The sequence below is a fragment of the Streptomyces sp. NPDC004561 genome (assembly GCF_053602155.1).
The window spans coordinates 1-47,979 of the sequence record NZ_JBSGDB010000011.1 but is presented as its reverse complement, the minus strand read 5'-3'; the positions used below and the strand labels follow the sequence as shown (position 1 = coordinate 47,979).

The following is a 47,979-nucleotide window of genomic DNA, read 5'->3' as shown; positions in this document are numbered from 1 at the left end:
CCAGGCCGATGGTGTCCTGCGGGTTCACCGGGTCGTGGCTGTGGATGTCCTCGTCCAGCAGGTCTCCTTGGCCCTGCCGAGGCGCGACCGCCGGCGGGGCGTGCCGTCGGCGTCGAGCTGGGGCATCTCGCGCGTACGGTCCTCGGAGCCGTCGGGGCCGGCGGCCGAGCGCTCGTCCCGGAAGAAGCCGGGCGGCACCCGGTTCGCCGGGTTCTCACCGCGCACGGGAGGCAGGACGGCCGTCTCGTCGGCCGCGCCCGGGGGCACCGGCGGCAGCACGGCCGTCTCGTCGGCGGAGCCGGCGACCCTGGGGAGGACCGCCGTCTCGTCCACGGCACCGGAAGCCGGCGGCTGCGGCAGCTCCGCCGTCGCCTCCGAGTCGGTCTGGGAGCCGCGCGCGCCCTTGGCGCGCTTGGCGCGGGCGTTCCCGGCGGAGCCGTCGCGCTCCTCGCGCACCGGGCGAAGCACCGCTGTCTCCTCGGTCCCCGGAGACACCACGGGCGTCGGGACCGTCTCGTCGGCACCCGAGGAGCGACGCGGGCGCCCGCCGGTCCCGGCCGCCTCCCGCGACACCACCGGCGTCGGAACCGTCGACGCGTCCGGAGCCGGGCCCGGTGCGGCCGGCAGGGAGCTGCCGGACCGGCGGGCCGCCTCGTCGGCGGCCGTCGCGGCCTCGGTCGCCTGCCGGCGTGCCTCCTCGGCCCGCAGCAACGCCTCCTCGGCCTTGCGCTGCTTCTCCAGGCGCCGCGCGTCCTCCTCGGCGCGCAGCCGGGCCTGCCTGGCCTCTTCCTCGGCACGCAGCCGGGCCTCTTCCTCGGCCTGCTTGCGGCGTCGCTCCTCGTCCGCCTTGCGGCGGGCCTCCTCCTCGGCGCGGGCCTTCTCCTCGGCGAGCAGCCGCTGCCGCTCCTCCTCCGCGCGCCGGGCCGCTTCCTCGGCCCGCAGCCGGGCCTCCTCCGCCTGCCGTTCGGCCTCGCGGCGCTGCGCCTCCTCCAGCTCGCGCCGCTTGCGCTCCTCCTCCTCGGCGCGCAGCTTGGCGAGCTGCTCCTCGCGCTCGCGCTCCAGGCGCTCCTCCTCGGCCTTGCGCGCGGCCTCTTCCTCGGCCTTGCGGCGGGCCTCCTCCTCGGCCCGCTTGCGCGCCTCCTCCTGGGCCTTGATCTCGGCCTCGGACAGCGGCAGCACGGTGTCGAGCCGGTGCCGGATCACGGTGGTGACGGCCTCGGGCTCCTGGCCGGCGTCCACGACCAGGTAGCGGCCCGGGTCGGAGGCGGCCAGCGTGAGGAAACCGGCCCGCACGCGCGCGTGGAACTCCGCCGGCTCCGACTCCAGCCGGTCCGGCGCCTCGGTGAACCGCTCGCGGGCGGCCTCCGGGGAGACGTCCAGCAGAACGGTGAGGTGCGGGACGAGCCCGTTGGTCGCCCAGCGGTTGATGCGGGCGATCTCGGTCGGGGACAGATCCCGGCCGGCGCCCTGGTAGGCGACGGAGGAGTCGATGTAGCGGTCGGAGATCACCACCGCGCCGCGCTCCAGGGCGGGTCGTACGACGGTGTCGACGTGCTCGGCGCGGTCGGCGGCGTACAGCAGCGCCTCCGCGCGGTGGGAGAGTCCCGCCGAGGACACGTCGAGCAGGATCGAGCGCAGCCGCTTGCCCACGGGCGTGGCACCGGGCTCGCGGGTGAGCACGACCTCGTGGCCCTTCTCGCGGATCCACTCGGCGAGAGCCTCGGCCTGGGTGGACTTGCCGGCGCCGTCGCCGCCCTCCAGGGCGATGAAGAACCCGTTGCCCGCCGGTGTCTCGACCGGGTCGTCGCCGCCGAGCAGCGCGTCCCTGAGGTCCTGGCGCAGCGGGATGCCGGAACGGTCGTCGACCTTGGCGAGCACCAGCGCGGCCACGGGCAGCAGCAGGGCGCCGACGAGCATCAGTGTGAACGAGGCGCCGCCGTGCGCGAACACGAACCTGCCGTTCTCCAGCCGATGCCGGCCGATGAGCCCGGCGACCACCGGCGCGATCACCGCGCCGAGCGCTATGAAGACGCGGACCACGGCCTGCAGGTGCTCGGTGTTGCGGGCCCGGCGGTAGTCCTCGGTCTCCTGGTCGAGCAGGGCGTGCCCGGTGTTGGCCGCCACACCCGCGCCGACACCGGCCAGCGTGACGATCAGCAGCACGGTGGTGACGTCCGGGACCAGCCCGCCGGCCAGCAGGGCGATGCCGGTGAAGGCGATCGCGAGGGCGAGCAGCCGGCGCCGTGAGAGGGAGGGCAGCAGCGAGGGCGCCGTACGGATGCCGACGGCGACACCGCCGGTCAGGCCCAGCACCAGCAGGCCGTACAGGACCGGGCCCCCGCCCAGGTCGGTGGCGTGCAGCACGCACACCGAGACGGCGGCGGCGATGGCCCCGGCCACGGCGGCGCAGGCCGGGACGAGCAGCGGGATGGCGCCCGTACGGCCCTTGTCGACGCCGGTACCGGTGCGCGGACGGCGCAGGCCCTCCAGCGGGGACCGCGCGCGGGGGGTGCGCGTGTCGGGCAGTTCGAGGAAGGTCAGCACGGACAGGGAGGCGGCGAACAGGCCGGCCGCCACATACGCCCCGAGGGCCGCGTGGTGCTGGTCGAACCAGACCACGCCGGTGCCGAGCAGGTTGTTGAGCAGGGCGGCGACGACCAGTGCGGCGGCCGCCAGCGGGACCGCCAGGAAGCTGGTGCGCAGCGCGAGGCGGCGCAGGGCGTCCATGTGGTCCGGCAGCGGCCGTACCGTGGCGCCCTCCGGCGGCGGGGCGGGCAGCAGGGCCGGGGCCGCGCTCTCCCGGCACACCGTCCACAGCCGCTCGGCGACGCCGGTGACGAAGGCGGTGACCAGGATCACCGCGAGCGCGTTGTCCGGGGTCCAGTCGATCCACAGGGGCGCGACGATCAGCAGCGCGGCGCGCACGCCGTCGGCACCGACCATGGTCCAGCGGCGGTCGAGCGGGCCCTCCTGGGCGGTGAGCGTCGTCAGCGGTCCGAGGAGGACCGCCCCGAACAGCAGCGCGGCCACTACGCGCGCCGCGAAGACCGTCGCCACTGCGAACGCCACGCCCCGGTAGCCGCCGCCGAAGGCGCCCTGGACGATCGCGGCCTGGAGGGCGAGGACGACCAGGACGAGGAGGGCGAGGGTGTCACCGACACTGCTCACCAGCTGCGCGCTCCAGAGCCGCCTCAGCTCCGGTCGGCGCAACAGGGAGCGGACGGCGCGCTCGCGGGAGTCCGCGACCAGGGCGTCGTCCGGTGGTGTGGTGTGGGCCGTTGGCTGCTCGGCTCGCGTCATGCGTTCAGCCTATCCGCAGCCGCCGACACCACACCCCGCCCGTCCTGGCATGCGCACGCCCCGACACCAAAGTGATGCCGGGGCGTGCGCTCCGCGAAGCCGGGGAGGCGGCCGTACCGCCTGTTCCGGGGGTCAGTCCTCCGTGCCGGAGGACGTCGACTCGGTAGCCGTCGCCTTCTTGGCGGTCGTCTTCTTCGCCGTGGTCTTCTTCGCGGCGGCGGTCGTCGTCTTCTTCGCCGCCGTCTTCTTGGCGGCGGTCTTCTTCGCCGGAGCCGTCTTCTTGGCGACCGCCTTCTTCGCGGTCTTCTTGGCGGGAGCCTTGGCGCGCTTCTCGGCAAGCAGTTCGAAGCCGCGCTCCGGGGTGATCGCCTCGACGCTGTCACCGGAGCGGAGGGTCGCGTTGGTCTCGCCGTCGGTGACGTACGGGCCGAAGCGGCCGTCCTTGACCACGACCGGCTTGCCGGAGACCGGGTCGTCGCCCAGCTCCTTCAGCGGCGGCTTGGCGGCGGCCCGGCCACGCTGCTTCGGCTGGGCGTAGATCGCCTGCGCCTCCTCCAGCGTGATCGTGAAGAGCTGGTCCTCGGTCTGCAGCGAGCGCGAGTCCGTGCCCTTCTTCAGGTACGGGCCGTAGCGGCCGTTCTGCGCGGTGATCTCCACGCCTTCGGCGTCGGTGCCGACGACGCGCGGCAGCGACATCAGCTTCAGCGCGTCCTGGAGCGTCACCGTGTCCAGCGACATGGACTTGAAGAGGGAGGCGGTGCGCGGCTTGACCGCGTTCTTGCCGGTCTTCGGGGTGCCCTCGGGCAGGATCTCCGTCACGTACGGGCCGTAGCGGCCGGCCTTGGCGACGATCGCGTGGCCCGACTCCGGGTCGGTGCCCAGCTCGAAGTCGCCGCTGGGCTTGGCCAGCAGCTCCTCGGCCAGCTCGACGGAGAGCTCGTCCGGCGCCAGGTCGTCCGGGATGTCGGCGCGCTGGTGCTGCTCGGTGTCCTTCTCGCCGCGCTCGATGTAGGGGCCGTAGCGGCCGACACGGAGCACGATCTCGTTGCCCACCGGGAACGACGACACCTCGCGCGCGTCGATCGCGCCCAGGTCGGTCACCAGTTCCTTGAGGCCGCCGAGGTGGTCCCCGTCGCCGTTGCCGGCGTCGGCCGCGCCGCCCGTGCCGGTGCCCTCGCCGAAGTAGAAGCGCTTCAGCCACGGCACGGCCTGCGCCTCGCCGGCGGCGATGCGGTCGAGGTCGTCCTCCATCTTGGCGGTGAAGTCGTAGTCGACGAGCCGCCCGAAGTGCTTCTCCAGGAGGTTCACGACGGCGAAGGACAGGAACGACGGCACCAGGGCCGTGCCCTTCTTGAAGACGTAGCCGCGGTCGAGGATCGTGCCGATGATCGACGCGTACGTCGACGGGCGGCCGATCTCGCGCTCTTCCAGCTCCTTGACCAGGGAGGCCTCGGTGTAGCGGGCCGGGGGCTTGGTGGCGTGGCCGTCGACCGTGATCTGCTCGGCGGACAGCGGGTCGCCCTCGGCGACCTGCGGCAGCCGGCGCTCGCGGTCGTCCAGCTCGGCGTTCGGGTCGTCGGCGCCCTCGACGTAGGCCTTCAGGAAGCCGTGGAAGGTGATCGTCTTGCCGGAGGCGCTGAACTCCACGTCCCGGCCGTCGGCGGCGGCGCCACCGATCCGCACGGTGACGGAGTTGCCGGTCGCGTCCTTCATCTGGGAGGCGACGGTCCGCTTCCAGATCAGCTCGTAGAGCTTGAACTGGTCGCCGCTCAGGCCGGTCTCGGCGGGCGTGCGGAAACGATCACCCGAGGGACGGATCGCCTCGTGCGCCTCCTGCGCGTTCTTGACCTTGGCGGCGTAGGTGCGCGGCTGCGGAGGCAGGTAGTCGGCGCCGTACAGCTGCGTGACCTGGGCGCGGGCGGCCGCGATCGCGGTCTCGCTCAGCGTCGTGGAGTCCGTACGCATGTACGTGATGTAGCCGTTCTCGTACAGCTTCTGCGCGACCTGCATGGTCGCCTTCGCGCCGAAGCCGAGCTTGCGGCTCGCCTCCTGCTGCAGCGTCGTCGTACGGAACGGGGCGTACGGCGAGCGGCGGTGCGGCTTGGACTCGACGGAGCGCACGGAGAACCGGGTGTTCTCCAAGGCGGCGGCGAGGGCGCGGGCGGTCGCCTCGTCGAGGTGGAGGGTGTTCTCGCTCTTGATCCGTCCCAGGGAGTCGAAGTCGCGGCCCTGCGCGACCCGCCTGCCGTCGACGGTCTGCAGACGGGCGACCAGCGACGACGGGTCCGACGGATCCCCCGCGCGGCCGGTCGCGAAGGTGCCCGTCAGGTCCCAGTACTCGGCGGAACGGAACGCGATGCGCTCGCGTTCCCGCTCGACGACGAGACGCGTGGCGACGGACTGGACACGGCCGGCCGACAGCCGGGGCATGACCTTCTTCCACAGCACCGGCGAGACCTCGTAGCCGTAGAGGCGGTCGAGGATGCGGCGGGTCTCCTGGGCGTCGACCAGTTTCTGGTTGAGCTGGCGCGGGTTGGCGACGGCCTCGCGGATCGCGTCCTTGGTGATCTCGTGGAAGACCATCCGCTTGACGGGGATCTTCGGCTTGAGGACCTCCTGGAGGTGCCAGGCGATCGCCTCGCCCTCCCGGTCCTCATCGGTGGCGAGGAAGAGTTCGTCGGAGTCCTTCAGCAGGTCCTTGAGCTTCTTGACCTGCGCCTTCTTGTCGGCGTTGACCACATAGATCGGCTGGAAGTCGTGTTCGACGTCCACACCGAGGCGACGGACCTCGCCGGTGTACTTCTCGGGCACCTCGGCGGCGCCGTTGGGAAGGTCACGGATGTGCCCGACGCTCGCTTCGACTACGTAGCCGGGGCCGAGGTAGCCCTTGATCGTCTTCGCCTTGGCAGGCGACTCGACGATGACGAGTCGGCGGCCGCCCTGTGCGGTCTCGCTGGTCGGGGACAACTTGGCTCTTCTCTCCGGTCGACGCTATGGCCTCCCCAGGCGCTGGTCCCGGGGTCGCGGCGTACTGCTGGCTCGTGTGATGCTGCGGAGTGTGACGGTACATCCCGCCCCCGTGTCAAACGGGAAAAGCCCACAACGGCCACTCGAACGGTAACCCGACTACCGGTATTCCTGCCGCCCGGAGTACCGGGTACCCCCGTCGGCGCATGTCCGGAGCGTGACGCTCCCTTTACTCCCGTGGCACCCTCGCGGGCCTTCGCCGCCGACGTCAGAGGCGGGCGAGGCAGTACACGCCGAGGGCCAGGGCGACGGTCCCGGCCACGCTCGCGAGGGTGGCCGATGCGATCCGGTTCACACCGTGGGCCACCTGCTCACCGCGTCGCAGACGCGTGCCGGTCCAGGCCAGAAGAGCGCCTCCGAACAGGGCGAACACCAATCCCGCGAAGATCGCCGGCCCGCTCTCCATCCCCCGCCACCCCTTCCGCGCCGTCCGGCTCTGCCCAGCGCGGGGAGAGTGGCACGCGCGGGCGACGAACGGGCCACATCGGGGTGAACGAAACGCCGACGGATCATCGAACGCCGCAATCGAACGGCGTGGCTTCCGAGCGCCGCACGTATTTTTCCGGCCGTTTTCCCTTCGCCGTCCCGTACGGCCCTCCGGCGGCGATGACAAGCCGCTGTTCCGGCGGTGATCCGCGCGGATACGGCGGCTCGCGGATCCGGGGTACGACGGCGTCCGCCGCCGCACCCCGACCGCCCGGTTCAGCCCACCGGCTCCAGGAAGCCCTGCTCCACCAGGAGGCGGATCTGCGCGGGCGTCCGGTCGCGGAGCAGCACCGGGTCCTCGCCCATGAGCTGGGCGATGGCGTCCAGGATGCGGCCCGCGCTCAGCGTGCCGTCGCACACGCCCGCGAACCCGGCACCCACCGTGTCCACCTTGGTGGCCCGGCGCATACCGCGGTGCTGGCGCAGCACGACGTGCTCGGGGTCCTCGGCGCCGGGCAGCCCGACCTGCTCCTGCATCACTTCGCCGGCCAGCCTGAAGTGGCTTTCGAGCAGCGCCGCGTCGTCGTGCTCCCGGAGATAGTCGAGGCGCTCGAAGTGCGCCCGGATCGTCTCCCCGAGAGGCTGCTCCACCGGGTGCGGCCACTCCTCCACGGTGATGGAGGGCTCGGCCGCGCCGGTCCTGCGCAGCGTGATCCAGCCGAAGCCGACCGACCTGACCTTGCGCGCCTCGAACTCGTCGAGCCAGGCGTCGTAGCGTGCCTGGTACTCCGCCGGGTCGCCGCGGTGGTCACCGGCGTCCCTCAGCCACAGCTCGGCGTACTGCGTGACGTCCTGCACCTCGCGCTGCACGATCCAGGCGTCGCACCCGCGAGGCACCCATGACCTGAGTCTGTCCTGCCAGTCCTCCCCTGCCACGTGCTGCCAGTTGGCGAGGAACTGCGCGAACCCGCCCTCGTTCAGCCGTTCCCCCGCCTGCTGAACGAGCGAGCGGCACAGATCGTCCCCGCCCATCCCGCCGTCCCGGTAGGTCAGCCGGGCGCCGGGCGAGATGACGAACGGCGGGTTGGAGACGATCAGATCGAACCTCTCGTCGTCGCGGACGGGCGCGAACAGCGAGCCCTCGCGCAGCTCGGCGGCCGGCGCGCCGGAGAGCGCGAGCGTGAGCGCGGTGATGTGCAGCGCGCGCGGGTTGAGGTCGGTCGCCGTCACGCGCGTCGCGTGCCGCGTGGCGTGCAGCGCCTGGATGCCGGAGCCGGTGCCGAGGTCGAGGGCGGAGGCGACCGGGGTGCGCACGGTGATGCCGGCGAGTGTCGTGGAAGCGCCGCCGACGCCCAGGACGACGCCTTCGTCGCGCTGTCCGATGCCTCCCGCTCCGCCGACCGCGCAGCCGAGGTCGGAGACGATGAACCAGTCCTCGCCGTCGGGGCCGCCGTAGGGCCGCACGTCCACGGTCGCGGCCACCTCGTCGCCGCCCACCCGCCTGAGCCACCCGGCCGCCAGGGCCTCCTCGACCGGCAGAACGTCCGCCACGCGCGCGTGGGGCACGGGTTGCTGGAGCAGGAACAGCCGTACGAGGGTCTCCAGCGGCGTGTCGCCGCGGGTCGCCCTGAGGGCGGGCACGGTCTCGCTGCGGGCCAGCGCCGCGTAGGCGGGGGCGCCGAGCAGCTCGAGCAGTCCGTCGGCGGTGAAGGATGCGGCCAGCAGCGCGTCCCGGAGGCGCGCGGCGACGTCGGGCCGCTCGGAAGCGGGCAGAGAGGCGAGTCCGGAGTCAGTCACGCCCCCATTGTGGCCCGCACGCCCCATGGGAGAGGGCCTCAGCACGCCCACCGCGGGGCCGCCGGAAGCCGGCGCCCCGCCCGTGGATGCCGACGGGAGCCCATGACGCGCTCGGTCGTGCTCCGGTCCTGGTCAGCGGCCGAACCGCCGAACCAACCGGCGAGCCGGCGAGCCGGCGAGGGCAGTCACACCCTCGGCCCGCTGCGGGCCCGCCCATGGCGGCCGGCCTCCAGGCCGCCACGAGCCCGCCGACGGAGGCTCGCGATCAGCCCGCCGTCAAACCGCTGTCAAACCGTCGTCAGCCCGCCGCCGACCCCGTCGACGGCGATGCCGACGACGCGATCTTCTTGCAGCTGGCCTGCTGGGCGACGGCGTCCTGGACCTCGCCCTGCTGGAGGTTCTTCAGCGCCTCGGTGCCGCTCTGGTGCTTCTTCTCCAGGTCGGTCATCTGGACGGCGACGTCGTGCAGGCCGGAGGCGAACTTCGCCTGGTCCTTGGTGTTCAGCGCGTCGACCTGCTTCTTCAGGGCCGCGTAGGAGGTCGAGAGGCTGTTGAAGCTCTTCACGACGTCCTGCAGGCGCTTGGCGCCGCCGTCGACCCCGGGAGGCGCGCCGGCGTTGTCGACGGCGGTGGCGATGGCCTTGTAACCGTCGGCCATGTCCTGGAAGGCCTGGGAGTCGGTCTTCTGGAGCGTCTCGGGCTTGGCGGTGTCGGCTGCCGTGGTGCTGATCGCCGCGTTCGCCGCCTTGATCTTGGCGTCCTGGGCGGGCACCGCGTCGCACACCGACTTGGCCCAGGCGACCAGCTTGGGGTCGGGCCCCTTGCTGCCGCCACTGCTGCTGCTGGTGCATCCCGTCAGCGCCACCACCAGTACCGCACCGCCGGACAGTGCGGCAGCGAGCTTCTTGTTCACCGGATTGGTCCCTTCCATGGCTCTCGGGCCCCGGACCCTACACGGCGGACACACACCCTCCCCATGCCGATCACCCCTTACGCACCTTTCGCGGTGATTTACACCGGAAGAGAGAAGGCTCACGGCGTGGGCGTGCCCACACACATGCGGGCGGGCGGGCGGCACGTCAGCACGCGCCGTCCGCCCGCCCGTTGAGCAGGCCCGTTCCGGTGGGCCTACGAAACCACCGCCGCATCCGGTGAGTTGGCGACCCGCTCCGCGCTCTCGTCGTCGCCGACGGCGATTCCACGCCGCTTGGAGATGTACACGGCGGTGACGATCACCAGGAGCGCCAGGATCGCGATCATGATCCGCACGCCGAGGCTCTTGTCGTGGCCGTAGGAGAACTTGATCACCGCGGGCGCGATGAGCAGCGAGACCAGGTTCATGACCTTCAGCAGCGGGTTGATCGCCGGGCCGGCCGTGTCCTTGAAGGGGTCGCCGACCGTGTCGCCGATCACCGTGGCGGCGTGGGCCTCGCTGCCCTTGCCGCCGTGATGGCCGTCCTCCACCAGCTTCTTCGCGTTGTCCCAGGCGCCACCGGAGTTGGCGAGGAACACCGCCATCAGCGTGCCCGCGCCGATCGCGCCGGCGAGGTAGGAGCCGAGCGAGCCGACGCCGAGCGTGAACCCGACGAAGATCGGCGCCATGACGGCGAGCAGACCGGGCGTGGCCAGCTCCCGCAGGGCGTCCTTGGTGCAGATGTCGACGACCTTGCCGTACTCGGGCTTCTCGGTGAAGTCCATGATCCCGGGCTTCTCGCGGAACTGCCGCCGCACCTCGAACACCACCGAACCCGCCGAACGCGACACGGCGTTGATGGCCAGTCCGGAGAAGAGGAAGACGACCGCGGCGCCCGCGATGAGGCCGACGAGGTTGTTGGGCTGCGAGATGTCCAGGGACAGGCTCAGCGGCGCGCCCGGCCCGGTGAGTTTCGCCCCCACGTCCTGCACGTTGGTGGTGATCGCGTCGCGGTACGACCCGAACAGCGCCGACGCGGCGAGCACGGCGGTGGCGATGGCGATGCCCTTGGTGATCGCCTTGGTGGTGTTGCCGACGGCGTCCAGGTTGGTGAGCACCTGCGCGCCCGCGCCCTCGACGTCGCCGGACATCTCGGCAATGCCCTGCGCGTTGTCGGAGACCGGCCCGAAGGTGTCCATGGCGACGATCACGCCGACCGTGGTGAGCAGTCCGGTGCCGGCCAGCGCGACCGCGAACAGCGCCAGCATGATCGACGTGCCGCCGAGCAGGAACGCGCCGTACACGCTGAGCCCGATGAGCAGCGCGGTGTAGACGGCGGACTCCAGGCCGAGCGAGATGCCGGACAGGACGACGGTGGCCGGTCCCGTGAGGGAGGTCTTGCCGATGTCCCGGACCGGGCGCCGGTTGGTCTCGGTGAAGTAGCCGGTCAGCTGCTGGATGACTGCGGCGAGCACGATGCCGATGGCCACGGCGACCAGGGCGAGGATCCGCGGGTCGCCGTCCTTGCCCTTGATCGCCGCGTCCGTCACGCCGTTGAGTGCGGAGTACTTCGAGGGCAGGTAGACGTAGACCGCGACCGCCACCAGCACGAGGGAGATCACCGCGGAGATGAAGAAGCCGCGGTTGATCGCGCTCATACCGCTGCGGTCGGCGCGCCGCGGGGCGACCGCGAAGATGCCGATCATCGCGGTGATCACTCCGATGGCGGGCACGAGCAGCGGGAAGGCGAGTCCGGAGTCACCGAAGGCGACCTTGCCGAGGATCAGCGCGGCCACCAGGGTGACGGCGTACGACTCGAACAGGTCGGCCGCCATGCCGGCGCAGTCGCCGACGTTGTCGCCCACGTTGTCGGCGATGGTCGCGGCATTGCGCGGGTCGTCCTCCGGAATGCCCTTCTCGACCTTGCCGACCAGGTCGGCGCCGACGTCGGCGGCCTTGGTGAAGATGCCGCCGCCCACACGCATGAACATCGCGATCAGGGCGGCGCCGAGGCCGAAGCCCTCCAGCACCTTCGGTGCGTCGGCCGCGTACACCAGCACCACACAGGAGGCGCCCAGCAGGCCGAGCCCCACCGTGAACATGCCGACCACGCCGCCCGTGCGAAATGCGATCTTCATCGCGGTGTGCGAGACGGTGGTGAGATCCTTTTCGGGTTCGCCTTCGGCCGGGGTGGCCTCCCGGGCCGCGGCGGCGACACGCACATTGCTGCGCACGGCCAGCCACATGCCGATATAGCCGGTGGCCGCCGAGAACGCCGCACCGATCAGGAAGAAAGCCGATCGTCCGGCACGCTGATTCCAGTCGTCCGCGGGCAGCAGCATGAGCAGGAAGAAGACCACCACGGCGAATACGCCGAGCGTGCGCAGCTGCCGGGCGAGGTACGCCTTGGCGCCTTCCTGGACCGCCTCGGCGATCTCCTTCATGCTGTCGGTGCCCTCGCCCGCCGCGAGCACCTGGCGCACCAGGATCCCGGCGACCACCAGCGCGGCGACGGCGACCGCCGCGATGACGGCCACCATGACCCGGTTGTCGCCGGTCAGGACCGCGGCCGCGAGGGATGTGGGATGGCCCAACTGATTGGGGGTAGAAAGCCCCGCCATTCGTCCTCCTTGACGCTTGGGCTGAGCTCAAGATGTGGACGGATTCTAGGTACCCCCGAGTGATCTCAACAGGGGACGGTAAACGGAATTGGCCTTCTCGTGCTCTTCAGCAAATGATCGAGGTCATGCCACGGGACCCGAAAGAGGTAATGCCCCAGAAGCATTGACGGCCGCATTGGCTCTTGATCAAATTATCGGGCTATTGATCGTGAATTCCTTCACGAATTCGCGACGGCGCCCGGAAACGCGACAAGGGCCCTGCTCAGCAGGGCCCTTGTGAGCTTGCGCGCCGGCTTCAGAGGAGCGCGACGGCCGGCGGTGTGGTCGGCCAGGTCATGCGGATCAGCCCGCCGTGCTGCCCGGTGGTGACCTCCACGTCGTCGACGAGGCCGCTGATGACCGCGAGGCCCATCTCGTCCTCCTCGACCTCGGCTTCGACGTTCTGTGCGTCCCCGGGCGTGTCGCCGCCCGGTGTCGCGTGCGGGGCCTCGTCGCCGACCTCGATGGAGAACTGTTTCTCCTCCTCGATCAGCGCGACCTTCACAGGCGCCGTGATGCCGACGCTCTGGTGCAGTCCGACGGCGCGGGAGCAGGCCTCGCCCACGGCGAGCCGGACCTCGTCCAGTACGGCCTCGTCCACTCCGGCCCTGCGCGCCACCGCTGCCGCCACCAGTCGGGCGGTCCGGACGTGCTCGGGCAGCGCGCTGAAGCGGAGTTCAACGGTGGCCATGCATCCCCCTCGCGATCACGGGCGTGCGGTCGGGGCGGGGCCGCCGAAAGCCCGCCCCCTCATGAACTTCGATACCCGGATCCGCCCCGGAAGCACCGGTCCGGGCCCGGGTTGCACCCACCGGCGTCCGATCGGGGCACCGGTCGGCGAACCGACCGGTGGCCCGGCGTCGGTCAGTAGCCCCGCAGCGGTCCGATGACAGCGTCAGTCGGTGGCCGCCACCGCTTCCTCGACCGAGGTGTGGATCGGGAACACCTTGGTGAGGCCGGTGATGCGGAAGATCTTGAGAATGCGCTCCTGGTTGCAGACCAGGCGCAGCGAGCCCTCGTGGGCACGCACTCGCTTCAGACCGCCGACCAGCACGCCGAGCCCGGTGGAGTCGAGGAAGTCCACGCCCTCCATGTCGACGACGAGATGGAAATTCCCGTCGTTCACCAGCTCGACCAACTGCTCGCGCAGCTTGGGCGCGGTATATACGTCGATTTCGCCACCGACCTCGACGACCGTACGATCGCCGACGGTACGGGTCGACAGGGACAGGTCCACGGATCCTCCAGCACCTTGCTATCGAGCGGGTCGCCCCTTGGGCACTCGGCTTGCGGCCCCCGGGACGCATCGCCAGCCGCGATGGCATTCAATCACTTACCGGCAGGCGTGCACGACGCCTTGACTCCATTGTCCGTCACGCCAGTGACACACTCGGTGCCGATGGCCAAGAATCACCGATCCGATCGACCCCTGGCGGACCCGGCGTCCAGCCCGGCTCCGGGCACGGTTCTGGACCGGCTCGCCTCCGGGCCGAGCCGGGCTGCGCGCATCACTCATACGGAGCACTTGCCCCCGCGCGAGGGCCGCCATGCCGTCTGGCCTGACCGGATTCGGTCCGAGGTGATCGCCGCGGTCCAAAAGTGCGGCATCGAGCACCCGTGGGCGCACCAGGCGCTGGCCGCCGAGCACGCCCTGGACGGCGACTCGGTGGTCGTCGCCACCGGCACCGCCTCCGGCAAGTCCCTCGCCTATCTCGTGCCCGTGCTCTCCACCCTTCTGGATGGTGCGAAGGCTCCGAACGGCCGAGGCGCCACCGCCCTGTACCTCTCCCCCACCAAGGCGCTCGCGGCGGATCAGTGCCGTTCGGTGAAGGAACTTTCACAACCGCTGGGCACGGCGGTGCGCCCGGCCGTGTACGACGGCGACACCCCGTTCGAGGAACGCGAGTGGATCCGCCAGTACGCCAACTACGTCCTGACCAACCCCGACATGCTGCACCGCGGGATACTGCCCTCCCATCCGCGCTGGTCCTCCTTCCTGAAGTCGCTCAGATACGTCGTCATCGACGAGTGCCACACCTACCGGGGCGTCTTCGGCTCGCACGTCGCCCAGGTGCTGCGCCGACTGCGCCGGCTGTGCGCCCGCTACGGCGCCTCGCCCGTCTTCCTGCTGGCCTCCGCGACCGCCGCCGAGCCCGCGGTCGCGGCCCGCCGGCTGACCGGCCTGCCGGTGGTCGAGGTCGCCGACGACGCCTCCCCGCGCGGGGAGCTGGTCTTCGCCCTCTGGGAGCCCCCGCTCACCGAGCTGCACGGCGAGAAGGGCGCGCCCGTACGGCGTACCGCCACCGCCGAGACCGCCGATCTGCTGACCGACCTGACCGTGCAGGGCGTGCGCTCGGTGGCCTTCGTACGGTCCCGGCGCGGCGCCGAGCTGATCTCGGTGATCGCCCAGGAGAAACTGGCCGAGGTCGATCGCTCCCTGGTCCGGCGTGTCGCGGCCTACCGCGGCGGCTACCTCCCCGAGGAGCGCCGGGCCCTGGAACGCGCCCTGCACTCGGGCGAACTCCTCGGGCTGGCCGCCACGACGGCCCTGGAGCTGGGCGTGGACGTCTCCGGCCTGGACGCGGTGGTGATCGCCGGCTACCCGGGCACGCGCGCCTCCCTGTGGCAGCAGGCGGGCCGCGCGGGCCGCTCCGGCCAGGGCGCCTTGGCCGTCCTCGTGGCCCGCGACGACCCCCTGGACACCTTCCTCGTCCACCACCCCGAGGCCCTGTTCGACCGACCGGTGGAATCGACCGTCCTCGACCCCGACAACCCCTACGTCCTCGCCCCGCACCTGTGCGCCGCCGCCGCGGAGCTTCCGCTGACCGAGGAGGACCTGGACCTCTTCGGCCCTGCCTGTGCGGACGTGCTGCCGCAGCTGGAGGCCGCGAAGCTGCTGCGCCGGCGGACGCGGGCCTGGCACTGGACCCGCCGTGAGCGGGCCGCCGACCTCACCGACATCCGCGGCGCGGGCGGGCGCCCGGTACAGGTCGTGGAGTCCGGCACGGGGCGCCTTCTCGGCACGGTCGACGCCGCCGCCGCGCACTCCACGGTCCACGAGGGCGCGGTGCATCTGCACCAGGGCCGCACCTACCTGGTGCGCACCCTCGACCTGGAGGACTCGGTCGCCCTCGTCGAGCAGGCCGACCCGCCGTACTCGACGGTCGCCCGGGACACCACGGCGATCTCCGTGCTGGAGACGGACACCGAGGTCCCCTGGGGCGCGGGCCGTCTGTGCTACGGCTCCGTCGAGGTCACCAACCAGGTGGTCTCCTTCCTCCGCAGACGCCTCATCACCGGTGAGGTGCTGGGCGAGACGAAACTCGACCTCCCTCCTCGTACGCTGCGCACGCGCGCGGTGTGGTGGACGGTCACCGAGGACCAGCTTGACGAGGCCCGGATCAACCCGGAGATCCTCGGCGGCTCCCTGCACGCCGCCGAGCACGCCTCGATCGGCATGCTGCCCCTGTTCGCCACCTGCGACCGCTGGGACATCGGCGGCGTCTCGGTCCCACTGCACCCGGACACCCTGCTGCCGACGGTCTTCGTGTACGACGGCCACCCCGGCGGTGCGGGCTTCGCCGAGCGCGCCTTCCACACCGCCCGCGCCTGGCTGGCCGCCACCCGGGAGGCCATCGCCTCCTGCGAGTGCGAGGCCGGCTGCCCGTCCTGCATCCAGTCCCCCAAGTGCGGCAACGGCAACGACCCGCTGCACAAGAGGGGCGCGGTACGGCTCCTCACGGTCCTGTTGCGAGGGGCGCCGGACGAGAAGGAGGACCAGGAGAGCGACCTGGTAAGCGGCCCGGAGAGCCGGGGGGAGCCGGCTCCGGGGCGGGTGCCTCGCGGCTGAGCGGGGGCGCCGGCGGACCCGCCGGTCCCGCTCTGGCCCTGACCTCCGCTGCGAACGGGCCCTTCCCCGAGGCCGCGGTCACGTCCGAGGTCTCGCCCTCGATCGCGCACCGCACCAGCCGTACTCCCTGGGCCGCCGCCACCCGCTCCGCCCGGGCGCAGGCCGCCGCACCGCCCTCGGCCCAGTGGTCCGCCGCCGCGAGCGCCGCCAGATCCGCACCGCCGGCCGCCCGGTGCCGGACGACGACCGCCTGCCCGAGCGCGAGCACGGCACCGAACACCACACAGAGCACGGTGATCGCCCCGAGACTCCAGACGGTGGCGGATCCCTGGTCGGAGACGGGCCCTTTGCCAGCGCTGGGCTGAACCCGCGCCCGGCCCCGCTTCACGGTCCCGCCCCAGCGGTCGGAGACGGCCCCCTGGCCGGGCCCCGGCCGACTGCGCGCTCGGCGTCGCTTCACGGCCCGGCCCCACCGGTCGGCGACAGACTCTTGGCCAGAGCCGGGCCGGACCCGCGCCCGACCCCGTATCCCGGGCCGGATGCAGACGGGCCCTTGATCGTGACCGTGCTGATCGTGACCGTGCCGGTCCCCCACCCGGCCCCGCTTCACGGTCCCGCCCATCCAGACGGTGACGTGCCCTCGGACGGCTTCGAGCCGGCTCCACGCCCGATCTCGTTTCACGGCCCCGGCTCCCTCGCTCCTACGGTTTCCTCGGCCAGTGCCACGGCTTCCTCGCGCAGTTCGAACGGCAGGCCGCTCAGCACCGGTGGTCTGGCCACCACCGTCACCCGGACCTGGTCGCCCGCGCGTCCGACGGTCACCCGCGCCCCGCGCGGTGCCGCCTCCCGGGTCACCGCCAGCACCGCGTCGGCAGGGTCCTGCCGGGCGGCGGCCCGGGCGCCCGTGCGGGCCGCGTCCACGCACCGGATCTGCGCCGCCACCACGAGCAGCCCCCAGACCAGCGCCATCGTGAACGCCACCAGCACGCAGAGCACCACGGCCGCCTCCGCGGTCACGAACCCCCGGTCCGTCCCCCGCTCACATCCGCGCACTGAGGGCCTTCTTCACGATGTCCTGCAGTTCCGCCCGGACCTGTCCGCTGGTGACGACCTCGTAGAGCAGCAACGCGAACCCGACGGCCGCGATGATTCCCATCGCGTACTCGGAGGTCACCATTCCGGCATCCCGACGGCTCGCCCGCCGCAGTCCCAGCAGTGCTTCCTTGATCTTCCCGTTCACTTCAACCCCCGTGCGGTACATCTCTGTTCTGTCCTCTCTGTCCTGTCCTCGGTTCCGGTGACTCGTTCTCCGCCGCTCCCGTGTTCCGTGCGCCTCACCTCCCTGCGACCACGCCGCCCGCCAGCCCGATCACCACGGGCACCACGCCGAGCGCGATGAAGGCGGGCAGGAAGCACAGCCCCACCGGTGCGGAGATCAGCACGGCCGCCCGGCGTGCCCGCGCCGTCGCGGTGCGGGACCACTCGGCGCGCGCGTCCTGGGCGAGGCGGGTCACCGGAGCGGCGGCGGGCAGCCCCGACTCGTCCGCCCGCTCCAGCAGCCGTGCCAGGGGGCCGGCGCCGGGCAGCGCGGCCAGCCGCCGCCAGGCGTCCGCCGGTTCACCGCCGAGCCGCGCCTCCGCCGCACCCCGCGCCAGCGCCTGCCCGACGGGGCCGCCGAGGGCCTCCCCCACCGCCTGTGCGGCGATCACCGGGCCGGCGCCGGCCGCGATGCAGGCCGCCAGGAGGTCGGCGGCGAGCGGAAGCTGACGCGCGGCCCCGGCACTGTCGACGGTCTCCGCCCCGCCTGCCGACCGGCGGCTCCGCCACCGCCACAGCACGACACCGGCGCCCAGCCCGAGCAGAGCCCCGGCGACCCCGCCGACCAGTACCCAGACGCCGCCCGCCGCGCCGATCGGCGGCAGCCATCGCCGTAGCGCGTCCGCGGCCTCGAACGACGGCCCTGTGTCCGGTACTTCGAGGGCCAGCAGCTCCGCGATCCGACGCCGCGCCCGGCACCGTCGACGGAGCGCCACCACCCGCAGCACCCCCCAGCCGACGGGCATCACCAAAGCCGCGGCCATCCCCAGCCTGTGCACAACATCCCCGCTCACACCGTCCCGCCTTCCTCCACGACCCGAATCACCTGGCCATGTCTGGCCACGTCGCCAATCACCGCCGCACCATCCGGCAGCGGCCAACCCCACCGACCACCACCCGCTCCACCGGCCCCGGACCGCCCCCGCCCCCACCCGAAGCACGCCTCCCTCCACGGCCCGATCCACTCCGCCACGACGTCCCCACACACCACCGGCCGCCCCCAGCTCCGAAACGCCCCCGCCCCCGTTCACACGGCCTCCGCCCCCCGCACGATCCGGTTCGCCCACCAGGCGCCGGCCGTCTCGAACAGGGCGCCGGTCAGCAGGCAGGCGAGGCCGGCGCCGGTGTGCAGGAGGACCCGGAGGGGGTGGGCGCCCATGGCCGCGCCGAGGAGGAGGCCGAGGGCGGGGAGGGCGGCGAGCAGCACCGCCGTCGCGCGGGCGCCCGCCAGTTGGGCGCGCAGGTCGGCGCGTTGGTCCCGCTCGGCACGCAGAGCCCCGTCCAGCCGGTCCAGGCCGGCCGCGAGTCCCGCGCCCTGGTCGACGGCCACCCGCCAGCACGCGGCCAGCCCGAGCAGGCCCTCGGCGCCCGGCTGCCGGGCCGCCACGGTGAGTGCGCCGGGCACGTCCCCGCCGAAGCGGGCGGCCGCCACCACGGCCGCCTGCGCGTCGCCGAGCCCGCCGGAGTCCCGCGCGGCCCGCAGCAGCGCCTCACCGGGCTGCCGTCCGGCCCGCACCTCCCCGGCGAGGGCCCCGCACAGGGCGATCACCGCATCGGCCCGCCGTTCCCGGTCCCGCCCGGTCTGCCGGGCCTGCCGCACCCGGCGCAGCACGGGCACCCCGGCCGCCCCCGCGACGACCGGAATCACCGAGGCGCCCAGCAGCGCGAGCAGCAGCCCGGCCGCGAGTGCCCACCACTCGGCCCCCCAGCGGCCGCGCAGCCGCCGCAGTTCCGCCCGGAGCCGCTCCCAGGGCGGTGGCCCGGTCGCCACGACTCCGCCGCCGGCGAGCAGCAGCCGCGCCCGCCGCATCCCGTAGTGCCGTCCGCCGAGCAGCCAGGCCAGCGCGCCGAGACAGATCAGCGCGGCCCCCATGGACGTCCCACCGATCACTTCCGTCACCTCTCTCACTCGTCCCCGAACTCACCCGCGGCACCGAGCAGGTGCCGCAACCGCTCCCAGCCGCGCTCCCGCACGAAGGCCCGCTCGCCCCGGCGCAGGGCCGGCACCGTCCGCACCAGGCCCGTGGCGTCCCGCTCCAGCACGTGCACCTCGGCGATCCGGCGCCGCCCGGACCGGTCCCGTACCAGGTGGATCACCACGGAGAGGGCGGCGGCGAGTTGGCTGTGCAGTGCGGCCCGGTCCAGCCCGGCGGCCGTGGCCAGCGCCTCCAGGCGGGCCGGCACATCCCCGGCGGCGTTGGCATGAACGGTGCACGAACCGCCCTCATGGCCCGTGTTCAGCGCGGCGAGCAGATGCACGACCTCGGGCCCGCGCACCTCTCCGACGACGAGCCGGTCGGGCCGCATCCGCAGCGCCTGGCGCACGAGGTCCTCCAGGGTGACCAGGCCGGCGCCCTCCTGGTTGGCGGGCCGGGTCTCCAGCCGGACGACGTGCGGGTGGTCCGGTCTCAGCTCGGCAGAGTCCTCGGCGAGCACGATCCGCTCGCCCGGTCCGACCAGGCCCAGCAGGGCGCTCAGCAGAGTGGTCTTGCCGGTTCCGGTGCCGCCGCTGACGAGGAAGGACAGCCGGGCCGCCAGCAGCGCCCTCAGGATCCGGTCGCCGCCGGGCGGCACCGTGCCGGCCGCGACGAGTTCGTCGAGGGTGAAGGCCCGGGGTCGTACCACCCGCAGCGCCAGGCAGGTGCAGCCGACGGCGACCGGGGGCAGGACCGCGTGCAGCCGGGTGCCGTCGGGCAGCCGCGCGTCCGCCCAGGGCCGGGCGTCGTCCAGCCGGCGTCCGGCCACCGCGGCCAACCGCTGCGCGAGACGTCGTACCGCCGTCGCGTCGGGGAAGGTCACCGCCGTCAGTTCCAGGCCGCCGCCGCGGTCCACCCACACCCGGTCCGGGGCGGACACCAGCACGTCGGTGACGTCGGGGTCGGCGAGCAGCGGTTCCAGGGGGCCGGTGCCCACGAGTTCGGACCTGAGGTGCTCGGCCGCCCCGAGCACCTCGGCGTCGCCGAGCACCCGGCCCTGTTCGCGCAGTGCCTGGGCCACGCGCGCGGGGGTGGGCTCGGCGCCGCTCTCGGCGAGCCAGCGGCGGACGCCGTCGAGCAGGGCCGCACCGTCGGCCCGGTCGAGTCCGGGGAGGCTCATCGGGTGCCTCCCGCCTCGACCAGAGCGCGCTCCCAGAAGTTCAGGCAGAAGCGGGCGAGCGGGCCGCGCGCGCTCGCGCCGGGCGGCTTTCCGCCGCCCTGCGGGCGCAGCAGCCCGGGTTCGACGGGCACCTCCCCGGCCAGTGGCAGGCCGAGCAGCCGGGCCACCTCGTGGTCGTCGAGGCCGGGCGCGTACGGCCCGCGTACCGCCACCCGCAGGTCGCGCACGACCATGCCGACGGCGGAGGCCACCCGTCCGGCGGCCGCGACCGCCCGCAGTTCGGCGGGGACGACGAGGAGGGCCAGGTCGAGCTGGGCGAGGGCTTCGCCGACTCCGTCGTCGAGGCGGCGGGGCAGGTCGACTACGACGGTGCCGCCGCGCCGCCGGGCGGCGGCGAGCACCGCCCGCACGGCCTGGTGCGGAATGGCGACGCAGTCGCCGCGGTCCCAGCTGAGCACCCGGAGGGAGTGCAGTTCGGGCAGCGACTCCTCCAGGGCGCCGCCGCCGACCCGGCCGCGGGAGGCGGCGAAGGCGGGCCAGCGCAGCCCCTCGACGCCCTCGCCGCCGAGGAGTACGTCGAGTCCGCCGCCGAGCGGATCGGCGTCCACGAGCAGGGTGCGCAGTCCCTCGCGCGCGGAGGTGACGGCGAGCGCGCAGGAGAGCGTGGAGGCGCCGGCCCCGCCCCGGCCGCCGATCACGCCGACGGTGAGGGCCGGCCGGCCGACTCCCTCGGCGACGTCGGCGATGCGGTCGACCAGCCACTGCTCGCCGTCGGGGAGCATCAGGACGTGGTCGGCGCCGATCTCGACGGCTCGTCTCCACACCCCCGAGTCGTCCTGGTCGCGGCCGACCAGCACCACTCCGCGCCGACGCGTGGCCCCGCGCACCCGGCGGACGGCGTCGTCCCCGACCAGGACGAGTGGGGCCGATTCCCAGCCGTCGCCGTGGTCCGGCATGCCGTGGTGCACCTCTGGTGTGGCGCCGGCGGCCGCGCACAGGCGCAGCAGGTCGTCCAGGAGCGCGGCGTCCTCGGTGACGATGAGCGGCCGGCCTCCGGTGGCGGGCCGCGGGTCATGGGTGGCGGTTCCGGACACGTGTGTTCCCCCTTCGCTGCGTGTTCCGCGCGGCCTCTGCGGCCACGCGTTTCCTGAACGTGTGAAGAACCGGCAAGCGGTCTCCATATGAACGGCCGATAGGAACCGGCCATACGCGCCCTGGGCAATCGGAACCGGCCATGAACTCGCCGCGGCCGGAGGGCGCTGGAATCACGGTGCAGCGATCTCCGAAATCGTGTGGATCTTGGTCGAAAACCGTGGACAACTCAGGCCCTGTGAATAACTCCGTCACCCATACCGGTGACCCGTGCACTGATCCCTGCGCGACTTCCACAGAGCAGTCCTGCGATTACCTTGAGTAACGAATCATGGGCATGACGAGAGGGCGGCCAAGGGACCAGGCCACCTGCCGCACGACTGCGCGAAAGAGGAGAAGGAGGGCGAAAACCCATCCGGACATGCGACGACCCCCGCCGGGGGGGAGAGCGGGGGTCGTCCCCACGGCCGACTCGGGGGGGGAGGAGCCGGACCGGGTTAGCACGGTCGCGAACGATCCGTGACTTCCATGGTGTACCCGAGAGCCTTCTCAGGCAAACCCACGCGCCCCACCTTACGCCGAATGGTGGGCGCCTATGCTCTGGGACGTGGAAAACCACTCCTTGCCCCGCGCGGCGGCCTTCTTCGACCTGGACAAGACGGTCATTGCGAAGTCCAGCACGCTCACCTTCAGCAAGTCCTTCTACCAAGGCGGGCTGATCAACCGCAGGGCCGCCTTGCGCACCGCATACGCCCAGTTCGTGTTCCTGATCGGCGGCCTGGACCACGACCAGATGGAGCGCATGCGCGCGTATCTGTCGGACCTGTGCCGGGGCTGGAACGTCCAGCAGGTGCGGGAGATCGTCGCCGAGACACTGCACGACCTGATCGATCCGATCATCTACGACGAGGCCGCCTCCCTCATCGAGGAGCACCACACGGCCGGCCGGGACGTGGTGATCGTGTCCACCTCGGGCGCCGAGGTGGTGGAGCCGGTCGGTGAGCTCCTGGGCGCGGACCGGGTGGTGGCCACCCGCATGGTCGTCGGCGAGGACGGCTGCTTCACCGGCGAGGTGGAGTACTACGCCTACGGCCCGACCAAGGCGGAGGCGGTCCGCGAGCTGGCCGCCTCCGAGGGCTACGACCTCGACCGCTGCTACGCCTACAGCGACTCGGCGACCGACCTGCCGATGCTCCAGGCGGTCGGGCGGCCGCACGCCGTGAACCCGGACCGCGCGCTGCGCCGCGAGGCGGTCGCGCGCGGGTGGCCGGTGCTGGAGTTCCGCCGCCCTGTCCGGCTCAAGAAGCGACTGCCCACGCTCTCCGTGCCGCCGCGCCCGGCACTGGTCGCCATGGCGGCCGTCGGAGCGGCGGCCGCGACCGCCGGGCTGGTCTGGTACACCAGCCGGCGCCGGGGCACCGACTGACCGGCGCCCGTTTCACTCCTGTTTGAACATAAAAGTAAAGAAGTGCAGGCAGGGGTTCCGCTTGGTCCCGGCTCGCGGTAGAAAGAAATCAGGCCCGCGAGACCAAAGGACATCCGAGAGGATCACCTACCACTACGCACTTGGCCCACGGACCATGCATGAACATCGGGCACCCACGCGACGTCGACCCGTCGATTACGGGCCAGCCGCACCAGGTCACGGGCAAAGCTCCCGGCCTGATGGGCAACATATCGAGGACGCTTGGTAACCCGGTGAACATGCCAGCGGCGGTACGAGTATTCGTACCGCCGCAACCCTGTCCGGGGGTTCTTCTCAGGCCGCGCCGCGCTGCAGCGCCTCGCACACCGCCGTCGACTCGCGCGCGCCCAGCTCGACCGCCCTGCCGCAGTGGGCGATCCAGGCCGCCATGCCGTCGGGGGTGCCGGAGACGTATCCGTCCAGGGCCGCCAGATAGGAGGCGCGCCCCAGCTCGGCGTGGCCGACCTCGGCCGGGCAGACGGCCTTCGGGTCGAGGCCGCTGCCGATCAGCACGATCCGCTCCGCCGTGCGCGCGACCAGCCCGTTGTACGAGGCGAAGGGGCGCAGGGCGAGCAGCTCGCCGTGCACCACGGCGGCCGTCACGAGGGCCGGCGCGGAGGTGCCCGCGATGATCAGGTCCGCCAGCCCCTCCAGCCGGCCGGAGACCTCCTGGGCGTCCGGCAGCGGCAGCTCGATCAGCGGCTCGTCCACGGCCTCGCCGGCCTGGCGCGGCCTGCCGACCCGGTCGTCGTCGCTCGCCGCGGCCACCAGGTGCAGCCGGGCCAGCACCCTGAGCGGCGACTGGCGCCAGATGGACAGCAGCTGCCCCGCCTCGGCCGTCAGCCGCAGGGCCCCGCCCACCGCACGCGCCTCGTCGTCGGCGCCGAAGTCGGTGCGCCGCCGCACCTCCTCCAGGGCCCAGTCGGCGCCGGAGAGCGCCGCGGAGCCACGAGCGCCGCGCAGGGCCGCCTCGGAGGTGATCGCGTTGCTGCGGCGCCGCATGATCCGGTGCCCGTAGACCCGGTCCACGGCCTTGCGCACGGACTCCACGGACTCGGCCACGCCGGGCAGCGTGCCCAGGGCCGCGAGCGGATCGGCGGTCGCGCCTGTCGTACTCATGAGTACGACCCTACGCACCCGATCGGCAGACCCCACGAAGGAGTGGTCTTCTTCACGTACTCATGGCACGCACAGCTATCGCGTCACTACTCTTGGTGAACATGAAAATTGCTTTCGTCGGGAAGGGCGGCAGCGGCAAGACCACGCTCTCCTCCCTCTTCATCCGCCACCTCGCCGCGGCGGGAGCCGCTGTCGTCGCCATCGACGCGGACATCAACCAGCACCTCGGCCCGGCACTGGGCCTGGACGAGGCCGAGTCGGCCGTGCTGCCCGCGATGGGCGAGCGGCTGCCGCTGATCAAGGACCACCTGCGCGGCGTCAACCCGCGCATCGCCTCCGCCGCGACGATGATCAAGACGACCCCGCCGGGCGAGGGTTCGCGGCTGGTCCGGGTGCGCGAGCCCAACCCGGTCTACGACGCCTGCGCGCGCCCGGTGGAACTCGACGGCGGCGCCGTCCGTTTGATGGTCACCGGCCCCTTCACGGACGCCGACCTGGGGGTCGCCTGCTACCACTCCAAGACGGGAGCGGTGGAGCTGTTCCTGAACCACCTCGTCGACGGCCCCGACGAGTACGTCGTGGTCGACATGACGGCGGGTTCGGACTCCTTCGCCTCCGGCATGTTCACCCGCTTCGACATGACGTTCCTCGTCGCCGAGCCGACCAGGAAGGGGGTCTCCGTCTACCGCCAGTACAAGGAGTACGCCGGCGACTACGGCGTCGCCCTGAAGGTCGTCGGCAACAAGATCCAGGAGCAGGACGACATCGACTTCCTGCGCGCGGAGGTCGGCGACGACCTGCTCGTCACGGTCGGTCGTTCGGACTGGGTGCGGGCCATGGAGAAGGGCCGCCCGCCCCGCTTCGACCTCCTGGAGGAGGCCAACGCCCGCGCCCTGCAGACCCTTCGGGCCACGGCGGACGCCACCTACGAACAGCGCGACTGGCAGCGCTACACCCGGCAGATGGTGCACTTCCACCTGAAGAACGCCGAGGCGTGGGGCAACGAGCGCACCGGGGCCGACCTGGCGGCCCAGGTCGACCCCGCCTTCGTGCTCGGCGAGAGCGTGGCAACCCCCGCCTGACGCCTACTGCTTGTCCGCCGGCGCCCCGGGCACACCCTTGGGCGCCGGGGCCGGGCGAGCGGCGAGGAAGGACGCCCAGCCCTTCCTGGGGGCCTCGCCCACGTTCAGGGTGCGCAGCTTCTCCAGGGTCTGCGGGTCCTGGGCGTCCAGCCAGTCGACCAGCTGATGGAAGGAGACACAGCGCACCTCGGGCTTGTTGCAGACCTCTTTCACCGCGTCCTCGACGGCACGCATGTAGGTGCCGCCGTTCCAGGACTCGAAGTGGTTGCCGATGATCAGCGGTGCGCGGTTGCCGTCGTAGGCCCGGTAGAAGCCCTTGACGAGGCCGTCGCGCATCTGGTCGCCCCAGTAGCCGAACTTGTCGGGGTCACCCTGGGTCTGGGTGCCGGACTGGTTGACCATGAAGTTGTAGTCCATGGTCAACTGCTCGTAGTTGTGCCCCGGGAAGGGCACCAGCTGCATCGACAGATCCCACAGGCCCTCCTTCTTCTTGGGCCAGACCTGGTCGTCGACACCGCTGGAGTCATAGCGGAAGCCCAGCTGGCGGGCCGCCTTCATGAAGTTCTTCTGCCCTTCCAGGCAGGGGGTGCGGGCGCCGATCAGCTCCTTGTCGTAGTCGAAGGGCAGCGAAGACGCGTTCGTCATCCCGGTGTTGGTCTTCCAGGTCTTCACGAACTGCTTGGCCTGGGCGATCTCGCTCTTCCACTCGTCCACCGACCAGGTACCGACCCCGCCGTCGGGCCCGCAGAAGTGGCCGTTGAAGTGGGTGCCGATCTCGTTGCCCTCCAGCCAGGCCAGCCGCGCCTGCTTGGCGGTGTCGGCGATCCCCTGCTGGTCGTTGAAGCCGATGTCGGAACGGCCCGGCGAGTGCTGCGGCGGCTTGTACAGGTCGCGCTTGTCCTCCGGCAGCATGTACACGCCGCTGAGGAAGAACGTCATGTTCGCGTGGTTCTCCTTGGCGACCTTGCGGAAGTGCGAGAAGAGCTTCTGGCTGTCCTCGCCCGAACCGTCCCAGGAGAAGACGACGAACTGCGGCGGCTTCTGACCGGGCTTCAGCCGCTCCGGCCGGGGCAGATGGGGCTGCGCGCCGGTGTACGCGGTGGATCCGTCACCGATCAGCCGGAGCACGCTCTGGGGCGCCGGCGCAGGCGCCCCCTTCTGCGGGCCGGACGCCCCTTCCTTCGAACCGTTGGAGCCGGTCGCACAACCGGCGAGCGACGCGGCGCAGGCCGCGGCGACCATGGTGCCGACGGCGATCCTCTGGGTGGCGGCCATGTTCCGCCCACCTTCTTCCTTCTCTCAGACGAACGCTGACGAGGACTTTCTGTGGCGATCTGCCGGTATGGGACCGGCCAGCCTCGTCAAGATCGCACGGGACCGAGAGGGAATTAGTACGACAAGCCGATCAAATGATTAGTTCATTCGTGAGGGGGATCGACTGATCCATTTGCCCCGAAAAGTTATGCATGGTCTTTACGTGGCATTACCGTTCATTTACAGAGCGTTACTCCATCCCGCCGCCACACCGCTCCGAGGAGACGGGACCATGTCTGCCTGCGCACCCCCTCACGCCCACCGCCCCCAACCGCCGCTCCGGCCCGCCCCCGCGCGCCGCCGCTTCCCGGTCGAGAGCGCCGATCTGTCCGCGTCCGTCGCCGTCTTCCTGATCGCCCTGCCCCTCTCCCTGGGCATCGCCCTCGCCACCGGCGCCCCGCTCCAGGCCGGGCTGGTCGCCGCCGCCGTGGGCGGACTTGTCGCCGGCCGCCTCGGCGGCTGTCCGCTGCAGGTCAGCGGCCCCGCCGCCGGACTCACCGTGGTCACCGCCGACTTGATCCACCGTTACGGCTGGCGGGCGACCTGCGGCATCACCGTCCTCGCCGGTCTCACCCAACTCGGACTCGGCTGCCTGCGGGTGGCGCGCGGCGCGCTCGCGGTCAGCCCGGCGGTGGTGCACGGCATGCTCGCCGGCATCGGCATCACCATCGCCGTCGCCCAGCTGCACATCGTCCTCGGCGGCAGCCCGGACAGCTCCGTCCTCGCCAACCTGCGCGCGCTGCCGGCGCAGTTGGCGCGTCTCCACCCCGCCGCCGTGCTCATGAGCGCACTGACCCTGGCCCTGCTGCTGGCCTGGCCACGTCTGCCGGGCCGGGCCGGCCGGCTGCTGCGCAAGGTCCCGGCCGCCCTCGTCGCCGTCGCCGGGGCGACCGCGACCGCGTCCCTGACCGGTCTCTCCCTCCCCCGGGTCGACCTGCCGTCCTGGCGCAGCCACGCCCTGGCCGGACTGCCCCAGGGCCCGTTGGCGGGCGTCGCGACCGCCGTGCTCACCACGACCCTGGTGTGCAGTGTGCAGTCGCTGCTCGGCGCGGTGGCCGTGGACAAGCTGGTCGCCGCCCGCCCCGGGCCGCAGTCCCGCGTGGGCCGGTCCGACCTCGACCGGGAACTCCTGGGCCAGGGCGCCGCCAACATCGTCTCCGGGGCGCTCGGCGGGCTGCCGGTCGCCGGGGTGGCCGTGCGCAGTACCGCGAATGTGAAATCAGGCGCCGCCAGCCGGAACTCCACGATGCTGCACGGCGTTCTCGTAGTAGTCGCCGCGCTGCTGATGGTCCCGGTCCTGGAGGAGATCCCGCTCGCCTCCCTCGCCGCCCTGGTGATGGCCGTCGGTATCCAGATGGTGTCCCCGCACCACATCCGCACGGTGACACGCCACCGCGAAGTGCTGGTCTACGCCGCGACCACACTCGGCGTGGTGCTCCTCGGCGTCCTGCAGGGCGTGCTCCTCGGAGTCGCCGTCGCGGTCGCCGTCGCCCTCAACCGCCTCGCCCACACCCGTATCACCCATGCGGAGAAGGGAGGAGTCCATCACCTGCACATCCGAGGCCAGCTGACGTTCCTCGCGGTGCCCCGGCTCAGCAGAGCCCTGCATCTCGTACCCCAGGACGCCCATGCCGTCGTGGAGTTGGACGGTTCGTTCATGGACCACGCGGCCTACGAGTCCTTGCAGGACTGGCGCAGCACCCACACCGCGCGGGGCGGTACGGCCGAGCTGTCGGGCCGGCGCGGCGGACTCCGGACCGCCGTGCTCACCAACCCGACCGAGGAGTGCCGGTGCCGGCCCTGGACGCCCTGGCGCGACCACCGGTCCTGCTCCGCCGGAGCCTTCGAAGCCCCGGCGGGCCGCGAACTGGCCCGTGGCATCGGCTCGTTCCAGCGGAACACCGCGCCGCTGGTGCGGGAGGAGCTGGCCCGGCTCGCCCGGGAGGGTCAGCGGCCGACGCAGCTCTTCCTCACCTGTGCCGACTCCCGGCTCGTCACGTCGATGATCACCGCCAGTGGTCCCGGCGATCTGTTCGTCGTCCGCAACGTCGGCAACCTGGTGCCGCCGCCGGGCGAGGAGCACGGTGACGACTCGGTGGCGGCCGCCGTGGAGTACGCCGTGGACGTGCTCGGGGTGCGCTCCATCACGGTGTGCGGGCACTCCGGGTGCGGGGCGGTGCAGGCGCTGCTGAGCGCCGGGCCGGCGAGCGGGAGCACCCCGCTGAAGCGGTGGCTGCGGCACGGTCTGCCGAGTCTCGCGCGGTCGGCCGGCGACCACCGCGCCGGGCCCCGGCTGGCCGGGCGGCCCTCTTCGGACGCGGTGGAGCGGCTGTGTCTGGCCAACGTGGTCCAGCAGCTGGAGCACCTGCGGGCCCACGAACCGGTCGCGCGGGCGCTGGCCAGAGGCGGGCTGGAGCTGCACGGGATGTACTTCCACGTCGGCGAGGCGCAGGCGTATCTGCTCGACGGGAAAGGAGAGGGCACGGTGTTCGAGGAGGTGGGAGCGGAGGAGGTGCACACTCCGGTGTGAGAGTCGGGCCGCCACAACCCGAGACGGATAGGTCTAAACCAATTTTCCCGTCGACCCTTGTCATCGGACCCCCGTGTCTGATGAGCTGTGGCCTGGGACACATCGGACACCCTTCGAAAGGGAGATGTCGTGAGCAACGAGAGCCTGGCCAACCTGCTGAAGGAAGAGCGCAGGTTCGCGCCACCCGCCGACCTGGCCGCACACGCCAATGTCACGGCGGAGGCGTACGAACAGGCCAAGGCTGACAGGCTGGGCTTCTGGGCCGAGCAGGCCCGCCGACTGACCTGGGCCAAGGAGCCGACCGAGACGCTGGACTGGTCGAACCCTCCGTTCGCGAAGTGGTTCAAGGACGGCGAGCTGAACGTCGCGTACAACTGCGTGGACCGGCACGTGGAGGCCGGGCACGGAGACCGCGTCGCCATCCACTTCGAGGGTGAGCCCGGCGACAGCCGCGCCATCACCTACGCGGAGCTGAAGGACGAGGTCTCCCGGGCCGCCAACGCCCTTCTGGAACTGGGTGTCCGCAAGGGCGACCGGGTCGCCATCTACATGCCGATGATCCCGGAGACCGCGATCGCGATGCTGGCCTCGGCCCGGATCGGCGCCGCGCACTCGGTCGTCTTCGGCGGCTTCTCCGCGGACGCCCTCGCGACCCGGATCAAGGACGCGGACGCCAAGGTCGTCATCACGACCGACGGCGGCTACCGGCGCGGCAAGCCGTCCGCGCTGAAGCCGGCCGTGGACGAGGCGATCGCGAAGGTCGACAACGTCGAGCACGTGCTCGTGGTCCGCCGTACCGGGCAGGACGTGGCCTGGACCGACGAGCGGGACGTGTGGTGGCACGACCTGGTCGGCCGGCAGTCCGCCGAGCACACCCCGGAGGCGTTCGAGGCGGAGCACCCGCTGTTCATCCTCTACACCTCGGGTACGACGGGTAAGCCCAAGGGCATCCTGCACACCTCCGGCGGCTACCTCACCCAGACGGCATACACCCACTGGGCGGTCTTCGACCTCAAGCCGGAGAAGGACGTCTTCTGGTGCACGGCCGACGTCGGCTGGGTCACCGGGCACTCATACATCGTGTACGGGCCGCTGGCCAACGGCGCGACGCAGGTCATGTACGAGGGCACGCCGGACACCCCGCACCAGGGCCGGTTCTGGGAGATCGTGCAGAAGTACAAGGTCTCGATCCTCTACACGGCGCCGACCGCGATCCGGACGTTCATGAAGTGGGGCGACGACATCCCCGCCAAGTTCGACCTGAGCAGCCTGCGGGTCCTCGGCTCCGTCGGCGAGCCGATCAACCCCGAGGCGTGGGTCTGGTACCGCAGGACCATCGGCAACGACCGGACCCCGGTCGTGGACACCTGGTGGCAGACCGAGACCGGCGCGATGATGATCTCCCCGCTGCCCGGCGTCACCGAGGCCAAGCCCGGTTCGGCGCAGCGCCCGCTGCCCGGCATCAGCGCGACGGTCGTGGACGACGAGGCGAACGAGGTGCCCAACGGCGGCGGTGGCTACCTGGTGCTGACCGAGCCGTGGCCGTCGATGCTGCGCACCATCTGGGGCGACGACCAGCGGTTCATCGACACCTACTGGTCCCGCTTCGAGGGCAAGTACTTCGCCGGTGACGGGGCGAAGAAGGACGACGACGGCGACATCTGGCTGCTGGGCCGGGTGGACGACGTGATGCTCGTGTCCGGGCACAACATCTCCACCACCGAGGTGGAGTCGGCGCTCGTGTCGCACCCGTCGGTCGCCGAGGCGGCCGTCGTCGGCGCCGCCGACGAGACCACCGGCCAGGCGATCGTCGCCTTCGTGATCCTGCGCGGCGCGGTCACCGAGACCGAGACGCTCGTCGGCGAGCTGCGCGACCACGTCGGCGCCACGCTCGGCCCGATCGCCAAGCCCAAGCGGATCCTGCCGGTGGCGGAGCTGCCGAAGACCCGCTCCGGCAAGATCATGCGCCGGCTGCTGCGCGACGTGGCCGAGAACCGCCAGCTCGGCGACGTCACCACGCTGACCGACTCCGCCGTCATGGACCTGATCCAGGCCAAGCTGCCGGCCGCGTCGAGCGAGGACTGAGCAGGGCAGGACCGAGCAGGGCAGGACTGATCGGAAGCCTGTGGGGCACCCGGCCGCGGACGCGCCGGGTGCCCCTTCGGCGTCTACCGTGAAGATCACCGGTTCCGGTCACCCGTCACTCTGGGTAAAGTAGGTAAAGCGTCACTGACGCGACAAGATCGACAGGTGCGCCGGGAAGTCTGGTCGGCAGGTGAGCCGACCTGTCCACCCACCGGAGGTCCCCGTGACCGCGCCCCGCACCCCGACCACCGCCCGCAAGGCCCTCGGACGCCTGTCCCTGCCCGAGCGGACCTTCGTCGCGGACGCGCTGCGCGCGGAGACCGTCGGCGGTGTGCTGCTCCTCCTGGCCGCCGTCGCCGCGCTGGTCTGGGCGAACGTCCCCGCTCTGAGCCACAGCTACGAGACGGCCGGCCACTTCGAGTTCGGGCCCGCCGCCCTGGGCCTGCACCTCTCCGTCGCCCACTGTGCCGCCGACGGGCTGCTCGCGGTGTTCTTCTTCGTCGCCGGCATCGAGCTGAAACGCGAGCTGGTCGCCGGGGACCTGCGCGACCCGAAGGCGGCGGTGCTGCCCGTGGTGGCCGCGCTGTGCGGAATGGCCGTACCGGCACTCGTCTACACCCTCACCAACCTCACCGCAGGCGGCTCCACACAGGGCTGGGCGGTGCCCACCGCCACCGACATCGCCTTCGCGCTCGCCGTCCTCGCGGTGATCGGCACCTCGCTGCCCAGCGCCCTGCGCGCCTTCCTGCTCACCCTCGCGGTCGTCGACGACCTCTTCGCGATCCTGATCATCGCCGTCTTCTTCACCGAGCGGCTGAACTTCGCCGCGCTCGGCGGCGCGGCGGCCGGGCTCGCGGTCTTCTGGCTGCTGCTGCGCAAGGGGGTGCGCGGCTGGTACGTGTACGTGCCGCTCGCCGTGGTGATCTGGGCGCTGATGTACAACAGCGGCGTGCACGCCACCATCGCCGGTGTGGCCATGGGCCTGATGCTGCGCTGCACCACCCGGGAGGGCGAGGAGCAGTCGCCGGGCGAGCGCATGGAGCATCTGGTGCGGCCCTTGTCGGCCGGGCTCGCCGTACCGCTGTTCGCGCTGTTCAGCGCGGGTGTGGTGGTGTCCGGCGGGGCCCTCGCGGACGTGTTCACCAAGCCGGAGACGCTCGGTGTCGTCCTCGGCCTGGTCGCCGGCAAGGCGCTGGGGATCTTCGGCGGCACCTGGCTGACCGCCCGCTTCACCCGCGCCTCCCTCAGCGAGGACCTCGGCTGGGCCGACGTCTTCGCGGTGGCCTCGCTCGCCGGGATCGGCTTCACGGTCGCGCTGCTCATCGGCGAACTGGCCTTCGCCGGCGACGCCGTCCTCACCGACGAGGTGAAGGCGTCCGTCCTCACCGGATCGCTGATCGCGGCGGTGTGTGCCACGGTGCTGCTGAAGATGCGCAACGCCAAGTACCGCGGGATGTGCGAGGAGGAGGACCGCGACGAGGACCGCGACGGCGTCCCGGACATCTACGAGGAGGACGACCCGGCGTACCACCTGCGCATGGCCGAGATCCTCGAGCGCAAGGCCGCCGAGCACCGGCGCATCGCCGCGGAGCGGGCGGCCGCGGCACGCGACGGGCTTGCGGAAGTACCGGGCGGGGCAGGCGAGGAGGGCGGCCGTCGGGCATGATCTGACGAGACGGTACAAAACAAGACGGCCACGATGAGCGGGCCGGCCGCACAATGACGGCACACTTGCGGCACGAGAGACCTCGTAAGGGAGAACGCGATGAGCGCACCCGACGGCAGCCCGGTCGGCGCCGAACGCAGCATCGGCCAGCTGTTCGCCTCGGCGACGACCGAAATGTCGGCGCTGGTGCACGACGAGATCGCGCTGGCCAAGGCGCAGCTCAAGCAGGACGTGAAGCGCGGCGCGACGAGCGGCGGGGCGTTCTCGATGGCGGGCGCGGTCCTGGTGTTCTCGCTGCCGATGCTCAACTTCGCCCTCGCGTACGGCATCCGGACCTGGAGCGGGTGGAACCTGGCGGTCTGCTTCCTGCTGTCCTTCGCGGCGAACGTGATCGTCGCCGGCGTCCTCGCGCTGATCGGCACGGTGTTCGCGAAGAAGGCCAAGAAGAGCCAGGGCCCGCAGAAGGTGGCCGCGTCCATGAAGCAGACGGCGAACGTCCTGCAGAACGCCAAGCCGCACCCGCGCCCGGAGCTGCCCGAGGACCGCACCCCCGCGGCCATCGAAGCTGTGGCACGCTCGTCGTCATGACGGACCCCGCCGCTCCCTCGGTCGTACGGATCGACCTGCCGCACGGCCGCAAGGTGATCCACCGGGACGTCGCCGCGAACGGCGCCCGCTTCCACATCGCCGAACTCGGTGACGGCCCCCTGGTGCTGCTGCTCCACGGCTTCCCGCAGTTCTGGTGGACCTGGCGGCACCAGCTGGTGGCCCTCGCGGACGCCGGCTACCGGGCGGTGGCCATGGACTTGCGGGGGGTCGGCGGCAGCGACCGCACGCCCCGCGGGTACGACCCCGCCAACCTCGCCCTGGACGTCACCGGTGTGATCCGCTCGCTCGGCGAGCCGGACGCCGCGCTGGTCGGGCACGACCTCGGCGGCTATCTGGCGTGGACGGCGGCGGCGATGCGGCCCAAGCTCGTCCGGCGCCTCGCCGTGGTGTCGATGCCGCACCCGAGGCGCTGGCGCGCGGCCATGCTGCGGGACGCCCGGCAGACGGCCGCCAACTCCTACATCTGGGGATTCCAGCGGCCCTGGATCCCCGAGCGTCAACTCACCGCGGACGGCGGCGAGCTGGTGGGACGTCTGATCCGTGAGTGGTCCGGCCCGCGGCTGCCGGAGGACGAGACGGTGGAGACGTACCAGCGCGCCATGTGCATCCCGTCCACCGCGCACTGCGCGATCGAGCCCTACCGCTGGCTGGTGCGCTCCCTGGCCCGCCCGGACGGCGTGCAGTTCTACCGCCGGATGAAGCGGCCGGTGCGCGTGCCCACGCTGCATCTGCACGGCTCGCTCGACCCGGTGACGCGCACCCGCAGCGCGGCGGGCTCCGGCGAGTACGTCGAAGCGCCGTACCGCTGGCGGCTGTTCGACGGCCTGGGGCACTTCCCGCACGAGGAGGACCCGGTGGCGTTCTCCACCGAACTGGTCAACTGGCTGAAGGACCCCGAGCCCGACCGGTGACCGCTTGGTGACGGTTCGGGTGCGCGGAGTACCCGCTTCCTGAACACTTGTCCCCCGAACGGCCACATGCCTGCCGCATAGGCCAATTGGGCGGCGCTCAAGCGGTTATAGACCTTGGGGCGGGGGCAGACGTCGGGGTATGGGCTGGACGCACGACTACAGTGACGCACCCCGCAACCGCCGCTCGGCCGCTGGGCTGAGCACGCCTCAGCGAGGCACTCCGCAGCTCGCGGAGGCGGACCTCAGGGTGGGGATTCCGCGTATCCTGCGCCGCCGGGCCCGCTGGGTCTCGGTGCGCCTGCGTCACCCGCGCGGCTGAACGCCCGCGCGGCGGGTCACAGCGCGCAGCTGTCCGTACCCACCTGCTCGTTCGCCGTACGCCCCCGCGCGATGTCGGGCCGGATCTCGTCCGCCGTCAGCGCGTAGCCGGTCTCGGCGTCGTCGAGGGACTTGGCGAACACCACGCCGTACACCTTGCCGTCGGGCGTGAGCAGCGGGCCGCCGGAGTTGCCCTGGCGGACGGTCGCGTACAGCGAGTAGACGTCGCGGCGCACGGTGCCGCGGTGGTAGATGTCCGGGCCGTTGGCGGAGATGCGCCCGCGCACGCGCGCGGCGCGCACGTCGTACGAACCGTTCTCGGGGAAGCCCGCGACGATCGCGCCGTCGTCACCGGCCGCGTCGCGGGCGGAGAACCTCAGCGGGGTCGCCCTCAGGTCCGGTACGTCGAGGACGGCGATGTCGCGCTTCCAGTCGTACAGGACGACCTTCGCGTCGTACTTGCGGCCCTCGCCGCCTATCTGCACGGTCGGCGCGTCGACGCCGCCGACGACGTGCGCGTTGGTCATGACGCGGCGGTCGGCGAAGACGAAGCCGCTGCCCTCCAGCACCTTGCCGCAGCTCTGGGCGGTGCCGGTGACCTTGACGATGGAGCGCTGGGCGTGGGTGGCGACCGGGCCGCCGGCGAGGGCCGGGTCGGGCGGCTGGACGTCCTTGATCGGCTCGTTGGCGAAGGGGCTGAAGACCTGCGGGAAGCCGTTCTGCGCGAGAACGGAGGAGAAGTCCGCGAACCAGGTGTCGGCCTGCGCGGGCAGCGCCCGGGAGACACCGAGCAGCACCTTGGAGCCGCGGACCTCCTTGCCGAGGGTCGGCAGGGTGGTGCCCGCGAGGGCGGACCCGATCAGCCAGGCGACCAGGAGCATCGCGACGACGTTGACCAGCGCGCCGCCGGTGGCGTCCAGGGCGCGGGCCGGGGACCAGGTGATGTACCGGCGCAGCTTGTTGCCCAGGTGGGTGGTCAGCGCCTGGCCGACGGAGGCGCAGACGATGACGACGACCACGGCCACGACGGCGGCGGTGGTGCTCACGTCCGCGTTGCCGGTCACGGCGTCCCAGACGACGGGCAGCGTGTACACGGCGACGAGGCCGCCGCCCAGGAACCCGATCACCGACAGGATGCCGACGACGAAGCCCTGGCGGTAGCCGACGACCGCGAACCACACGGCCGCGACCAGCAACAGGATGTCCAGCACGTTCACTGCTTCAGGCCTCGCCTACTCACTCCGGTCCCCGCGGGCCGGACGGGGTCCGGCCCGCCACGCGGTGGCTGTGGGACACCGCGTCCCCCGGGACGACACAGCAACGGGGATCACCCTGTCATGAGCGCCAGTCGAGCGGGACCTGCTTGTCCCGGTCCCAGGGGCGCTCCCAGCCCGCGAAGTGCAGCAGCCGGTCGATCACACCGGCCGTGAAACCCCAGACCAGGGCCGATTCGACCAGGAATGCCGGGCCTCGGTGCCCACTGGGGTGGACGGTGGTGGCGCGGTTGGCGGGGTCCGTGAGATCCGCCACGGGGACCGTGAACACCCGTGCGGTCTCGTTCGGATCGACGACGCCGACCGGGCTGGGCTCGCGCCACCAGCCGAGCACGGGTGTCACGACGAACCCGCTGACGGGGATGTACAGCCGGGGCAGCACGCCGAAGAGCTGCACACCCGACGGGTCGAGGCCGGTCTCCTCCTCGGCCTCGCGCAGCGCGGCCCGCAGCGGACCGTCACCCTTCGGATCGCCGTCCTCGGGGTCGAGCGCGCCGCCGGGGAACGACGGCTGACCGGCGTGCGAGCGCAGCGAGCCGGCGCGCTCCATGAGCAGCAGCTCGGGGCCGCGCTCGCCCTCGCCGAACAGGATCAGCACGGCCGACTGCCGGCCCGAGCCGTTCTCCGGCGGCAGGAAGCGGCTGAGCTGGAGCGGCTGGATCGTCTCCACCGCGCTCACCACCGGGTCCAGCCAGTCCGGCAGGCCCTCCCTGCTGGGCGTCACCGGACCGCCCTGCGTTTCGCTGGCCCTCGTCATCGCCACCCCCCGTCGCTCTTCCTGTCCAACGCCCGAGGGCACCGAGATCGTTCCGTCACGCGGCCCCCAGTGGCGGCGCCGGCCTGCCGCCCGCGTCCAGGTAGGCCTGCGGGGGCTTGAGCCGCTGGCCGGGGAAGCCGCCCTTCTCGTACTTGAGGAGCTTCTTCGCCTTCTCCGGGTCGGTCTCGCCCTCGCCGTAGGCCGGGCAGAGCGGGGCGATGGGGCAGGCGCCGCAGGCGGGCTTGCGGGCGTGGCAGATGCGCCGGCCGTGCCAGATCACATGGTGGGACAGGTCGGTCCACTCGCTCTTCGGGAACAGCGCGCCGACGGCCGCCTCGATCTTGTCCGGGTCGGTCTCGTCGGTCCACTGCCAGCGCCGCACCAGCCGCTGGAAGTGTGTGTCCACGGTGATCCCGGGCCGCCCGAAGGCGTTGCCGAGCACGACGAAGGCGGTCTTGCGGCCGACGCCTGGCAGCTTGACCAGGTCCTCCAGTTTTCCGGGGACCTCGCCGCCGAAGTCCTCGGTGAGCGCCTTGGAGAGCCCTATGACCGACCTGGTCTTGGCGCGGAAGAACCCGCAGGGGCGCAGGATCTCCTCGACCTCCTCCGGGTTGGCCGCGGCCATGTCCTCGGGGGTGGGGTACTTGGCGAAGAGCGCGGGAGTCGTCTGGTTGACGCGCAGGTCGGTGGTCTGGGCCGACAGCACGGTGGCGACCAGCAGCTGGAAGGGGTTCTCGAAGTCCAGCTCGGGGTGGGCGTACGGGTACACCTCGCCGAGCTCCCGGTTGATCCGGCGGGCGCGGCGGACCAGGGCGGTGCGGGACTCCCGCGCCGGGGGCTTCACGGCGACCTTCTTGGTGGCGGCGGCCTTCTTCACGGCGACGGCCTTGCCGGTGGCCACGGCCTCCTTGGCGGGGGCCGCCTTCTTGGCGGCGGCTCTCCCGGCGGGGGCGGCCTTCTTGGCCGTGATGGCCTTCTTGGCCGTGATGGCCTTCTTGGCCGTGGTGGCCTTCTTCACCGGCGCGGCCTTCCCGGCAGGGGCGGCCGCGGCCTTTTCAGCCGCTTTTCCGGTTTTCCTATGGTCACTCGGGCCTTGTTCGCCCACAGCGGAATCACGACGTACAACCACCCGCGCAGCCCCCTTGTCCTGTGCTCTCACCGGGGATTTGGACACCCGGCCAGCCTAAAGCCCGGCTCCCTCGTCCGCCCCGGACCCGGAAGATCGGCCCCCGATTGGACCCCTGACGCTTACCCCGGGACACCTGTGCGGCATCCTTGTGACAGATCACACTGTTTGGACCGTCCGGCAAAATGGGGAACACGGTCCCCTGGCACACGGGGGAGCAAGATCCCCTGAGCAGGTCGACAAGGGAGAGAACTCGTGGACGACGTTCTGCGGCGCAACCCGCTCTTCGCGGCGCTCGACGACGAGCAGGCCGCGGAGCTCCGCGCCTCCATGAGTGAGGTGACCCTCGCGCGCGGTGACTCACTCTTCCATGAGGGAGACCCCGGAGACCGGCTGTACGTCGTCACCGAGGGCAAGGTCAAGCTGCACCGCACCTCCCCCGACGGCCGCGAGAACATGCTCGCCGTCGTCGGCCCCGGCGAGCTGATCGGCGAGCTGTCGCTGTTCGACCCGGGCCCGCGCACCGCGACCGCGAGCGCGCTGACCGAGGTCAAGATGCTGGGTCTGGGCCACGGCGACCTCCAGCCCTGGCTGAACGTCCGCCCCGAGGTGGCCGGCGCCCTGCTGCGCGCCGTCGCCCGCCGGCTGCGCAAGACCAACGACGCCATGTCCGACCTGGTCTTCTCCGACGTGCCCGGCCGCGTGGCGCGCGCCCTGCTGGACCTCTCCCGCCGCTTCGGCGTGCAGTCCGAGGAGGGCATCCACGTCGTCCACGACCTCACCCAGGAGGAGCTGGCCCAGCTGGTCGGCGCCTCCCGCGAGACCGTGAACAAGGCGCTGGCGGACTTCGCCCAGCGCGGCTGGCTCCGCCTGGAGGCGCGGGCCGTGATCCTGCTCGACGTCGAGAGGCTCGCCAAGCGCTCGCGCTGAGCCGGCCGGGGGCCGCGGGCCCCCGGATCTCCGCTTCGGTCCGCACGGCCTGTTCCCGAGCGCCGCACGGGCCGAAGTCGGCACAGTTGCCCCATGCCTGAAACGATCCGGCCCACAGGGCTCGACGCCCTGGGCTTCATCGAGCGCGAGGGCTCCCTCGCGCGCGTGCCCGAGCCGTTCCGCCCGGTCGTGGCCGCCGCCCGTGACCGGGTGCTGGACGTCTTCGGGACGCGACTGCACAGCGGGTACCTCTACGGGTCGATCCCGCGCGGCACCGCGCGCGTGGGGCGCAGCGACCTGGACCTGGTCGTGGCGCTGCGGGCGGAACCGGCCGACGCGGACCGGGAGGCCGTACGGGCCCTCGGTGAGGCCGTGGACAAGGAGTTCCCGCAGATCGACGGCGTCGGCACGCTGCTGTACGGCCGGGATCGGCTGCTGAGCGACCTGGAGCGCTACGACCTGGGCTGGTTCGTCGCCTGTCTGTGCACCCCGCTGCTCGGCGACGACCTGGCCGAGTACCTGCCCCGCTACCGCCCCGACTCCCTGCTCGCCCGCGAGACCAACGGCGACCTCGCGCGACGGCTGCCCCGCTGGCGGGAGCGGATCGAGACGGCGCAGGACAGCGAGGAGGCCCGGCGGCCGCTGGTGCGCTTCATGTCCCGGCACCTGGTCCGCACCGGCTTCACGCTCGTCATGACCCGCTGGAACGGCTGGACGAGCGATCTGCGGGAGATGGCCGAGGTGTTCGGCGCGTACTACCCCGAGCGGGCCGCACAGATGCGTACGGCGGCGCGGTACGGCCGGGAGCCCGTCGGCGACCCCGAGGTGCTGCGGTCCTGCGTGGACGACCTCGGGCCCTGGCTCGCGGACGAGTACGCGCGCGTGCACGGCGTGAAGACGCCCCGCCCGGAGGACTAGCAGCCGGGGACTAGATCAGCCCGTGCTCGCTCAGGTAGTCCATCTGGGCCCGCACCGACAGTTCCGCCGCCGGCCACAGCGAGCGGTCCACGTCCGCGTACACGTGCGCGACGACCTGGGCCGCGGTGCGGTAGCCGTCCTCGACCGCCGTCTCCACCTGGGCGAGCCGGTGGGCGCGGTGGGCCAGGTAGAACTCCACGGCGCCCTGGGCGTCCTCCAGGACCGGCCCGTGGCCCGGCAGGACGGTGTGCACGCCGTCGTCCACCGTCAGGGACCGCAGGCGGCGCAGGGAGTCCAGATAGTCGCCCAGGCGCCCGTCGGGGTGCGCCACGACCGTCGTACCGCGCCCGAGGATGGTGTCGCCGGTGAGCACCGCCCGGTCGGCCGGGAGATGGAAGCACAGCGAGTCCGCGGTGTGGCCGGGAGTCGGCACGACCCTCAGCTCCAGACCGCCGGCGACGACCACGTCCCCCGCGGCCAGGCCCTCGTCGCCGAGGCGGAGCGCCGGGTCGAGGGCGCGCACGCGCGTGCCGGTCAGCTCGGCGAACCGGCCCGCGCCCTCGGCGTGGTCGGGGTGGCCGTGGGTGAGCAGGGTCAGGGCTATCCGCTTGCCGGCCTTCTCGGCCGTGTCCATGACCGTCCGCAGGTGGCCGTCGTCCAGCGGGCCCGGGTCGATCACCACGGCCACGTCGGAGTCGGGCTCGGCGACGATCCAGGTGTTGGTGCCGTCCAGGGTCATCGCGGAGGCGTTGGGCGCGAGGACGTTGACGGCCCGTTCGGTGGCGGGGCCCGAGAGGACCGCGCCCCTGGGCTGGCCCGGCAGGGCGCTTGCGTCGGTCATGCGGGGCCTCCACCGGTGCTCGTCGGGGCCGTCGGGACGTGCTTCGTGAACTCCTCGTGCCCGGGCCAGGACAGGACAATCTCCCCGTTCACCAGGCGGGCCGTCGCCATCACCGGTGTCATGTCGCGCGCGGGGGCGGCCGCGAGGGCCTCGGCGGCGGTGCCGTACGGGTCCAGCTGGCGCAGGGTGGCGATGGTGGGCGGCATCATCAGCAGCTCGCCCCGGTCGTACCCGGCGGCGGCCTCCTCGGGGCGGATCCACACCGTGCGGTCGGCCTCCGTGGAGGCGTTCCGGGTGCGCTGCCCGGCGGGGAGGGCGGCCACGAAGAACCAGGTGTCGTAGCGCCGGGACTCGAACTCGGGGGTGATCCAGCGGGTCCACGCGCCCATCAGGTCCGAGCGCAGCACCAGCCCGCGCCGCTGCAGGAACTCGGCGAAGGAGAGTTCGCGCGCGACCAGGGCGGCGCGGTCCGCCTCCCAGTCCTCGCCGGTGGTGTCGCCGACGACGGTGTCCGGGTCCGGCCCGGCGAGCAGGACGCCCGCCTCCTCGTACGTCTCGCGTACGGCCGCGCAGACGACGGCCTGGGCGCCGGCCTCGTCGACGCCGAGCCGCTCGGCCCACCACGCGCGCGTGGGGCCCGCCCAGCGGATCCGGCGGTCGTCGTCACGCGGGTCGACCCCGCCCCCGGGGTACGCGTACGCGCCTCCGGCGAAGGCCATGGAGGCGCGTCTGCGCAGCATGTGGACGACGGGTCCGGCCGCGGTGTCCTTCAGGAGGAGCACTGTGGCCGCGCGCCTGGGGGACACCGGGGTGAGGGCCCCGTCCGCGAGCGCGCGGATGCGGTCCGGCCACTCCGGGGGGTACCACTGACCGTTCGCCATGGCCGGAGGCTATCCCGTGTAGGGCGAATGTTCGAGAGGTACCCGAGGTCAGAGGGCCGGCGCCGGCTACGGCAGCAGCTCGACCTGGATCTCGACCTCGACCGGCGCGTCCAGCGGCAGCACCGCGACGCCGACCGCGCTGCGGGCGTGCACGCCCTTGTCGCCGAGGACCTCGCCGAGCAGCTCGCTGGCGCCGTTGACGACACCGGGCTGGCCGGTGAAGTCCGACGCCGAGGCGACGAAACCGACGACCTTCACCACGCGCGCGATGCGGTCCAGGTCGCCGGCGACGGACTTCACGGCGGCCAGCGCGTTCAGCGCACAGGTACGGGCCAGGTCCTTGGCCTCCTCCGCCGTGACCTCGGCGCCCACCTTGCCGGTGACCGGCAGCTTGCCCTCGACCATGGGCAGCTGGCCGGCGGTGTAGACGTACACACCGGACTGCACGGCCGGCTGGTAGGCGGCCAGCGGCGGTACGACCTCGGGCAGGGTCAGGCCGAGTCCGGCCAGCTTCTCCTCGACCGCGCTCATGCCTGCTTCTCCCGCTTCAGGTAGGCGACGAGCTGCTCGGGGTTGTTCGGCCCGGGCACGACCTGGACGAGCTCCCAGCCGTCCTCGCCCCAGGTGTCCAGAATCTGCTTCGTGGCATGGACGAGCAGTGGCACGGTTGCGTATTCCCACTTGGTCATGGAGCCGACTGTAGCCGCTGCGACCGGCGCGACCGGCGGTGCCGTTGTCCACAGGATGTGTGCGGACGTGTGACCGACTACGCCCCCCGTTATCCACAGCCTCCCGCGTGACCGTCGGCCGGACTGGTTAGTCTCGAAGACGTGAGCAGGCTCCAGGTCGTCAGCGGCAAGGGCGGGACCGGAAAGACGACGGTCGCCGCCGCCCTCGCGCTGGCCCTCGCGACCGAGGGGAAGCGGACGCTTCTCGTGGAGGTCGAGGGCCGGCAAGGTATCGCACAGCTCTTCGAAACGGAGGCGTTGCCGTACGAGGAGCGAAAAATCGCGGTCGCGCCGGGCGGCGGGGAGGTGTTCGCCCTCGCCATAGACCCCGAACTGGCCCTTCTGGACTATCTCCAGATGTTCTACAAGCTGGGCGGGGCGGGCAGAGCCCTGAAGAAGCTCGGCGCCATCGACTTCGCCACCACCATCGCGCCGGGCATCAGGGACGTCCTGCTGACCGGCAAGGCGTGCGAGGCAGTGCGCCGCAAGGAGCGGAGCGGCCGGTTCACGTACGACTACGTCGTCATGGACGCCCCGCCGACCGGCCGCATCACCCGCTTCCTGAACGTGAACGACGAGGTGGCGGGTCTGGCCAAGATCGGCCCGATACACAATCAGGCGCAGGCCGTGATGCGGGTGCTGAAGTCGCCGGAGACGGCGGTGCACCTGGTGGCGCTGCTGGAGGAGATGCCCGTCCAGGAGACCGCCGACGGCATCGCCGAACTGCGCGCGGCGAAGCTGCCGGTGGGCCGGGTCATCGTGAACATGGTGCGGCCCGAGGTGTTGGACGCGGACGACCTGGAACTCGTACGGAGCGTGGAGCACTCCTCGGTCGCGCGGGCCCTGTCGGCCGCCGGGCTGGGCGGGGCGCGGCGCGGTGGGAACGCCGAGAAGCTGGTGGACCCGCTGCTGGCGCAGGCCGCGGAGTACGCCGAGCGGTACGCGCTGGAGCAGGAGCAGCGCGGGGTCCTCGGCGAGCTGGGCCTGCCGCTGAACGAACTGCCGCTGCTCGCCGAGGGCATGGACCTGGCGGGCCTGTACGAACTCGCCACCGAGCTGCGGAAGCAGGGGTTGTCATGAGTCCGGACCCGGCCGAGGCACAGGAGACCGCCCGTCGCCTCTCCCCCGTGCGCGTCCTCGACGTCGACCCGCTGCTGGACGACCCGAAGACCCGCATCGTGGTCTGCTGCGGCTCGGGCGGGGTCGGCAAGACGACGACCGCGGCCGCCCTGGGCCTCAGGGCGGCCGAGCGGGGCCGCAAGGTGGTCGTCCTCACCATCGACCCGGCCAGGCGGCTGGCCCAGTCGATGGGCATCGACTCCCTCGACAACGTGCCGCGCCGGGTGAAGGGCACCGAGGGCGACGGCGAACTGCACGCCATGATGCTCGACATGAAGCGCACCTTCGACGAGGTCGTGGAGGCGCACGCGGACCCGGAGCGGGCGGCCACGATCCTGGCGAACCCCTTCTACCAGTCGCTCTCGGCGGGCTTCGCGGGCACGCAGGAGTACATGGCGATGGAGAAGCTGGGGCAGCTGCGGGCGAAGGACGAGTGGGACCTGATCGTGGTCGACACCCCGCCGTCCCGTTCGGCGCTGGACTTCCTGGACGCGCCCAAGCGGCTCGGCTCCTTCCTGGACGGCCGGCTGATCCGTCTGCTCACCGCGCCCGCCAAACTGGGCGGCCGGGCGGGGATGGCCTTCCTCAACGTCGGCATGTCGATGATGACCGGGACGCTGGGCAAGCTGCTGGGCGGTCAGCTGCTGAAGGACGTCCAGACGTTCGTGGCCGCGATGGACACCACCTTCGGCGGGTTCCGCACGCGCGCGGACGCCACGTACAAGCTGCTCCAGGCGCCCGGCACGGCCTTCCTGGTGGTGGCGGCCCCGGAGCGGGACGCGCTGCGCGAGGCCGCGTACTTCGTGGAGCGGCTGGCCGCGGAGGACATGCCGCTGGTGGGTCTGGTGCTGAACCGGGTCCACGCCAGCGGTGCCGGCCGGCTGTCCGCCGAGCGGGCGCTCGCCGCCGCGGAAAATCTTGAGGACCCCCGCATTGTGGATCAGGGGGACGGGAAAGCTGGACTTCGTAACTCTCCCGAAACGTACGGCAGTTCACAACCTCCCGCATCCGAAGCCGCAACCGGTACCACCGCTTCCGAAGAAGGCTCCCCCGCCGACGCGGAACGCTCCGTCGACCAGCTCGCCGCGGGCCTGTTGCGGTTGCACGCCGAACGCATGCATCTGCTGGCGCGCGAGCAGCGCACGCGTGACCGCTTCACCGCCCGTCACCCCGAGGTGGCGGTGGTCGACGTACCCGCACTCCCCGGCGACGTGCACGACCTCACGGGCCTGCGCGACATCGGGGACCGGCTCGCCGCGGGCGCGGAGGACCGGACCCAGCCGTCGTAGACCGTGCGGCGCACCGAGCCTTCGTGGCGGGCGCGACGGACCGGGACGTCGTCCGGCAGGCACGGTCGACCGTGGTGTCGCGGCTGCCGTGGCCTGCCTGATCGGAACCTGACCCAAGTGGGCGAGCGAGCGACCCGGACGACCGCCGGCCGAACTCGCGGGCACACCGGGCCGTCGACGCGGGCGCACCCCTCAGAACGCCGGCCGACCCCGTTCCGCACCCGAGAGACACTTCCCTCGGTTCATCCCGCCCTGTGTGGACCGACGGCACCTGGCCGGCCGTTGCTTCCCGTGGCTCACGCCCGGCCGGATGGTCCTTCGGTCTATGCCGGAGGGGGATGCCCTCAGCTCACCGCCGCGTAGTTCTCGTACACCTCGTCGCTGTCGAGGGGCACGATCCCGACTCCACGCTCGTACTCCAGGCGGGCGGTTTCCAGCAGCCTGCGCCAGGAGGTCACGGTGGGCCGCCGGCGCAGCAGCGCACGGCGCTCCCGCTCTGTCATGCCTCCCCACACGCCGAATTCGACGCGGTTGTCCAGCGCGTCCGCCAGGCACTCGGTGCGTACCGGACATCCGGTGCACACCGCCTTGGCCCTGTTCTGCGCTGCTCCTTGAACGAACAGTTCATCCGGATCGGTAGTGCGGCAGGCAGCCTGCGCACTCCAGTCGGTTACCCAGCCCATACCGGCGCCGTCCTCTCCCGAATCGAGGCTCCCCCACGGCGGCAGCGGCATATTCACCGCCGCCAGTTGAGGACGTTACGGAAGGTGGGGACAGCGCAACACCCCCTTCGGGCCCAATCTTGAATGGCCCGAACGGACTATGGGTAAGCGGCAGATCACCCGCGGGAGTGAGCTGGTGATATACGTGACTATCCCGGCAAAACAGGACAGCTGCGGTGCGCCACACCGGGCGCCAGGTGACACACGAGGCGGATTCGGACACGCCCCCACCACAAAGTCGGGGTACTTCCGGAACGATTCGGGGTAGCCGGACGTATTGATACGTGACCGCATCGCTGTGACAGTTGAGAGCAGCTTAGGCCAAGGCCTGCGCGCGTGTCCGGGAAATGGAAACGTCGGCAGGCCAGGTCGCGCTGCAGTCACGATCCTGCACCCGAACATCCCGAGAGGGAGCCGCTCCCTCGGAACGCTCATAAGTACGGATTAGGCTGCCCCCATGCCAAAGAAGCGCTCGGGTGGTGGTCTGTCGCCAACGCAGCAGGCCGCCAAGTTCCTCGGTGTCAGTGTGCTCGCCGGAGCCGTGATGGCGGGCATCGCGCTGCCCGCCGCCGGCGCACTCGGTCTAGCGGCCAAGGGTTCGGTCCAGAGCTTCGACGAGATCCCGGCCAACCTGAAGAGTCCCCAGCTGAGCCAGCGCACCACGATCCTGGACAACCAGGGGCACCAGATCGCGACCGTCTACTCCCGCGACCGTACGGTGGTCGACCTCAAGGACATCTCGCCGTACATGCAGAAGGCGATCGTCGCGATCGAGGACTCGCGCTTCTACAAGCACGGCGCGATCGACCTCAAGGGCGTGCTGCGCGCCCTGAACAAGAACGCGCAGTCGGGCGGGGTCGCCCAGGGCGCCTCGACCCTCACCCAGCAGCTGGTGAAGAACTACTTCATCGAGGAGGCCGGCGACGACCCGACGAAGGTCGCCGAGGCCACCCAGCAGACCATCGGCCGCAAGATCCGCGAGCTGAAGTACGCGATCCAGATCGAGGACAAGCTCGGCAAGAAGAAGATCCTCGAGAACTACCTGAACATCACCTTCTTCGGCGAGCAGGCCTACGGCGTCGAGGCCGCCTCCCAGCGGTACTTCTCCCAGCACGCCAAGGACCTGAACCTGCAGCAGTCGGCGCTGCTGGCCGGCATCGTGCAGTCCCCGAGCCGCTACGACCCGGTCAACGACGAGGCGGAGGCCACCAAACGGCGCAACATCGTCCTGCAGCGCATGACCGAGGTCGGCGACATCTCCCCGAAGGAGGCCGAGGAGGCCAAGCAGCAGCCGCTCGGGCTGCACCCCAGCCGCCCGAAGAACGGCTGCATCACCGCGGTCCAGGGCGCCGGCTTCTTCTGCGACTACGTACGCCAGGTCTTCCTCACCGACCCGGTCTTCGGCAAGTCCAAGGAGACCCGGGCGAAGCTGTGGAACCAGGGCGGCCTGACGATCCGTACGACGCTCGACCCGCAGGCGCAGCAGTCCGAGCAGGCGTCCATCAAGGATCACGTCTACAAGTCGGACGGCGTGGCGACGGCCGCGACGATCGTCGAGCCCGGCACCGGCAAGATCCTCGCCATGGGCCAGTCCCGCCCGTACGGCTTCGGCAGGGACGAGACCCAGATCAACCTGTCGGTGAACCAGAACATGGGCGGCGGCGCCGGCTACCAGCCCGGTTCGACGTTCAAGCCGATCGTCGCGGCGGCCGCGATCGAGGGCGGCAAGCCCGCGACGCAGGAGTACCCCTCGCCGTACGAGATGCCGTACCCGAGCCCGGTGTCCGCGTGTGACGGCAAGACCTGGCGCAACGACCCGAACAAGCCGGCCAAGCTGACGAACGAGAACGAGTCGGAGCACGGCCCGTACGGCATGAAGGAAGCGACCGCCAAGTCGGTCAACACCTACTACGTGCAGCTCATCAGCGACATCGGCATCTGCCCCGTCACCGACATGGCGACGAAGATGGGCGTGGCGCGCGCGGACGGCCGCAAGATCGACCAGGCCCCCTCGATCGCGCTCGGCACCCAGGAGATGTCCCCGCTGACGATGGCGAACGCGTACGCCACCTTCGCCTCGCGCGGCATGTACTGCACCCCGGTCGCCATCGAGTCGATCACGCAGCGGATCGGCAGCCAGGTGAAGTCCCTCCCGGTGCCGAGGTCGACCTGCTCGCGCGCGATGTCGCAGAAGACCGCCGACACCGTCAGCACGCTCCTCAAGGGCGTGGTCGAGGACGGCACGGGTCAGGAGGCCGGCCTCGGCGACCGCCCGAGCGCGGGCAAGACCGGTACGACGGACGAGCGCTTCGCGGCCTGGTTCGTCGGCTACACGCCGAACATGGCCGGCGCGGTCTGGGTCGGCGACCCGCAGCACAAGCGGAAGATGATCAACATCACCATCGGCGGCGTCCCGCACGACAAGGTGTTCGGTGGTGAGGTCCCCGGTCCGATCTGGCGCGACATGATGACCGGCGCGCTGCAGGGCAAACCCGTGCAGGACTTCAACCTGGTCGACATCCCCGACGGCAACGGCTCCGGGGACGGCCAGGGAAAAGGCAACGGGGGGGACAACGGCAACACAACGGGCCAGGTGATCGGGGGACTGATCGGCGGCCTGACGGGCGGGGGAAACACCACGGGTGACACCAACGGCGGCGCGGCCCCGACCCCCACGTTCTCCCTCCCCGGCAACATCTTCCAGGGCCCGACGAACGGCGGGACCAACGGGAACGGCAACGGGGGGCGGCGGAGGTAGTTCCTCGGCGTAGTACGACGGCGGGGCCGCACCCTGGAGAGGGGGGGGCGCCCCCCGGC

39 protein-coding genes are annotated in these 47,979 nt (G+C 71.8%); 14 read left to right on the top strand and 25 right to left on the bottom strand.

The window, feature by feature from the left end; translation table 11 throughout:
* Positions 1-24 precede the first annotated feature (24 nt).
* The 8 genes from tmk to bldG form a co-directional block, all read right to left on the bottom strand.
* The gene (gene tmk, locus ACWEN3_RS02960) at positions 25-3,300 is read right to left on the bottom strand and encodes a dTMP kinase (protein WP_452964890.1); all 3,276 of its coding nucleotides are present in this window, start codon (positions 3,298-3,300) and stop codon (positions 25-27) included.
* 132 nt (positions 3,301-3,432) lie between these two features.
* The gene (gene topA, locus ACWEN3_RS02955) at positions 3,433-6,267 is read right to left on the bottom strand and encodes a type I DNA topoisomerase (RefSeq protein WP_452964888.1); all 2,835 of its coding nucleotides are present in this window, start codon (positions 6,265-6,267) and stop codon (positions 3,433-3,435) included.
* Positions 6,268-6,535: 268 nt separating this feature from the next.
* Positions 6,536-6,733 carry a hypothetical protein gene (locus ACWEN3_RS02950; protein ID WP_452964886.1) on the bottom strand — a complete coding sequence of 66 codons (198 nt, stop codon included), beginning with the start codon at positions 6,731-6,733 and terminating at the stop codon, positions 6,536-6,538.
* A 296-nt stretch (positions 6,734-7,029) separates the two neighbouring features.
* Complete coding sequence (locus ACWEN3_RS02945) at positions 7,030-8,550, bottom strand: DUF7059 domain-containing protein (protein ID WP_452964885.1); 1,521 nt, start codon at positions 8,548-8,550, stop codon at positions 7,030-7,032.
* A 298-nt stretch (positions 8,551-8,848) separates the two neighbouring features.
* Positions 8,849-9,481: a small secreted protein gene (locus ACWEN3_RS02940; RefSeq protein ID WP_452964882.1), complete on the bottom strand. Its 633-nt coding sequence runs from the start codon at positions 9,479-9,481 to the stop codon at positions 8,849-8,851.
* 197 nt (positions 9,482-9,678) lie between these two features.
* A complete protein-coding gene (locus ACWEN3_RS02935; protein ID WP_452964881.1) occupies positions 9,679-12,084 on the bottom strand; it encodes a sodium-translocating pyrophosphatase in 2,406 nt (801 codons plus the stop codon).
* A 295-nt stretch (positions 12,085-12,379) separates the two neighbouring features.
* Entirely contained in the window at positions 12,380-12,814 is a 435-nt protein-coding gene (locus tag ACWEN3_RS02930; protein WP_452964878.1) for an ATP-binding protein, read from the bottom strand.
* 204 nt (positions 12,815-13,018) lie between these two features.
* A complete protein-coding gene (gene bldG, locus ACWEN3_RS02925; RefSeq protein WP_010986038.1) occupies positions 13,019-13,360 on the bottom strand; it encodes an anti-sigma factor antagonist BldG in 342 nt (113 codons plus the stop codon).
* 81 nt (positions 13,361-13,441) lie between these two features.
* On the opposite strand from bldG, the gene ACWEN3_RS02920 reads away from it, so the two are divergent.
* A complete protein-coding gene (locus ACWEN3_RS02920) occupies positions 13,442-15,973 on the top strand; it encodes a DEAD/DEAH box helicase (RefSeq protein ID WP_452964875.1) in 2,532 nt (843 codons plus the stop codon).
* Here the strand turns inward: ACWEN3_RS02920 and ACWEN3_RS02915 are convergent.
* From ACWEN3_RS02915 to ssd, 7 genes are all read right to left on the bottom strand, one after another.
* On the bottom strand, positions 15,861-16,361 hold the full coding sequence (locus ACWEN3_RS02915) for an Rv3654c family TadE-like protein (RefSeq protein WP_452964894.1): 501 nt from the start codon (positions 16,359-16,361) through the stop codon (positions 15,861-15,863). The two genes, ACWEN3_RS02920 and ACWEN3_RS02915, sit on opposite strands and share 113 nt — an antisense overlap.
* 290 nt (positions 16,362-16,651) lie before the next feature.
* On the bottom strand, positions 16,652-16,990 hold the full coding sequence (locus tag ACWEN3_RS02910) for a TadE family type IV pilus minor pilin (protein WP_452964872.1): 339 nt from the start codon (positions 16,988-16,990) through the stop codon (positions 16,652-16,654).
* A 22-nt stretch (positions 16,991-17,012) separates the two neighbouring features.
* A complete protein-coding gene (locus tag ACWEN3_RS02905) occupies positions 17,013-17,150 on the bottom strand; it encodes a DUF4244 domain-containing protein (RefSeq protein ID WP_031164956.1) in 138 nt (45 codons plus the stop codon).
* A gap of 157 nt (positions 17,151-17,307) precedes the next feature.
* On the bottom strand, positions 17,308-18,084 hold the full coding sequence (locus ACWEN3_RS02900; protein WP_452964870.1) for a type II secretion system F family protein: 777 nt from the start codon (positions 18,082-18,084) through the stop codon (positions 17,308-17,310).
* A gap of 233 nt (positions 18,085-18,317) precedes the next feature.
* Positions 18,318-19,163: a type II secretion system F family protein gene (locus tag ACWEN3_RS02895; RefSeq protein WP_452964892.1), complete on the bottom strand. Its 846-nt coding sequence runs from the start codon at positions 19,161-19,163 to the stop codon at positions 18,318-18,320.
* 32 nt (positions 19,164-19,195) lie between these two features.
* Complete coding sequence (locus ACWEN3_RS02890; RefSeq protein WP_452964867.1) at positions 19,196-20,386, bottom strand: TadA family conjugal transfer-associated ATPase; 1,191 nt, start codon at positions 20,384-20,386, stop codon at positions 19,196-19,198.
* On the bottom strand, positions 20,383-21,480 hold the full coding sequence (gene ssd, locus ACWEN3_RS02885; RefSeq protein WP_452964865.1) for a septum site-determining protein Ssd: 1,098 nt from the start codon (positions 21,478-21,480) through the stop codon (positions 20,383-20,385). Before ssd ends, ACWEN3_RS02890 begins: the two co-directional genes overlap by 4 nt.
* 593 nt (positions 21,481-22,073) lie before the next feature.
* On the opposite strand from ssd, the gene ACWEN3_RS02880 reads away from it, so the two are divergent.
* Positions 22,074-22,904, top strand: coding sequence for an HAD family hydrolase (locus tag ACWEN3_RS02880; RefSeq protein WP_452964863.1), 831 nt, complete (start codon positions 22,074-22,076; stop codon positions 22,902-22,904).
* A gap of 333 nt (positions 22,905-23,237) precedes the next feature.
* Here ACWEN3_RS02880 and ACWEN3_RS02875 read toward each other — a convergent pair whose 3' ends face one another.
* Positions 23,238-24,062, bottom strand: a complete 825-nt coding sequence (locus ACWEN3_RS02875; protein WP_452964861.1) for an oxidoreductase — start codon at positions 24,060-24,062, stop codon at positions 23,238-23,240.
* 101 nt (positions 24,063-24,163) lie between these two features.
* On the opposite strand from ACWEN3_RS02875, the gene ACWEN3_RS02870 reads away from it, so the two are divergent.
* A complete protein-coding gene (locus ACWEN3_RS02870; RefSeq protein ID WP_452964859.1) occupies positions 24,164-25,144 on the top strand; it encodes an ATP-binding protein in 981 nt (326 codons plus the stop codon).
* A gap of 3 nt (positions 25,145-25,147) precedes the next feature.
* Here ACWEN3_RS02870 and ACWEN3_RS02865 read toward each other — a convergent pair whose 3' ends face one another.
* Positions 25,148-26,419: a hypothetical protein gene (locus ACWEN3_RS02865; protein ID WP_452964857.1), complete on the bottom strand. Its 1,272-nt coding sequence runs from the start codon at positions 26,417-26,419 to the stop codon at positions 25,148-25,150.
* 271 nt (positions 26,420-26,690) lie between these two features.
* Here ACWEN3_RS02865 and ACWEN3_RS02860 point away from each other — a divergent pair, with 271 nt between their 5' ends.
* The 6 genes from ACWEN3_RS02860 to ACWEN3_RS02835 all read left to right on the top strand — a co-directional run bounded on the left by ACWEN3_RS02860 (position 26,691) and on the right by ACWEN3_RS02835 (position 34,578).
* On the top strand, positions 26,691-28,988 hold the full coding sequence (locus ACWEN3_RS02860) for a SulP family inorganic anion transporter (protein ID WP_452964855.1): 2,298 nt from the start codon (positions 26,691-26,693) through the stop codon (positions 28,986-28,988).
* Positions 28,989-29,117: 129 nt separating this feature from the next.
* Entirely contained in the window at positions 29,118-31,073 is a 1,956-nt protein-coding gene (gene acs / locus ACWEN3_RS02855; RefSeq protein ID WP_452964852.1) for an acetate--CoA ligase, read from the top strand.
* Between the two features lie 223 nt (positions 31,074-31,296).
* On the top strand, positions 31,297-32,739 hold the full coding sequence (gene nhaA, locus ACWEN3_RS02850) for a Na+/H+ antiporter NhaA (RefSeq protein ID WP_452964851.1): 1,443 nt from the start codon (positions 31,297-31,299) through the stop codon (positions 32,737-32,739).
* 99 nt (positions 32,740-32,838) lie between these two features.
* On the top strand, positions 32,839-33,327 hold the full coding sequence (locus ACWEN3_RS02845) for a phage holin family protein (protein ID WP_452964849.1): 489 nt from the start codon (positions 32,839-32,841) through the stop codon (positions 33,325-33,327).
* Complete coding sequence (locus tag ACWEN3_RS02840) at positions 33,324-34,259, top strand: alpha/beta fold hydrolase (RefSeq protein WP_452964847.1); 936 nt, start codon at positions 33,324-33,326, stop codon at positions 34,257-34,259. The genes ACWEN3_RS02845 and ACWEN3_RS02840 overlap by 4 nt, the downstream gene beginning before the upstream one ends.
* A gap of 139 nt (positions 34,260-34,398) precedes the next feature.
* Positions 34,399-34,578: a hypothetical protein gene (locus ACWEN3_RS02835; RefSeq protein ID WP_053656296.1), complete on the top strand. Its 180-nt coding sequence runs from the start codon at positions 34,399-34,401 to the stop codon at positions 34,576-34,578.
* A gap of 16 nt (positions 34,579-34,594) precedes the next feature.
* On the opposite strand, the gene ACWEN3_RS02830 is transcribed toward ACWEN3_RS02835, so the two are convergent.
* The 3 genes from ACWEN3_RS02830 to nth all read right to left on the bottom strand — a co-directional run bounded on the left by ACWEN3_RS02830 (position 34,595) and on the right by nth (position 37,713).
* Entirely contained in the window at positions 34,595-35,794 is a 1,200-nt protein-coding gene (locus ACWEN3_RS02830; protein WP_452964844.1) for a MarP family serine protease, read from the bottom strand.
* Positions 35,795-35,912: 118 nt separating this feature from the next.
* Entirely contained in the window at positions 35,913-36,608 is a 696-nt protein-coding gene (locus tag ACWEN3_RS02825) for an NUDIX hydrolase (protein WP_452964842.1), read from the bottom strand.
* A gap of 55 nt (positions 36,609-36,663) precedes the next feature.
* Positions 36,664-37,713 (bottom strand): endonuclease III, encoded by a 1,050-nt coding sequence (nth, locus tag ACWEN3_RS02820; RefSeq protein ID WP_452964839.1) that lies wholly within the window; start codon positions 37,711-37,713, stop codon positions 36,664-36,666.
* A 276-nt stretch (positions 37,714-37,989) separates the two neighbouring features.
* Here nth and ACWEN3_RS02815 point away from each other — a divergent pair, with 276 nt between their 5' ends.
* Positions 37,990-38,664, top strand: coding sequence for a Crp/Fnr family transcriptional regulator (locus tag ACWEN3_RS02815; protein ID WP_073887802.1), 675 nt, complete (start codon positions 37,990-37,992; stop codon positions 38,662-38,664).
* Between the two features lie 93 nt (positions 38,665-38,757).
* Complete coding sequence (locus ACWEN3_RS02810; RefSeq protein ID WP_452964836.1) at positions 38,758-39,582, top strand: nucleotidyltransferase; 825 nt, start codon at positions 38,758-38,760, stop codon at positions 39,580-39,582.
* A gap of 10 nt (positions 39,583-39,592) precedes the next feature.
* Here ACWEN3_RS02810 and ACWEN3_RS02805 read toward each other — a convergent pair whose 3' ends face one another.
* The 4 genes from ACWEN3_RS02805 to ACWEN3_RS02790 form a co-directional block, all read right to left on the bottom strand.
* Complete coding sequence (locus ACWEN3_RS02805) at positions 39,593-40,423, bottom strand: MBL fold metallo-hydrolase (protein WP_452964834.1); 831 nt, start codon at positions 40,421-40,423, stop codon at positions 39,593-39,595.
* Positions 40,420-41,304, bottom strand: a complete 885-nt coding sequence (locus ACWEN3_RS02800) for an NUDIX hydrolase (protein WP_452964832.1) — start codon at positions 41,302-41,304, stop codon at positions 40,420-40,422. Before ACWEN3_RS02800 ends, ACWEN3_RS02805 begins: the two co-directional genes overlap by 4 nt.
* A gap of 66 nt (positions 41,305-41,370) precedes the next feature.
* The gene (locus ACWEN3_RS02795; protein WP_452964830.1) at positions 41,371-41,835 is read right to left on the bottom strand and encodes a RidA family protein; all 465 of its coding nucleotides are present in this window, start codon (positions 41,833-41,835) and stop codon (positions 41,371-41,373) included.
* Complete coding sequence (locus tag ACWEN3_RS02790) at positions 41,832-41,993, bottom strand: DUF4177 domain-containing protein (RefSeq protein ID WP_003975360.1); 162 nt, start codon at positions 41,991-41,993, stop codon at positions 41,832-41,834. The genes ACWEN3_RS02795 and ACWEN3_RS02790 overlap by 4 nt, the downstream gene beginning before the upstream one ends.
* 141 nt (positions 41,994-42,134) lie before the next feature.
* Here ACWEN3_RS02790 and ACWEN3_RS02785 point away from each other — a divergent pair, with 141 nt between their 5' ends.
* Together ACWEN3_RS02785 and ACWEN3_RS02780 are read left to right on the top strand one after the other, a co-directional pair.
* Positions 42,135-43,112, top strand: a complete 978-nt coding sequence (locus ACWEN3_RS02785) for an ArsA family ATPase (protein ID WP_452964828.1) — start codon at positions 42,135-42,137, stop codon at positions 43,110-43,112.
* On the top strand, positions 43,109-44,440 hold the full coding sequence (locus ACWEN3_RS02780; protein ID WP_452964826.1) for an ArsA family ATPase: 1,332 nt from the start codon (positions 43,109-43,111) through the stop codon (positions 44,438-44,440). Before ACWEN3_RS02785 ends, ACWEN3_RS02780 begins: the two co-directional genes overlap by 4 nt.
* A 344-nt stretch (positions 44,441-44,784) precedes the next feature.
* Here the strand turns inward: ACWEN3_RS02780 and wblA are convergent, their stop codons facing one another.
* Positions 44,785-45,123: a transcriptional regulator WblA gene (wblA, locus tag ACWEN3_RS02775; RefSeq protein WP_179851885.1), complete on the bottom strand. Its 339-nt coding sequence runs from the start codon at positions 45,121-45,123 to the stop codon at positions 44,785-44,787.
* 496 nt (positions 45,124-45,619) lie between these two features.
* On the opposite strand from wblA, the gene ACWEN3_RS02770 reads away from it, so the two are divergent.
* Positions 45,620-47,920: a transglycosylase domain-containing protein gene (locus tag ACWEN3_RS02770; RefSeq protein ID WP_452964823.1), complete on the top strand. Its 2,301-nt coding sequence runs from the start codon at positions 45,620-45,622 to the stop codon at positions 47,918-47,920.
* Positions 47,921-47,979 lie beyond the last annotated feature (59 nt).

Coding starts and splice junctions, on each gene's coding strand:
- ACWEN3_RS02935 (WP_452964881.1), bottom strand. CDS start 12,084: ATGGCGGGGCTTTCTACCCCCAATCAGTTGGGCCATCCCACATCCCTC.
- ACWEN3_RS02890 (WP_452964867.1), bottom strand. CDS start 20,386: ATGAGCCTCCCCGGACTCGACCGGGCCGACGGTGCGGCCCTGCTCGAC.
- ACWEN3_RS02905 (WP_031164956.1), bottom strand. CDS start 17,150: ATGGTGACCTCCGAGTACGCGATGGGAATCATCGCGGCCGTCGGGTTC.
- ACWEN3_RS02770 (WP_452964823.1), top strand. CDS start 45,620: ATGCCAAAGAAGCGCTCGGGTGGTGGTCTGTCGCCAACGCAGCAGGCC.
- ACWEN3_RS02810 (WP_452964836.1), top strand. CDS start 38,758: ATGCCTGAAACGATCCGGCCCACAGGGCTCGACGCCCTGGGCTTCATC.
- ACWEN3_RS02800 (WP_452964832.1), bottom strand. CDS start 41,304: ATGGCGAACGGTCAGTGGTACCCCCCGGAGTGGCCGGACCGCATCCGC.
- ACWEN3_RS02880 (WP_452964863.1), top strand. CDS start 22,074: ATGCTCTGGGACGTGGAAAACCACTCCTTGCCCCGCGCGGCGGCCTTC.
- ACWEN3_RS02835 (WP_053656296.1), top strand. CDS start 34,399: ATGGGCTGGACGCACGACTACAGTGACGCACCCCGCAACCGCCGCTCG.
- ACWEN3_RS02790 (WP_003975360.1), bottom strand. CDS start 41,993: ATGACCAAGTGGGAATACGCAACCGTGCCACTGCTCGTCCATGCCACG.
- ACWEN3_RS02825 (WP_452964842.1), bottom strand. CDS start 36,608: ATGACGAGGGCCAGCGAAACGCAGGGCGGTCCGGTGACGCCCAGCAGG.
- ACWEN3_RS02805 (WP_452964834.1), bottom strand. CDS start 40,423: ATGACCGACGCAAGCGCCCTGCCGGGCCAGCCCAGGGGCGCGGTCCTC.
- ACWEN3_RS02795 (WP_452964830.1), bottom strand. CDS start 41,835: ATGAGCGCGGTCGAGGAGAAGCTGGCCGGACTCGGCCTGACCCTGCCC.
- ACWEN3_RS02840 (WP_452964847.1), top strand. CDS start 33,324: ATGACGGACCCCGCCGCTCCCTCGGTCGTACGGATCGACCTGCCGCAC.
- ACWEN3_RS02940 (WP_452964882.1), bottom strand. CDS start 9,481: ATGGAAGGGACCAATCCGGTGAACAAGAAGCTCGCTGCCGCACTGTCC.
- ACWEN3_RS02875 (WP_452964861.1), bottom strand. CDS start 24,062: ATGAGTACGACAGGCGCGACCGCCGATCCGCTCGCGGCCCTGGGCACG.
- tmk (WP_452964890.1), bottom strand. CDS start 3,300: ATGACGCGAGCCGAGCAGCCAACGGCCCACACCACACCACCGGACGAC.
- ACWEN3_RS02780 (WP_452964826.1), top strand. CDS start 43,109: ATGAGTCCGGACCCGGCCGAGGCACAGGAGACCGCCCGTCGCCTCTCC.
- ACWEN3_RS02845 (WP_452964849.1), top strand. CDS start 32,839: ATGAGCGCACCCGACGGCAGCCCGGTCGGCGCCGAACGCAGCATCGGC.
- ACWEN3_RS02950 (WP_452964886.1), bottom strand. CDS start 6,733: ATGGAGAGCGGGCCGGCGATCTTCGCGGGATTGGTGTTCGCCCTGTTC.
- ACWEN3_RS02920 (WP_452964875.1), top strand. CDS start 13,442: ATGGCATTCAATCACTTACCGGCAGGCGTGCACGACGCCTTGACTCCA.
- ACWEN3_RS02930 (WP_452964878.1), bottom strand. CDS start 12,814: ATGGCCACCGTTGAACTCCGCTTCAGCGCGCTGCCCGAGCACGTCCGG.
- ACWEN3_RS02865 (WP_452964857.1), bottom strand. CDS start 26,419: ATGGCCGCCACCCAGAGGATCGCCGTCGGCACCATGGTCGCCGCGGCC.
- ACWEN3_RS02895 (WP_452964892.1), bottom strand. CDS start 19,163: ATGGGGGCCGCGCTGATCTGTCTCGGCGCGCTGGCCTGGCTGCTCGGC.
- ACWEN3_RS02870 (WP_452964859.1), top strand. CDS start 24,164: ATGAAAATTGCTTTCGTCGGGAAGGGCGGCAGCGGCAAGACCACGCTC.
- ACWEN3_RS02860 (WP_452964855.1), top strand. CDS start 26,691: ATGTCTGCCTGCGCACCCCCTCACGCCCACCGCCCCCAACCGCCGCTC.
- wblA (WP_179851885.1), bottom strand. CDS start 45,123: ATGGGCTGGGTAACCGACTGGAGTGCGCAGGCTGCCTGCCGCACTACC.